At 68.2% G+C, this 55,987-nt stretch carries 50 protein-coding genes; 18 read left to right on the top strand and 32 right to left on the bottom strand.

Annotated elements, in window-relative coordinates:
- The coding region (locus HMPREF3113_RS11635) for a M56 family metallopeptidase (protein WP_217628708.1) at positions 1–1,068 on the bottom strand (1,068 nt) is incomplete at its 3' end.
- Between the two features lie 3 nt (positions 1,069–1,071).
- Positions 1,072–1,458, bottom strand: coding sequence for a BlaI/MecI/CopY family transcriptional regulator (locus HMPREF3113_RS11640; RefSeq protein ID WP_070472651.1), 387 nt, complete (start codon positions 1,456–1,458; stop codon positions 1,072–1,074).
- Positions 1,459–1,568: 110 nt separating this feature from the next.
- Here HMPREF3113_RS11640 and HMPREF3113_RS11645 point away from each other — a divergent pair, with 110 nt between their 5' ends.
- Positions 1,569–1,973, top strand: a complete 405-nt coding sequence (locus HMPREF3113_RS11645; RefSeq protein ID WP_139146360.1) for a serine hydrolase domain-containing protein — start codon at positions 1,569–1,571, stop codon at positions 1,971–1,973.
- Here the strand turns inward: HMPREF3113_RS11645 and HMPREF3113_RS11650 are convergent.
- On the bottom strand, positions 1,930–3,051 hold the full coding sequence (locus HMPREF3113_RS11650) for an SDR family oxidoreductase (protein WP_070472659.1): 1,122 nt from the start codon (positions 3,049–3,051) through the stop codon (positions 1,930–1,932). The genes HMPREF3113_RS11645 and HMPREF3113_RS11650 overlap by 44 nt on opposite strands.
- A gap of 207 nt (positions 3,052–3,258) precedes the next feature.
- On the opposite strand from HMPREF3113_RS11650, the gene HMPREF3113_RS11655 reads away from it, so the two are divergent.
- Positions 3,259–3,600 carry a hypothetical protein gene (locus HMPREF3113_RS11655; protein ID WP_019184131.1) on the top strand — a complete coding sequence of 114 codons (342 nt, stop codon included), beginning with the start codon at positions 3,259–3,261 and terminating at the stop codon, positions 3,598–3,600.
- A gap of 9 nt (positions 3,601–3,609) precedes the next feature.
- On the opposite strand, the gene HMPREF3113_RS11660 is transcribed toward HMPREF3113_RS11655, so the two are convergent.
- Complete coding sequence (locus HMPREF3113_RS11660) at positions 3,610–4,674, bottom strand: DNA topoisomerase IB (protein WP_019184130.1); 1,065 nt, start codon at positions 4,672–4,674, stop codon at positions 3,610–3,612.
- Positions 4,675–4,853: 179 nt separating this feature from the next.
- Between HMPREF3113_RS11660 and HMPREF3113_RS11665 the strand changes: the two genes are divergently transcribed.
- From HMPREF3113_RS11665 to HMPREF3113_RS11675, 3 genes are all read left to right on the top strand, one after another.
- The gene (locus HMPREF3113_RS11665) at positions 4,854–5,210 is read left to right on the top strand and encodes an I78 family peptidase inhibitor (protein ID WP_254427818.1); all 357 of its coding nucleotides are present in this window, start codon (positions 4,854–4,856) and stop codon (positions 5,208–5,210) included.
- A gap of 166 nt (positions 5,211–5,376) precedes the next feature.
- Positions 5,377–9,831, top strand: coding sequence for a glutamate synthase large subunit (gene gltB, locus HMPREF3113_RS11670; RefSeq protein ID WP_070472663.1), 4,455 nt, complete (start codon positions 5,377–5,379; stop codon positions 9,829–9,831).
- Between the two features lie 127 nt (positions 9,832–9,958).
- Positions 9,959–11,404, top strand: a complete 1,446-nt coding sequence (locus tag HMPREF3113_RS11675) for an FAD-dependent oxidoreductase (RefSeq protein ID WP_070472666.1) — start codon at positions 9,959–9,961, stop codon at positions 11,402–11,404.
- A gap of 83 nt (positions 11,405–11,487) precedes the next feature.
- Here HMPREF3113_RS11675 and HMPREF3113_RS11680 read toward each other — a convergent pair whose 3' ends face one another.
- A complete protein-coding gene (locus HMPREF3113_RS11680) occupies positions 11,488–11,784 on the bottom strand; it encodes a hypothetical protein (RefSeq protein WP_070472669.1) in 297 nt (98 codons plus the stop codon).
- A gap of 174 nt (positions 11,785–11,958) precedes the next feature.
- Between HMPREF3113_RS11680 and HMPREF3113_RS11685 the strand changes: the two genes are divergently transcribed.
- Entirely contained in the window at positions 11,959–12,831 is an 873-nt protein-coding gene (locus HMPREF3113_RS11685; RefSeq protein ID WP_070472673.1) for a methylglyoxal synthase, read from the top strand.
- A gap of 115 nt (positions 12,832–12,946) precedes the next feature.
- On the opposite strand, the gene HMPREF3113_RS11690 is transcribed toward HMPREF3113_RS11685, so the two are convergent.
- Genes HMPREF3113_RS11690 through ttcA form a run of 3 tightly spaced genes read right to left on the bottom strand, consistent with a single transcriptional unit; the run spans position 12,947 to position 15,660 of the window.
- Positions 12,947–13,735 (bottom strand): M48 family metallopeptidase, encoded by a 789-nt coding sequence (locus HMPREF3113_RS11690; protein WP_070472676.1) that lies wholly within the window; start codon positions 13,733–13,735, stop codon positions 12,947–12,949.
- 57 nt (positions 13,736–13,792) lie between these two features.
- Complete coding sequence (locus tag HMPREF3113_RS11695; protein WP_070472680.1) at positions 13,793–14,698, bottom strand: recombination-associated protein RdgC; 906 nt, start codon at positions 14,696–14,698, stop codon at positions 13,793–13,795.
- A 50-nt stretch (positions 14,699–14,748) separates the two neighbouring features.
- Positions 14,749–15,660 (bottom strand): tRNA 2-thiocytidine(32) synthetase TtcA, encoded by a 912-nt coding sequence (gene ttcA / locus HMPREF3113_RS11700; RefSeq protein WP_070472683.1) that lies wholly within the window; start codon positions 15,658–15,660, stop codon positions 14,749–14,751.
- A gap of 96 nt (positions 15,661–15,756) precedes the next feature.
- Here ttcA and HMPREF3113_RS11705 point away from each other — a divergent pair, with 96 nt between their 5' ends.
- A complete protein-coding gene (locus tag HMPREF3113_RS11705; protein WP_070472686.1) occupies positions 15,757–15,960 on the top strand; it encodes a YdcH family protein in 204 nt (67 codons plus the stop codon).
- A gap of 305 nt (positions 15,961–16,265) precedes the next feature.
- On the opposite strand, the gene plsB is transcribed toward HMPREF3113_RS11705, so the two are convergent.
- A complete protein-coding gene (gene plsB / locus HMPREF3113_RS11710) occupies positions 16,266–18,980 on the bottom strand; it encodes a glycerol-3-phosphate 1-O-acyltransferase PlsB (protein WP_019184120.1) in 2,715 nt (904 codons plus the stop codon).
- Positions 18,980–19,948, bottom strand: coding sequence for a hypothetical protein (locus HMPREF3113_RS11715; RefSeq protein WP_070472689.1), 969 nt, complete (start codon positions 19,946–19,948; stop codon positions 18,980–18,982). Before HMPREF3113_RS11715 ends, plsB begins: the two co-directional genes overlap by 1 nt.
- Between HMPREF3113_RS11715 and HMPREF3113_RS19115 the strand changes: the two genes are divergently transcribed.
- Positions 19,947–20,072 (top strand): hypothetical protein, encoded by a 126-nt coding sequence (locus HMPREF3113_RS19115; RefSeq protein ID WP_261798221.1) that lies wholly within the window; start codon positions 19,947–19,949, stop codon positions 20,070–20,072. The genes HMPREF3113_RS11715 and HMPREF3113_RS19115 overlap by 2 nt on opposite strands.
- 26 nt (positions 20,073–20,098) lie before the next feature.
- Here the strand turns inward: HMPREF3113_RS19115 and pyrF are convergent, their stop codons facing one another.
- Both pyrF and HMPREF3113_RS11725 read right to left on the bottom strand, forming a co-directional pair.
- Positions 20,099–20,824 carry an orotidine-5'-phosphate decarboxylase gene (gene pyrF, locus HMPREF3113_RS11720; RefSeq protein WP_070472694.1) on the bottom strand — a complete coding sequence of 242 codons (726 nt, stop codon included), beginning with the start codon at positions 20,822–20,824 and terminating at the stop codon, positions 20,099–20,101.
- A complete protein-coding gene (locus tag HMPREF3113_RS11725; protein WP_139146361.1) occupies positions 20,821–21,753 on the bottom strand; it encodes a 5'-nucleotidase, lipoprotein e(P4) family in 933 nt (310 codons plus the stop codon). Before HMPREF3113_RS11725 ends, pyrF begins: the two co-directional genes overlap by 4 nt.
- A 102-nt stretch (positions 21,754–21,855) precedes the next feature.
- Between HMPREF3113_RS11725 and HMPREF3113_RS11730 the strand changes: the two genes are divergently transcribed.
- Complete coding sequence (locus tag HMPREF3113_RS11730) at positions 21,856–22,524, top strand: YceH family protein (RefSeq protein WP_070472695.1); 669 nt, start codon at positions 21,856–21,858, stop codon at positions 22,522–22,524.
- A gap of 119 nt (positions 22,525–22,643) precedes the next feature.
- Here the strand turns inward: HMPREF3113_RS11730 and HMPREF3113_RS11735 are convergent, their stop codons facing one another.
- Both HMPREF3113_RS11735 and HMPREF3113_RS11740 read right to left on the bottom strand, forming a co-directional pair.
- Complete coding sequence (locus HMPREF3113_RS11735; protein ID WP_070472700.1) at positions 22,644–23,174, bottom strand: GNAT family N-acetyltransferase; 531 nt, start codon at positions 23,172–23,174, stop codon at positions 22,644–22,646.
- 153 nt (positions 23,175–23,327) lie between these two features.
- Positions 23,328–25,304: a UvrD-helicase domain-containing protein gene (locus tag HMPREF3113_RS11740; RefSeq protein ID WP_019184114.1), complete on the bottom strand. Its 1,977-nt coding sequence runs from the start codon at positions 25,302–25,304 to the stop codon at positions 23,328–23,330.
- 158 nt (positions 25,305–25,462) lie between these two features.
- On the opposite strand from HMPREF3113_RS11740, the gene HMPREF3113_RS11745 reads away from it, so the two are divergent.
- Both HMPREF3113_RS11745 and HMPREF3113_RS11750 read left to right on the top strand, forming a co-directional pair.
- Complete coding sequence (locus HMPREF3113_RS11745) at positions 25,463–26,155, top strand: SEL1-like repeat protein (RefSeq protein ID WP_070426328.1); 693 nt, start codon at positions 25,463–25,465, stop codon at positions 26,153–26,155.
- 47 nt (positions 26,156–26,202) lie between these two features.
- Positions 26,203–26,814 carry a thymidine kinase gene (locus HMPREF3113_RS11750; RefSeq protein ID WP_019184112.1) on the top strand — a complete coding sequence of 204 codons (612 nt, stop codon included), beginning with the start codon at positions 26,203–26,205 and terminating at the stop codon, positions 26,812–26,814.
- Positions 26,815–26,845: 31 nt separating this feature from the next.
- Here HMPREF3113_RS11750 and HMPREF3113_RS11755 read toward each other — a convergent pair whose 3' ends face one another.
- From HMPREF3113_RS11755 to HMPREF3113_RS11780, 6 genes are all read right to left on the bottom strand, one after another.
- Positions 26,846–28,447 (bottom strand): OpgD/OpgG family glucan biosynthesis protein, encoded by a 1,602-nt coding sequence (locus HMPREF3113_RS11755; protein WP_046274218.1) that lies wholly within the window; start codon positions 28,445–28,447, stop codon positions 26,846–26,848.
- 92 nt (positions 28,448–28,539) lie between these two features.
- On the bottom strand, positions 28,540–31,371 hold the full coding sequence (locus tag HMPREF3113_RS11760) for a serine/threonine-protein kinase (protein WP_070472704.1): 2,832 nt from the start codon (positions 31,369–31,371) through the stop codon (positions 28,540–28,542).
- A 30-nt stretch (positions 31,372–31,401) separates the two neighbouring features.
- Complete coding sequence (locus HMPREF3113_RS11765; RefSeq protein WP_019184109.1) at positions 31,402–31,965, bottom strand: ECF-type sigma factor; 564 nt, start codon at positions 31,963–31,965, stop codon at positions 31,402–31,404.
- A 65-nt stretch (positions 31,966–32,030) separates the two neighbouring features.
- Positions 32,031–32,843, bottom strand: a complete 813-nt coding sequence (gene mutM / locus HMPREF3113_RS11770) for a bifunctional DNA-formamidopyrimidine glycosylase/DNA-(apurinic or apyrimidinic site) lyase (RefSeq protein WP_070472708.1) — start codon at positions 32,841–32,843, stop codon at positions 32,031–32,033.
- A 73-nt stretch (positions 32,844–32,916) separates the two neighbouring features.
- Entirely contained in the window at positions 32,917–33,294 is a 378-nt protein-coding gene (locus HMPREF3113_RS11775) for an EF-hand domain-containing protein (protein WP_070472711.1), read from the bottom strand.
- Positions 33,295–33,297: 3 nt separating this feature from the next.
- Positions 33,298–34,500 (bottom strand): DesA family fatty acid desaturase, encoded by a 1,203-nt coding sequence (locus HMPREF3113_RS11780; RefSeq protein WP_070472714.1) that lies wholly within the window; start codon positions 34,498–34,500, stop codon positions 33,298–33,300.
- 195 nt (positions 34,501–34,695) lie between these two features.
- Here HMPREF3113_RS11780 and HMPREF3113_RS11785 point away from each other — a divergent pair, with 195 nt between their 5' ends.
- Together HMPREF3113_RS11785 and HMPREF3113_RS11790 are read left to right on the top strand one after the other, a co-directional pair.
- Entirely contained in the window at positions 34,696–35,481 is a 786-nt protein-coding gene (locus HMPREF3113_RS11785; protein ID WP_070472775.1) for an ABC transporter ATP-binding protein, read from the top strand.
- A gap of 127 nt (positions 35,482–35,608) precedes the next feature.
- Positions 35,609–36,457: an acid phosphatase gene (locus HMPREF3113_RS11790; RefSeq protein ID WP_070472718.1), complete on the top strand. Its 849-nt coding sequence runs from the start codon at positions 35,609–35,611 to the stop codon at positions 36,455–36,457.
- 126 nt (positions 36,458–36,583) lie between these two features.
- Here the strand turns inward: HMPREF3113_RS11790 and HMPREF3113_RS11795 are convergent, their stop codons facing one another.
- The gene (locus HMPREF3113_RS11795; RefSeq protein ID WP_070472721.1) at positions 36,584–38,851 is read right to left on the bottom strand and encodes a TonB-dependent receptor; all 2,268 of its coding nucleotides are present in this window, start codon (positions 38,849–38,851) and stop codon (positions 36,584–36,586) included.
- A 240-nt stretch (positions 38,852–39,091) separates the two neighbouring features.
- On the opposite strand from HMPREF3113_RS11795, the gene HMPREF3113_RS11800 reads away from it, so the two are divergent.
- Positions 39,092–40,090, top strand: coding sequence for a patatin-like phospholipase family protein (locus HMPREF3113_RS11800; protein WP_070472724.1), 999 nt, complete (start codon positions 39,092–39,094; stop codon positions 40,088–40,090).
- 125 nt (positions 40,091–40,215) lie between these two features.
- Here HMPREF3113_RS11800 and HMPREF3113_RS11805 read toward each other — a convergent pair whose 3' ends face one another.
- The gene (locus HMPREF3113_RS11805; protein WP_019184100.1) at positions 40,216–40,698 is read right to left on the bottom strand and encodes an Lrp/AsnC family transcriptional regulator; all 483 of its coding nucleotides are present in this window, start codon (positions 40,696–40,698) and stop codon (positions 40,216–40,218) included.
- A 127-nt stretch (positions 40,699–40,825) separates the two neighbouring features.
- Between HMPREF3113_RS11805 and phhA the strand changes: the two genes are divergently transcribed.
- Together phhA and HMPREF3113_RS18400 are read left to right on the top strand one after the other, a co-directional pair.
- The gene (phhA, locus tag HMPREF3113_RS11810; RefSeq protein ID WP_070472727.1) at positions 40,826–41,722 is read left to right on the top strand and encodes a phenylalanine 4-monooxygenase; all 897 of its coding nucleotides are present in this window, start codon (positions 40,826–40,828) and stop codon (positions 41,720–41,722) included.
- Between the two features lie 31 nt (positions 41,723–41,753).
- Positions 41,754–42,404 carry a DMP19 family protein gene (locus tag HMPREF3113_RS18400; protein ID WP_083298787.1) on the top strand — a complete coding sequence of 217 codons (651 nt, stop codon included), beginning with the start codon at positions 41,754–41,756 and terminating at the stop codon, positions 42,402–42,404.
- Between the two features lie 79 nt (positions 42,405–42,483).
- Here the strand turns inward: HMPREF3113_RS18400 and HMPREF3113_RS11820 are convergent, their stop codons facing one another.
- The 10 genes from HMPREF3113_RS11820 to HMPREF3113_RS11865 all read right to left on the bottom strand — a co-directional run bounded on the left by HMPREF3113_RS11820 (position 42,484) and on the right by HMPREF3113_RS11865 (position 53,200).
- A complete protein-coding gene (locus HMPREF3113_RS11820; RefSeq protein ID WP_070472731.1) occupies positions 42,484–43,587 on the bottom strand; it encodes a GDSL-type esterase/lipase family protein in 1,104 nt (367 codons plus the stop codon).
- A gap of 178 nt (positions 43,588–43,765) precedes the next feature.
- Positions 43,766–44,521, bottom strand: a complete 756-nt coding sequence (gene kduD, locus HMPREF3113_RS11825; protein ID WP_019184096.1) for a 2-dehydro-3-deoxy-D-gluconate 5-dehydrogenase KduD — start codon at positions 44,519–44,521, stop codon at positions 43,766–43,768.
- 66 nt (positions 44,522–44,587) lie between these two features.
- Positions 44,588–45,436: a 5-dehydro-4-deoxy-D-glucuronate isomerase gene (gene kduI / locus HMPREF3113_RS11830; protein ID WP_070426314.1), complete on the bottom strand. Its 849-nt coding sequence runs from the start codon at positions 45,434–45,436 to the stop codon at positions 44,588–44,590.
- Between the two features lie 219 nt (positions 45,437–45,655).
- Positions 45,656–46,714 (bottom strand): LacI family DNA-binding transcriptional regulator, encoded by a 1,059-nt coding sequence (locus tag HMPREF3113_RS11835; protein ID WP_046274231.1) that lies wholly within the window; start codon positions 46,712–46,714, stop codon positions 45,656–45,658.
- Between the two features lie 43 nt (positions 46,715–46,757).
- Entirely contained in the window at positions 46,758–48,338 is a 1,581-nt protein-coding gene (locus tag HMPREF3113_RS11840) for a family 43 glycosylhydrolase (protein WP_070472734.1), read from the bottom strand.
- A gap of 38 nt (positions 48,339–48,376) precedes the next feature.
- A complete protein-coding gene (gene pelA / locus HMPREF3113_RS11845) occupies positions 48,377–49,534 on the bottom strand; it encodes a pectate lyase (protein ID WP_070472737.1) in 1,158 nt (385 codons plus the stop codon).
- On the bottom strand, positions 49,507–50,790 hold the full coding sequence (locus HMPREF3113_RS11850; protein WP_070472742.1) for a TRAP transporter large permease: 1,284 nt from the start codon (positions 50,788–50,790) through the stop codon (positions 49,507–49,509). The genes pelA and HMPREF3113_RS11850 overlap by 28 nt, the downstream gene beginning before the upstream one ends.
- Before the next feature lie 3 nt (positions 50,791–50,793).
- Positions 50,794–51,324 carry a TRAP transporter small permease gene (locus tag HMPREF3113_RS11855; RefSeq protein WP_019184090.1) on the bottom strand — a complete coding sequence of 177 codons (531 nt, stop codon included), beginning with the start codon at positions 51,322–51,324 and terminating at the stop codon, positions 50,794–50,796.
- 12 nt (positions 51,325–51,336) lie between these two features.
- Positions 51,337–52,341: a TRAP transporter substrate-binding protein gene (locus tag HMPREF3113_RS11860; protein WP_026069922.1), complete on the bottom strand. Its 1,005-nt coding sequence runs from the start codon at positions 52,339–52,341 to the stop codon at positions 51,337–51,339.
- Between the two features lie 37 nt (positions 52,342–52,378).
- Complete coding sequence (locus HMPREF3113_RS11865; RefSeq protein WP_083279831.1) at positions 52,379–53,200, bottom strand: 2-keto-4-pentenoate hydratase; 822 nt, start codon at positions 53,198–53,200, stop codon at positions 52,379–52,381.
- A 151-nt stretch (positions 53,201–53,351) separates the two neighbouring features.
- Between HMPREF3113_RS11865 and HMPREF3113_RS11870 the strand changes: the two genes are divergently transcribed.
- A complete protein-coding gene (locus HMPREF3113_RS11870) occupies positions 53,352–54,344 on the top strand; it encodes an alpha/beta hydrolase (RefSeq protein ID WP_070472745.1) in 993 nt (330 codons plus the stop codon).
- Complete coding sequence (locus tag HMPREF3113_RS11875) at positions 54,337–55,959, top strand: carboxylesterase/lipase family protein (protein ID WP_070472748.1); 1,623 nt, start codon at positions 54,337–54,339, stop codon at positions 55,957–55,959. Before HMPREF3113_RS11870 ends, HMPREF3113_RS11875 begins: the two co-directional genes overlap by 8 nt.
- Positions 55,960–55,987: the final 28 nt, after the last annotated feature.

Genomic DNA, 55,987 nt, shown 5'->3' on the forward strand with positions numbered 1-55,987 from the left:
TGCCGGCAGCGCTGCCGGCGGGGTGGGTGCGCTGGGCGCGACCGGTGCCTGGGGTGCGGCCGGCGGCGGCGGCGCAGCCACCAGACGCAGCGGCGCCACGCCGACCACCACGAACAACGCGGTGATCGCCAACGAAGCCACGCGCGGCACGCTGCGGGTCTGCTGCAGGGTCAACAGGCGGCGCTTGAGACTGCGCAGGTTGGGCGAGGCGCTGGCCACGCCCACCGCAGGACGCGGCGCGACACCGAGCTGCACCAGCAGGCGGCCATAGTCATGGCGGCAATGGCCATGCCCGGCCACGACGGCACCATCGCAGGCTTCTTCGCGGGCCAGCGCGTACTCGCGGGCTGCCACGTGCACCAGCGGATGGAAGAAGAACAGATGCTGCGACACCGCCGGCAGCAGGCCCCACCACAGGTCACGGCGCTGCAGATGAATCAGCTCATGGGTCAGCGCCATGTCCAGGTCGTCGGCCGACATCGCCGGCAGCTCGCGCGCCGGCAACAGCAGCACCGGCCGCCACGGACCGATCAACTGCGGCGAGCGGATCTGCGCGGAGAGCTTCAGGCGCGGCGCACGGCGCAGGCCATGGGCTTCGGCAGCCAGCTGCAATGCCTGCTGCAGCCCGGCGTCGGTGCACTCGGTGGCGCTGCGCACCAGCGCGCGGCTGGCGCGGTAGCCCCGCAGGCTGTGCGCCACCATCAACAGCACGCCGGCGGCCCACAAGGCCAGCAGCAACGAGGGCCAGGACCACGCCATCGTCGCCGTCTCGACCGCGGCCGGCGCGTAGGCGACCGATGCCGCCTGCACGGCGGCATCGAACGCGGGCAACGCCACCGCCGGTGCCGTCATGGTGGCCGGTGCGGGCAGCACGGCCAACTCCAGCGGGCTGCTCCACACCAGGCCCAGTACCGCCTGTGCGGCCACCAGCCACCACAGGCGGCAGCGGGTGGCGGCCGGCAGCTGCGGCAGCAGGCGGCACACGCCCCACACCAGCGCCACCAGCACCGCGCTCTGCACGCTGGTCCAGCCCAGCCGCATCAACAGCTCACTCATCATCGTGTCCATGGCTCAGCCCTCCCGCTTGCGTGACTGCAACTGTGCGACCAGCGCTTCCAGCTCGGCCAGTTCCTGATCGCTGACATCCACCTTGTGCGACATGAAGGCAACGAACGGCGAGACCGAGCCCTGCAGCGTCTTCTCCACGAAGCTGGCCACGGCGCCCTGCACCACGCTGTCCTGGCCACTGGTGGTGGCATAGCGGTACACGCCGTCCACCTGCTTGCGGCTCAGGTACGACTTGGCGCGCAGGCGCTCCATCATGGTCAGCACAGTCGAGCGTGCCAGCCCACGCTGCTCGCCGAAGCCGGCGGCGACCTCCCCGACACTGGGGCGGTCCTGTTCCGCGATGTACTGCAGCAGGGCCAGTTCCTGGTCCCCGATGGTCTTGCCGCGCATGGCGCACTCCCTATGACTACACGTGTCGCCACCGTGCCAGTGACTACAGGTGTCGTCAAGTGCCGGATGGCGCGCGCCGACGAACGGTCGTTCGGCCGTGCCATTCCGCCGTGGTCACATATGTACTGCTCGCACGGATCATCGCCGCGCAGTCGGCCATGGCGTACGACCGCTACGTGGCGACGCGCCAGTTCGATGTCGCCGGGATCAACGCCGCCAGCACCCGCCGGATGTGGACCCCGGAACGGCTCAACGATGGCAGTGAGGGCGCCTGGGGAGACGGCTGGGCGGTATTGCAGGGAGCCCCGCAACGCCAGGTGGCCGGCATGGGCGGCGCGCGCTCGGCGTTCATTGCTTACCCCGACCAGGGGCTGGCCATCGTGGTGCTGACCAACCTGGTCGGGGCCAACCCGCAGAACTTCATTCCGCAGATCGCCGCGTTCTACGGCGCGGGTGCGCCGGTGCCGACCGTCAGCCGCGCGGCCCGCCCATCACCGGCAGGATCACGCCGCTGATGTAGCTGGCAGTAATCGGCGAGGCGAGGAACACGTACGCCGGCGAGAGCTCTTCCGGCTGCGCCGGTCGGCCCATGTCGCTGTCCTGGCCGAACTCGGCCACGTCCGGCGCCTTCTTGTCGGCGGGATTCAGCGGGGTCCAGACCGGGCCGGGCGCAACCGCATTGACGCGGATGCCGCGCGGCAGCAGCTGGCTGGCCAGCGCCTTGGTGAAGGCATGGATCGCGCCCTTGGTCGCCGAATAGTCCACCAGCGACTTGCTGCCGAACAGGCCGGTCTCCGAGCCGCTGTTGATGATGCAGGCGCCTTCGCCCAGGTGCGGCAGCACCGCGCGCGCCATCTGGATGTAACCGCCGATGTTGGTCTGCAGGGTTTCCTGCAGGTGCTCGTCCTCAAGGTCTTCAAGGCGGTCGCAATGCAGCTGGAAGGCGGCGTTGTTGACCAGGATGTCCACCCCACCGAACGCCTTGACCACCTGCTTGACCGCCTTGTTGCAGAACGCCGGGTCGCGCACGTCGCCGGCGATCACCAGGCAGCGGGCGCCTTCCTTCTCGACGTGCTCGCGGGTGATCTTGGCGTCCTTCTTTTCATCCAGGTGCAGCACGGCGACATCGGCGCCTTCGCGGGCGAACAGCACGGCCACCGCGCGGCCGATGCCCGAGTCGGCGCCGGTGATGATGGCGCGCTTGCCCTTGAGCTTGCCGCTGCCTTGGTAATCCGGCGCGAGGAAGCGCGGGGCCAGCTGCATCGCGTGTTCGTTGCCGGGTTTGGCCAACTGTTCGGCAGGCATCTTCTCCGGCTGGCGGCGCGGGCCTGCCTGGGTCGCCTTCTTGGTCGTGGATTTGGCGGCCTTCTTCGCCGCACGCGCGTCCTTGGCCTTTTCCTGGTCCTGCAGACGGCGCTGGCGGGCCGCCACGCGCGCAGCGCGCGGATCGGTGGCGGCGGCCTTGCGGGTCGCGGTTTTGACGACCGGGGTGCGGCTGCGCGGTTCGGCCGCGGTCGCGGCTGCTTCGGCCGGGCGCGGGCGCTTGCGGGAGGTGGGGGTCTTGGTGGTCTTACGGGTTTTGGCCGTGGCCATGCTCGACTCCTGTTGCCGGATCAGATGCGTGGATCAAACTCGAATGCGCGCCGTGTCGGGGATCCCGTGTCGGCAGTGCGCACTTCCACTATGGTCAACCGGGCGGCCAGGCACGGTGAATGGAGCGTGCCCACACCGTGTAGAGGATTCATCCGCTGCATACGGGCGCCGATGCACCCTGAGCGCAATTCCCATGGAGTACGTCGCATGCTTCGTTACCTGTCCGCGGCTGTGGCCGTCCTCGCTTTGTCCGCCTGCAGCAGCACCCCCGTCGCGCAGGTCCAGCCGATCGACGGCGTCATTTCCGGCCAGTGCCATATCGACAAGGTCCGCGGTGCGACCGGGCTGGCGGCGTCGGCGGCAACCGTCGAAAGGGCACGCGTGGACAGCGACAGCCTGGAAGTGATCGTGCTGCGCGGTCAGCGCCTGGAAAGCGGCCCGACCGCCAGCGGCGCGGTGCCATCCACCACCGGTGCGGAAAGCGGTGGCGAGCGGCTGACCATCGAAACCGGCAATACCAACAACATCACCGCGATCTATTGCGGCTGATCGCTACGCTCATCCCGCGCGGGCACGCCGGACGGTGCGCCGCGCGGCTTTGAGTACTTTCAGCGTGGCCAGTTCCCACTGGCGCTCGCCACGCAGGCCGGCAAGGGCCTTCAATGAGCCGGCCCGCCAGCCATCGAATACGCAAGGATCGATATACGCCTTGCGGCACACCGACGGTGTGTTGCCCAGCAGGTTGGCGACCTCGCATACCACCTGTTTCTGCAATGCTGCCAGCGCGCGCTCACTGGAGGGTTCGGGCAGCTCGGTCACGGCAAGCTGACGGATCGCCTCCAGCGTGCCGCCCCAGGTGCGGAAGTCCTTGGCGCTGAAATCCTCGCCCATCGCATCGTGCAGATAGTCGTTGACCATGCCCGAGTCCACCGGTTGGACCGCGCCATCGTCATCGCGATACTGGAACAGCGCCTGCCCGGGCAGCTGCTGGCAGCCACGGATCAGCTTGACCAGTTCGCGATCATCCACATCCACCTCATGCGCCTGCCCGGACTTGCCCCGGAAGCGCATCTGCGCCCGGCCGCCCTTGACCAGCGCGAGGTGGCGGTTGCGTAGCGTGGTCAGCCCGTAAGAGCGGTTGTCACGTGCATAGACTTCATTGCCAACGCGCACCAGCGTCTGTGCCAGCAGCGCCACCACGATCGCCAGCACCTTGTCGCGTGGGAAGCCGGGCAGCTTCAGATCGCGGCGCAGGCGCCGGCGCAGCGTGGGCAGGGCGGTACCAAAGGCAATGATGCGATCGAACTTGCCATCGCCCCTCACCCGCGCCCAATCAGCGTGGTAACGGTACTGCTTGCGCCCTCGCGCATCGCGGCCGGTGGCCTGCAGATGGCCGTTGGGCAGCGCGCAGATCCACACGTCGGTGTAGGCCGGCGGGATGGCCAGCGCGCGGATCCGGGCCAGGGTGGCCGCATCGCGCACCGCCGCGCCGTCGGCATCGCGGTAGGCGAAGCCCTTGCCGGCCTTGCGGCGGGCGATGCCGGGCAGTTCATCGCTGACGTAACGCAGGCCGGCCTGGCGGGCAGCGGCGGCTTCGGGGGTGACGGTGCGGCTCGGGCTCATGGACGCGACGCGGATCAGGGAAGCGCAGTGTCGCCGCTGCCGGTGCGGCACCGCGTCAATAACGCAACACAAACACCTCACACCGCGCTTGGCGATATCCTCCCCGGTTTACTGGCTCGCTTCCTGGAGTACCGATGTCGTCCTTGTCGTTCCGCCGCCTGCGGCGTTCTTTCGGGCTGATGGCCCTGTTCCCCGCCCTGTTGGTCCTCGGTGCCTGCAGCGCACCGCCCATGGACGAACAGGAAGCGGTCGCCACCGATGCACAGAAGGCCGCCGAAGCGGCTGCCGCGCCGACCGACGAAGCCGGCAAAGCCACCGAAGCCCCGCCGGTCGGCAGCTGCGATGCCACCCAGGTGCAGAGCCTGGTCGGCCAGCCCTACACCGACGAGCTCGGCAGCCAAGCCCAGCAGGATGCCGGCGCCAGCAGCCTGCGCGTGCTCAAGCCCAACGACATGACCACGATGGAGTTCATCGGCGAGCGCTTGAACGTGGAAGTGGATGCCAAAAACGTCGTGGCCGGCGTCCGTTGCGGCTGAACAGGCGCTGCGGAAACCCCTGAAACACAAGGGTTTGGTTGCGCCTGCAACCGTGTATTGCGGCGTTGCAGCAACTATGCTCTAGTCGAGTCATCCGGTGCCTCCAGATGCGCTCAACGGATTGAGCGGGGACGAGTGTCGCCGCTCACCCGACATTGAGGCAGAGATGGCCCCCCGCAACCGCCAAGGGCTTTACGACCCGCAAGATGAGCGAGATGCCTGTGGTTTCGGCATGGTCGCCCAGCTCGACGACCAGCCGTCCCGACTGCTGGTCGACACCGCTATCGCCGCGCTATCGCGCATGACCCACCGCGGCGGCGTCGCCGCCGACGGTGTCACCGGTGACGGCTGCGGCCTGTTGCTGCGCCGTCCCGACGTGTTTCTCAACGCGCTCGCCGCCGAGGCCGGCCTCACCCTTGGCGCGCGGTTCGCCGCCGGCGTGGTGTTCCTGCCGCACGAGCCCACCGCCGCACAGGCCTGCCGCGACACGCTGGAACAGCAGCTGCGCGACGCCGGCTGCCAGCCGGTCGGCTGGCGCGTGGTGCCCACCGATCCTAGCGTCTGCGGCCAGCTCGCCCGCGACACGCTGCCGCATATCGAACAGGTGTTCGTCGATGCCGGTGCCACGCAGGACGAGGCTGCCTTCACCCTGGCCCTGTTCCTGGCCCGCCGCCGCAGCGAACAGCAGCTGCGTGACCACGCCGATTACTACGTCACCACGCTCAGCCCGAATGCGATCAGCTACAAGGGCATGGTGCTGCCGGACAAGCTGAGCCGCTTCTACGTGGACCTGCAGCGCAACGACCTGGCCTCCAGTGCAATCGTGTTCCACCAGCGCTTCTCCACCAACACGCTGCCGCGCTGGCCGCTGGCGCATCCGTTCCGGATGCTCGCGCACAATGGCGAGATCAACACCATCGAGGGCAACCGCCGCTGGGCCCAGGCGCGCAGCAAGGTGTGGAAGACCCCGCGCTTCGATATCGCCGAGTTCGATCCGGTGATCTCCATGCACGGCTCGGATTCGCAGAGCCTGGACAACATGCTCGAGCTGATGGTCAGCGCCGGCATGGAGCTGATCCAGGCACTGCGCATCCTGGTGCCGCCGGCGACCCAGTCGCTGGAGTTCAAGGATCCCGACCTGGCCGCCTTCTACGAGTTCTACGGGCTCAACAGCGAGCCGTGGGATGGCCCGGCGGGCATCGTGGCCTGCGACGGTCGCTATGCTGCCTGTACCCTGGACCGCAACGGCCTGCGCCCGGCGCGCTGGATGCTCACCTCCGACCGTCACTTCCTGGTCGCCTCCGAAGCGGGCGTGTGGGAAGTGCCGGCCGAGCGCGTGGTACGCAAGGGCAAGCTGGGGCCGGGCGAGATGATGGCCATCGACCTCAAGCGCGGTGACCTGCTCGATTCGGACGCCATCGACCGTATCAACCGTGGCCGCGCGCCGTACAAGCAGTGGCTGCAGCAGGGCGTGACCTACCTGCAGACCGAGCTGATCGATCCGTCGCTGGTGGAAGAGCCCTTCGACGAGCGCACCCTGCGCAGCTACCACAAGCTGTTCCAGCTCAGCACCGAAGAGGTCGAGCAGATCCTGCGCCCGCTGGCCGAGACCGAGCAGGAAGCCACCGGCTCGATGGGCGATGACACGCCCATGGCGGTGCTGAGCCAGCACAGCCGTCCGCTCTACGATTATTTCCGCCAGGCGTTCGCGCAGGTCACCAACCCGCCGATCGATCCGCTGCGCGAAGACTGCGTCATGTCGCTGTCCACCCAGCTCGGCAAGGAGACCAACATCTTCCATGCCGGCGCGGAGACGGTGAACCACGTCATCCTCAATTCGCCGGTGCTCAGCCAGCGCAAACTGCGCCAGCTGATCAAGATGGAGCAGTACGCCGACAAGAACCGGCTGATCGATCTGTCCTACAGCCTGGACGAGGGCCTGAAGGCGGGCATCGAGCGCATCTGCGCCGAGGCTGAAACGGCTGCACGCGAAGGCATCGTCATGCTGCTGCTGAGCGACCGTTATCCGGTGGCCGACCGGCCGATGGTGCATGCCCTGCTGGCCACCAGCGCGGTGCATCACCACCTCTCCAACGCCGGGCTGCGCTGCGACGTCAACCTGATCCTGGAAACCGGCACCGCGCGCGACCCGCACCACATGGCCTGCCTGCTCGGCTTCGGTGCCACCGCGGTGTATCCGTACCTGGCCTACCAGACGCTGTTCGACCTGGGCCGGCGCGGCATCCTGCAGCTGAGCAAGGGCGGCGAGCAGTCGCAGATCGGCCGCCGCTACCGCAAGGGCATCTACAAGGGCCTGTCCAAGATCATCTCCAAGATGGGCATCTGTACCGTGGCCAGCTACCGCGGCGCGCAGCTGTTCGAGATCGTCGGGCTGGATGACGAGGTCGTGGACCTGTGCTTCCCGGACACCGCCTCGCGCGTGGCCGGCGTCGGCTTCGCCCGTCTGGACGATGAAGCGCGCGAGCTCACCGTGCGTGCCTGGAACGACCTGCTGCGCCCGGATGTCGGCGGCGTGCTGAAGTACGTGCACGGCGGCGAATACCACATGTACAACCCGGACGTGGTCATGACCCTGCAGCGCGCCGCGCGCAGTGGCGATGCCGCGGACTGGCAGCGTTACTGCGAAGCCGTGCATGGCCGGCCGGTGTCGGCGCTGCGCGACCTGCTGCAGCTCAAGGCCGCGCCCACGCCCACCCCGCTGGACCAGGTGGCCCCGGCCGAAGACCTGTTCCGCCGCTTCGATACCGCCGCGATCAGCCTCGGTGCGCTGTCGCCCGAGGCGCATGAAGCGCTGGCGATCGCGATGAATCGCCTTGGCGGCCGCAGCAACTCCGGCGAAGGCGGCGAAGACCCGGTGCGCTACGGGACCGAGAAGCGCAGCAAGATCAAGCAGGTGGCCTCGGGCCGCTTCGGCGTCACCGCCGAGTACCTGGTCAACGCCGAAGTGCTGCAGATCAAGGTCGCGCAGGGTGCCAAGCCCGGCGAAGGCGGCCAGCTGCCCGGGCACAAGGTCAACGAACTGATCGCGCGGCTGCGCTACGCCAAGCCGGGCATCGGCCTGATCTCGCCGCCGCCGCACCATGACATCTATTCCATCGAAGATCTGGCCCAGCTGATCTACGACCTCAAGCAGGTCAACCCCACCGCGCTGGTCTCCGTGAAGCTGGTCAGCCATGCCGGTGTCGGCACCATCGCCGCGGGCGTGGTGAAGGCCGGCGCCGATCTGATCACCGTGTCCGGCCATGACGGCGGCACCGGGGCCAGCCCGGTCAGTTCGATCCGCTATGCCGGCGTGCCGTGGGAACTGGGTGTGGCCGAATCGCACCAGGCACTGGTGGCCAACGATCTGCGCGGGCGTACCCTGCTGCAGACCGACGGCGGCCTGAAGACCGGCCTGGACGTGATCAAGGCCGCGCTGCTGGGCGCGGACAGCTTCGGCTTCGGCACCGCGCCGATGATCGTGCTGGGCTGCAAGTACCTGCGCATCTGCCACCTCAACAACTGCGCCACCGGCGTGGCCACCCAGGACGAGCGCCTGCGCGCGCAGTACTTCACCGGCCTGCCCGAGCGCGTGGAGAACTTCTTCCGCCTGCTGGCCGAAGAAGTGCGTGGCTGGCTGTCCTACCTGGGCGTGCGCTCGCTGGACGAGATCGTGGGCCGCACCGACCTGCTGCAGCAGCTGGACGTCTCGCCGCGCCCGGGCGTCAAGGTGGATCTGTCGCGTCTGCTCAACCCGGCCGAGTACGCCGGCAGCCACTGCGCCGCGCAGCGCCTGTACGAATCGCCGGACAGCCTGGCCACGCAGATGGATGGCCTGCTGGCCCCGGCGATCGCCGGCAAGCTCGGCGGCGAACACCGCTTCCTGATCCACAATACCGACCGCTCGATCGGCACCCGCCTGTCCGGCGAGATCGCGCGCACGCACGGCAACCAGGGCATGGCCGATGCACCGCTGACGCTGCGCTTCCGTGGCACCGCCGGGCAGAGCTTCGGCGCGTTCAACGTCGGTGGCCTGCAGCTGGAAGTGGAAGGCGAAGCCAACGACTACGTCGGCAAGGGCATGGCCGGCGGCCGCCTGGTGGTGCGTCCGCCCCGTGGCGCACGCTTCGAGGCGCGCAACACCGCGATCATCGGCAACACCTGCCTGTACGGCGCCACCGGCGGCGAGCTGTTCGCCGCGGGCCGCGCCGGCGAGCGCTTCGGCGTGCGCAACTCCGGCGCGCTGGCGGTGATCGAAGGCGCCGGTGATCACTGCTGCGAATACATGACCGACGGCATCGTGCTGGTGCTGGGCAAGGTCGGGCTCAACTTCGGCGCCGGCTTCACCGGCGGCCTGGCCTACGTGCTGGATATCGACCGTGATTTCGTGGACCGCTACAACCACGAGCTGATCGACATCCACCGCATCTCGGCCGAGGGCTTCGAGAACCATCGCCAGCATCTGCATACGCTGATCAGCCGCCACCGCGAACTGACCGGCAGCATCTGGGCGCAGCAGATCCTCGACGAGTTCCGCGATTACGTGGGCAAGTTCTGGCTGGTCAAACCCAAGGCCGCCAGCATCGAATCGCTGACCGACTCGCTGCGCCGCGCCGCCTGACCGGGGTCAAGGCGCCGGCCCCACGCCGGCGCCGCACATCCCACCGCTGTAGTGCCGGCCGCTGGCCGGCAACCTCACATTGCAGTGCCGGCCGCTGGCCGGCAACTCATCACCGCAGGGCCCACCCATGAGCCGCAAGCAAGCTTTCCAGTTCCTCGATCTGCCCCGGACGATGCCGCAGCGCATCCCGGTCGAACTGCGCACCTCTGGCGACTGGGGCGAGCTGTACGGCAAGTTCGGCAAGGAAGACGCGCAGTTCCAGGCGGGGCGCTGCCTGGATTGCGGCAACCCGTACTGCAGCTGGAAGTGCCCGGTGCACAACGCGATCCCGCAGTGGCTGCAGCTGGTGCAGGAGAACCGCATCCACGAAGCGGCCACGCTGTGCCACTCGACCAATCCGCTGCCGGAAGTGTGTGGCCGCGTGTGCCCGCAGGACCGCCTGTGCGAGGGCAGCTGCACGCTGGAGGAATTCGGCGCGGTCACGATCGGCGCGGTCGAGAAGTACATCGTGGATACCGCGCTGGCCACCGGCTGGCGCCCGGACATGAGCGCGGTGGAAGCCACCGGCAAGCGCGTGGCGGTGATCGGTGCCGGCCCGGCCGGGCTGGCGTGTGCCGACAAGCTGGCGCATGCCGGCATCCAGGCGGTGGTGTATGACCGCTACGAACAGATCGGTGGGCTGCTGCAGTTCGGCATCCCCAGTTTCAAGCTGGACAAATCGGTGATCAGCCGCCGCCGCAACGTGCTGGAGGGCATGGGCGTGCAGTTCCGCCTCGGCGTGGAGATTGGCCGCGATGTGAGCATCGATGCGCTGCTGGCCGAGTACGACGCGGTGTTCGTCGGCACCGGCGCGTACCGCTATACCGATGGTGGCCTGCTCGGCCAGGACCTCAAGGGCGTGCTGCCGGCGCTGCCGTTCCTGGTGCAGAACAGCCGCATCGTCAGTGGCAGCGACGCACACGGCCGGCCGATCGCCGGCTGGGAAGACCAGATCGCCCTGCCCGACCTGGAAGGCAAGCGCGTGGTCGTACTCGGCGGCGGCGACACCGGCATGGACTGCGTGCGCAGCGCGATCCGCCTGGGCGCGGCCAAGGTGACCTGTGCCTACCGCCGCGACGAGGCCAACATGCCCGGCTCGGCGCGCGAAGTGGCCAACGCCCGCGAGGAAGGCGTGCGCTTCCTGTTCAACCGCCAGCCGCTCTCGATCGAGGCCGGCGCGGACGATGAAGTGATCGGCGTGATGGTGGTGGAAACGCATCTGGACGAACCGGATGCACAGGGCCGCCGCAACGCGGTGCCGATCGCCGGCAGCGAATCGCTGCTGGAAGCGGACGTGGTGATCATCGCCTTCGGCTTCTCGCCGAGTGCGCCGGGCTGGCTGACCGAGCAGGGCGTGGAGGCCGGCAACAACGGCCGCATCGTGGCCGGTGGCAGTGGTCGCCTGCCGTTCCAGACCGCCCACCCGCGCCTGTTCGCTGGTGGCGATGCAGTGCGCGGCGCGGACCTGGTGGTGACGGCCGTGGCCGAGGGCCGCGACGCGGCCGGCAGCATCGTGCAGCTGCTCTCGGCGTAACGGCGCCGTTGCGATGCCGGGGTGAGGCGATGCCGGGCGCGTCGCCTCGCGCCCGGGCCCTCACGTACTGCGCGTGCGGCCGCTCAGGCGGCGCGCGATACCACCGGTACCGGCGTCTGACGCACGCCGGCGCGCTCGATCTCCAGTGCCATCAGCAGCTCGATGTTGTCCAGCTGGTCGCGGATGCGGCGGTTGCTGACCACATCATCGTGGCCGCGGCCCATGTGCGCATCGAGCATGCGCGCGAGCCCGGCCAGCAGCACCTCGGCATCGGCCTGGGGCGCCTCGCGCAGCACCATGGCCAGCGCGCGGATGCGGCGGCCCGTCTCCGAGGCGGCTGGCGAAGATGAGGAGACGGCGGGGGAAGGGGGGAGGGTCATGGCAGGGGGTTTCCTGATTGACGGACGACCACCACTGTCGGATACGGCCCCTCCCGAGACCATGCAACAACTACGAAACTGCGTGAAGACGCGTGATCTCCATCACTGTTCGACGCTTGCTTCCCCGCAACCTGGGCGGATTACACTGGCGCGGTCTCTCTCTGGACTGCCCTCATGCGCATCGGCCTGGCCGCGAACCGCCTGCACCACCACGACAAGCACGCCGCGTTGTTCCGCTGGCTGCGCGCCAGCGATACCGGCCTGCGCGAACTGGGCGTCGAGCTGCATGCGGTCGGGCGCACCTTCGATGCGATCCAGCGGCTGGGCTTCCTGCAGGACTTCGCGCCGCTGCGCCGCTACCCGAATGGGCGCGAGGGCGGCCTGATGAAGCTGGTCGCCGAGGTGGTGGGCATGGGCACGCCGGAGCGCACCTTGGACGGTGCCATCTATCTGATGGACCCGGTCGACCCGTCCTCGGTCTTTCCCGAAGCGACCGCGCTCAAGCGCCAGTGCGTGATCCACGGCAAACCCTTCATCTCCACCGTCGCCACCGCGCGCGACTGGGTGGAAGTCGAGCGCCTGCACGCCGGCCTCGCGCCGGACCCGGGCGCCGATGATCTGCACGCTTTCGAGCAGCACACGCTGGCCTTGATCGCGCACGACGCGATGAAGCCGTCGATGCTGGCCTTCGCCGACGAGCATTTCCAGGTGCTGTCACGCTTCCGCAACCGGGTCGGCACCGGCACTACCGGCCAGCGCCTCAATGAACTGGCGTGGAGCCGCGGCTGGCCACAGGGCGAGGAATGGGTGACGCGCTACCAGAGCGGCCCGATGGGCGGTGATGCGCAGATCGCCGACCGCGTGCTGGAAGGCCATTGCCAGCGCGCGATCTTCTTCGAGGACCCGCACGTGGCTCGCCAGCACGAAGCTGACATCCAGCTGCTGGAGCGTGCCGTCACCACCGTGACCGATCAGGCCGTGTGCATCACCGCGCCGCGCGTGGCGGCGCGCTGGGCGCAGGCGGCGGCGTTGCGGGAGGGGAACTGACGGAACCGTCGCACCGGTAGTGCCGGCCGCTGGCCGGCAATCGCGCGAGGGTGGGTTTGATGAGGAGCCGGCCAGCGGCCGGCACTACCCGGTAGAGCACGCGTTGCCGCGGCCGTTATGGTGTCGGGGTCAGCAGCTGCCGCAGCGTGGCCTTGAGGCGCCGCCCTTCGAGCTGGAAGTAATCCCGCTCGGCGCGCCACGCCGGGAAGCGCTTCTCCACTTCGGCCCAGAATGCCGGGGAGTGATTGGCCTGGATCAGGTGGCAGAGCTCGTGCACCAGCACGTACTCGAAGGCCGAGGGCCGCCCCAGCACCAGGGCCAGATCCAGCGCCATGCTGCCGTCCGGCGCCAGCGAGCCCCATTGCGAGGACATCACCTTCAGCCGCAGCCGCGCCGGTGCACGTGGCAGGCCGGGCAGGTAGCGCGGCAGCCACTGGCCGACGTCGGCACGCGTCTGTGCTTCATAGAACTCGCGCAGGGTGCGGCGCAGGGTGGCGTCGGTCCCGCGCGCGGGCCAGTGCAGGCAGGCACCGCGCTCGTCCACGCGCAGCGTGGCGTACCGACCGGCTTCCCAGCGCAGCGGCAGCAGTTCGCCGCGCAACGGCAGCACACCCGGCTCGCCGATCACCAGCGGTGGCGGGAGGTTGGTGGCCTGGTAGCCGCGCAGCTGTTCGGACAACCAGCCACGATGCTGCTCGAGGAAACGCTCGCCCATCACCAGGCTGGCGCGCGGCGGCAGGGTCAGCCGGACACCGCGCTCATCGACGCTGAGCTTGATCCGGCGCGCCCGCGGATCGCGCACCCGCAGCACGTCGATCTCGGCATCCTCCAGGCGCAGCCGTACCGTATCGCGCTGCAGCGTGCTGACAGCCGGCGAAATCAGGCGGCGGAGGAATCCGGACATGGGTACAGCATAGCGCCGGCCGTGACCGGCGCATGACTGGGGACTGATCGGTACCGGTCAGTCCGCCTTGCTCAGCTTGAACGCCTCTTCCAGCAGCAGGAACAGGCGGCGCACTTCGCCGCTCTGCAGGGCGAAACGGGCGTCCAGTTCGGCGCGGCGGCCGTCGTCGTCGGCGTGCTCGAGCTGGTCCAGCGCGCCATCCAGGAACTTCAGCTTGCGCACGATCAGGTCATCGCCCAGCACGAAGGACAGGTTGTCCTCGAACACCAAGGCGAGCTTGGTGACCTGCTTGCCGGCATCCAGGTGCTTGTCGATCTCGTCGCAGCGCAGTTCCTGGTGCTGGCACTTGACCACCGCGCCGCCCTCGGCCGGGTCCTTCATCTCGCACTCTTCGCCCAGGCTCAGCCCGGTCGGCAGGGGTTCGCCGGCGATCCAGCCGGTCAGGATCGAGCGCGGGGCGACTTCGGCGTTCAACGGCATCGCCGGGAAGCTGCCGAGCAGGCCGCGGATGTCGGACATCATGTTCTCGCCCTTCTTGCTGCTCGAACAGTCCACCGCCACGTAGCCATGGGTCAGGTCGATCAGCGCGTCGGTACGCGAGCTCTTCACGAAGGCGCGCGGCATCAGTTCGTGCAGCAGATCGTCCTTCATGCGCTTGCGCTCGCGGCCGCCGGGCTTGCGGCCTTCCTTCTCTTCGATGTCCTCGAGCTTGCGGGCGAGCAGATCATTGACCACCGCGCCCGGCAGGATCTTGTCCTCACCGCCGACGGTCAGCCACAGCGCATCGCCGACGCGGTGCGAGAACACGGCCTTTTCTTCACGGCCGAACGGCGAGATGAAGCCGCGCGAATTCATTTCAAGCGGACCGACCGGCTTGAGCAGTACCTGCGGCAGCAGGGTGTCCACGTCGGAAAAATCGGTGGCGGTCGGGAAGCGGAACAGCGTCAGGTTGCGAAAGAACATGGACGTCCAGAGTAAGAGCGTGAAAGGGAGGGCGGGCGCACCGGCGTGGCTCAGGCCGGGCCAGGGGCGTGCCCGGGGTCGTGGGCAGTGCCGGCCCAGGCCGGCGGGTCGGGCAACGGGGCGGCCGCGGCGCGCCCCAGTGCCATGAAATCAAACAGCGCCGGATCGGCCAGCTGCGAGGGGTGGATGTTGCCCAGCGCGCGTGCGATCTGGTCGATGCGGCCGGGCTGGTCGCGCTCCCACTGCTGCAGCATCTGCTCCACCTGGCGGCGCTGCAGGGTGTCCTGGCTGCCACACAGCGTGCAGGGAATGATCGGGAACGCACGCGCCTGTGCGTAGGCGCTGATGTCCGCTTCGCTGACGTAGGCAAGCGGGCGGATCACGATGTGTTGGCCGTCGTCGCTGCGCAGCTTGGGCGGCATCGCCGAGAGCTTGGCGTGGTGGAACAGGTTGAGGAAGAACGTGGCCACGCTGTCGTCGCGGTGGTGGCCCAGCGCGATCTTGGTGAAGCCGTGTTCGGCCGCATGCCGGTACAGCGCACCACGGCGCAGACGCGAGCACAGCGAACACATCGTACGGCCTTCCGGGATCACCCGGCTGACCACCGAATAGGTGTCCTGCTCGATGATCTGGAACGGCACGCCGATCGAGGCCAGGTAGGTGGGCAGCACCTGCTCGGGAAAGCCGGGCTGCTTCTGGTCCAGGTTCACCGCGACCAGTTCGAACGGTACCGGCGCTTTTTTCTGCAGCTGCAACAGGATGTCGAGCAGGGTGTAACTGTCCTTGCCACCGGACAGGCACACCATCACTTTGTCGCCGGCCTCGATCATGCCGAAGTCGGCGATGGCCTGGCCCACCTGGCGCCGCAGCTGCCGTGCCAGGCGGTCCTGCATGCCGCCGGGCGCGCGCGGATCGCGGGCGCGCGGGACGGGATCGGGCAGGCGGATGACGGCAGCGCTCATCCCTTCATTCTACCGGCTGGGGCGCACCCTCACAGGTGCCAGGAAGTGACTGCGTTCACTCCCGGCGGTCATCCCGGATGTGTATGCTCGGAGCCTGTGGACACCATGACACCCACCGATATCAGTGCCCGCCTTGCCGTGCTCCGGCAGGAGCATCGTGCGCTGGATGACCAGATTCTGCGCATGGCCGCCAATGGCGACGACGAGCTGGAAGCCAAGCGCCTGAAGCGGCGCAAGCTGCAGTTGAAGGACTGCATCGCCAAGCTGGAAGACATGCTGATTCCAGACGAACCGGCGTAGCGCCGACCGTTGGTCGGCTGCTGTTGCTCCCGATCCCCACCGATGTCCCAAGGGTAGAGCCGACCGTTGGTCGGCTGCTGTTGCTCCCGGCGGCATGAACCCCTGGCGTGAGGCTTCGGACGGTGGTCAGCGTCGGTCAGCCGGGGCACGCCGTGTTGCCCGGTCTCCGGACGCTTGTGCCGCGCTTGCGCGCGGGTACCGACCAACGGTCGGTACCTACGAATTGCTGGCGAACGCAACAAGATCCGGATACGTCCGGATGCGCCCGATGCGGCCGGATACGTCGGATCGACGATGTGCCGTCGTCAATCCGTGCTGACCGGCTCTTCCGGCTTTGCCGCTTCCGGGCTGACGCGCTCGATGGTGTGGCGCAGTTCGCGGCCGAGGATGAACTTCGCATCCTTGGCCCACGCATCCAGGCGCGCATCGAACAGCAGCTTGCTGTTTTCATCCGGCCACACCAGGCGCAGCTCGCGCAGCTTCTGGATGAAGCCGCGGAACAGGGTGCGGTCGAAGAATTCCGGCGCGGCCGGCGCGTAGAGCAGGCTCAGGCGCTGCGCGGCCTGCTGGCAGAGGCTTTCCAGCTCGGCTGCGCCCAGCGTGCCCGGGCCGTTCTTCACCAGCACCGAGATCGCGATGTAATAACGCTCGAACGCCTGCTGCAGCGAATGGCCGATCGCACGCAGGCGGAAGACTTCATCGGTCTGCCCGGTGTTGCGCGCCAGGATGCCGCCGTCGTCGTCGTTGATGTTCTGCAGCAGCCCTTCGCGCACGAACACGTTGATGGTCTGCTCGATGCGCTGGGCGAACTCGTCTTCGGTCCACGGCAGGAACAGCTCGGCCTGCAGGAACGGGTACACCGTACGGCCCAGCTGGACCAGCCCGGTGCGGCTCATGCGGCGGTTGTTCTGGAAGCAGCAGGCCACCCACGAGGAGGCGGTGAACAGATGGATGACGTTGTTGCGGAAGTAGCTCAGCAGCACCGCGGTATCGCCGCTCACACTGAGCACATCGCCGAGCGGATGCTTGATGCGGGTGAGGACATTGATCTCCTCGGCGTGGGCGATGATCCGCTCCGGCGAGTGCGGAGTGACCGTCACCCGGTCCGAGTACGGCATCTCCACCAGCAGGGTCTTGCACAGTTCGATCTGCGCGATCAGGTCCGCCTCGCCCATCGCATGCTTGGGCGTGGACAGCAGCGCCAGCGCGAGCAGGTTGATCGGATTGACGTCGGCGGCGCCGTTGATATGCACCTGGATGCGTTCGGCCAGGTGATCCACCGTGCCGGACAGCCACGAGGGCTTCTCGTCTTCGCCGACCGGCTGGCCGTTCCACTCCGGTGCACGCTGGGCGAGCACGTCGTTGAGCGCGATCGGCTCGCCGAAGTTCACCACCACCTGACCGTAGTTCTGTTTGAGCACCTTCGGGATCGACCACAGCAGCGACCAGATCGATTCCTTCTCCTTCGGCCGGCCGGACAGTTCGTCCAGGTAGCTGCCGCCTTCCATCAGCTTTTCATAGCCGATGTAGACCGGCTGGAACAGCACCGGCTTGCGCGGCTGGCGCAGGAACGCGCGCAGCGTCATCGAGATCATGCCGCCCTTGGGCTGCAGCAGGCGCCCGGTGCGCGAGCGGCCGCCTTCGACGAAGTACTCGATCGAGTAACCGCCGGCGACCAGTTGCGCCACGTATTCGCTGAGCACCGCCGAGTACAGCGCGTTGCCGCGGATCGAACGGCGGATGAAGAACGCACCGCCTTTGCGCAGCAGCGTACCGACCACCGGCAGGTTCAGGTTGATGCCGGCCACGATGTGCGGCGGCACGATGCCGCGGTCGTACAGCAGGTAGGACAGCAGCAGGTAATCCATGTGGCTGCGGTGGCTGGGCACGTAGACCACTTCGTGCCCGGGCGCGGCGGCCTTGAACTTGTCCAGGTGGTGGACCAGCACGCCGGCGTAGATGCGGTTCCAGACATGGCTGAGCATGAAGCTGGCCGAACGCACCACCGGACTGGAGTAGTCCGCGGCGATTTCCCACGCGTAGGCGTGGGCTTTCTTCCAGGCGTCGGCCGGCTTGGAGTTGTCGCGCTTGGCCTGCGAGGCGATCGCTTCGCGCACGGTGTCCGCGTCGAGCACCTTGTCCACCAGCAGGCGGCGGGTCGACAGGTCCGGCCCGATCACCGATTCGCGGATGCGGCGGAAATGGGTGCGCAGCACCCGCTGCAGCTTGCGCACGGTGCGCTCGGGGTCCAGCCCCTCATCGACCGTGGTGCGCAGCGAGATCGGCGGGGCGAAGCGCACGATCGTGCTGCGGCCGTTGAGCAGCACCGCGAGCAGGCGACGGAAACGACCCACCAGGGCCCAGTTTTCCGAGAACAGCACCGCGAACCAGCCGCTCTGCTTGTCCGGCGCGCGGCCGACGAAGATCGACACCGGCACCAGGTGCACGTCCAGCTCGCCGCGGGCGCGGTGCGCCTGCAGGACCTTGGCCAGCGAGTCGGAGTGGGTCTTGGCCCCGCGCTGCTCGGGGATCAGCGAGTTGCTGCTGCTCCGGCGCGACAGGGCCAGGTAGGCGCGCTTGCGCCCGGTCGGATCACCGGCGATGGGCACCAGCGGGGACGGCAGGCCGGCCTCGCGGCAGGCCTTGTCCAGGATCAGCGCGTTGGACAGACCGTAGTCCTCCAGCACGTAGACCACCGGCCGGCCATCGTTGTACTGGCCGGGATGTTCGGGTTCGATCTTCAGCGACAGCCACGGCTCGACCAGACGGCCAAGCAGGCGCGACCACCACGGCGGGCGGCCGCTGGGCGCACGGGTGCCGGGCACGATCGCCGACGGCACGATGGCCGCCGGCTCCGCATCGACGGCAACGGCCTCCGCGGGCGCGCCAGCGACCGGCGGAACCGGAGCGGCAGCACCGTCGGACGGCACGGTAGCGGGCGACGAGGACGTGGCGTCCGGCGTCTTGGGCGGCTCTTCGCCGGGGAAAGGCAGGGGATTCTGGTTCGGCATCGGCTTCATTATGGCTTAGCCGATGCGGAAGCATCGTCCTTGACCGCTGCAGCGGCTTCTGCCTCGGCCGCCTGGCGGGCGTCATGTTCAGCTTGTGCGGCGTCGGCGGCCTGCAGCAGCGCGTCGGTGTCTTCCAGCGTGCGGGTCACATACCAGTGGCCTTCGCGCCGGGTCATCCGCACCTGCGCTTCGATCTGCTCGCCGGCCAACGTGTACTGGATGCGCACCAGGGCGTCGTCGCCGAGCTCGGAGGTCAGCTCGCCGCGCAGCCCGGTCAGCGCCTCATCCAGGGACAGCCCGTAGCTGGCCAGGGCCGTCTTGAAGGCTTTGATGAAGGGACTCAGCCGGCGCAGGCTCTCTTCCATGCCGGCCGCCTGCAGCTCCGCATCGGTGGACAGCCCGGCGGTGCGCGCGGTGGCCGTCAGCAGGGTGATGGTGGTCCTGGCCCGCTGCTTGTCCGTCAGTGGCGCGGCGGCAGCCCAGCGGCTCAGCGCGTTCACCACCTGGGTGTAATGGGCGCGCTCGCTGTCGCTGTACTCGCTCTGGTTGCGCAGGTACTGCTCGCCGAACAGTCCCATCGAGTGGGCAGCCTGGCGGACCTGGGTCGCCTGGCCGGCGATCTGGGTATCGAACGAGCGCTGCAGCCGCTGCGGCGCATCCGGCCGCGACAGCGCGGCCAGCATCGGCAGCAACTGCCCATCCAGCGGCAGCTCGGTCAGCGGCCAGCGGCTGTGGCCCTGGCTCCACGCGCCCTGCAGGCGTGCGTACTGGCTCGGCGGCACCGCTGCCTTGGCGTACCCGACCAGATCGTTGTCGGCGACCCGCTGGGCCAGCTGTTGCAGGGCCGCGACCGGCTCGGACGCCGGCGCGTCCGGATCGATCTGCTTGTCCTTGCAGGCACTGAGCAGCACCAACCCGCACAGGGCCAGCGCCAACACCTGCCCTCGGTACTGCCACGGCTTCAACGACATGGACATGAATTCGGACTCCCCGGACCGGTCCGCATCTTGCGGCCTGTTCGGTGACAGCGGCAAGCCGGCAGACCTGCCGACCCTGCGCTTTATGCGCAAGCCCTTGAATGTACAGAAAAACCGGCGGTGACGGGGCCGCTCCGCCCCGTCACTGCCTCAGCGCGCGGCGAGCGCCTGGGCGATCTCGGCCTGGATCGCGCGGGCGGCGGCCTGCGGGTCGCTGGCGAGCCGGATCGGGCGACCGACCACGATCGCGTCGGCGCCGTCGGCAAAGGCCTGGGCCACGCCCACGGTGCGCTTCTGGTCATCACCGACCGGGCCACCGGGGCGGATCCCAGGGCACACGATCGAGAAGCCGGCGCCGGTGGCCGCGCGGATCGGGCCGGCCTCCTGGCCGGAGGCGATCACGCCATCGATGCCGGCGGCCTGGGCGGCCAGCGCGCGCTCGACCACCACCTCCACCGGCTCGCGGTCGATGCCCATGCCGGCCAGGTCGCTGCGGCCCATCGAGGTCAGCACGGTCACCGCCAGCAGGCGCATGTCGCTGCCGTTGGCGGCCGCGCAGGCTTCCATCATCGCCGGGTGCCAGCCATGGATGGTGGCGTAGCTCACCGGCCACTGCGACAGCCGCTTGATCACCGCAGCGGCAGTGGCGGGGATGTCGAAGAACTTCAGGTCGACGAACACGCGCTTGTCGCGCGCAGCCAGCGCATCGAGCACCTCGAAGTACTCGCCGGAGGCCAGCAGTTCCATGCCGATCTTGTAGAACGACACCGCGTCGCCCAGGCGATCGACCCAGGCCAGCGCGTCATCGCGGCCGGGCACGTCGAGCGCGAAGATCAGGCGCTCGTCGTCCCGCAGCGGCAGCGGCGCGAGGCTCACGGTGCGTAATCCAGCGCGGCGCGCTTGGCGTCGTGGCGGGCCTGGCGCGACTGGCTGTAATCGTTGTTGAACTGGGCCGGCTCGAAGCCGCCGTAGGTCGGGTTGGGCAGCATCCACCAGCGCTCGCCGAACCAGTCGTGGTACTGCTGCAGCAGCGCGTCACGGCCGTCGTTGGTGTTGGCGGTGACTTCCACGAAGTCGCCCAGCTGGTCGCCGAACTGCATCAGCACGCGGTACTTCTGGCCGGCCAGGCGGCGGCGGCAGTTCTTCTCGCTGCCGGCCTGCTCGCAGCCGTCCACCACGGTGCCCAGGCCGAGGAACACGCTGTCGTCGGCCACCGGCAGGCCCTGCTCGCGCAGGTTGGCCAGGGTGGCCTCCTTGAGATGCACGGCGCGGTTGGAGATGTACAGCAGGGTCACGCCCTTGGCGTTGGCCGCCTTGGCGAAATCGACCACACCCGGAATCGCCTTGGCCTTCTTTTCGGCCACCCACTGGTCCCAGCTCAGCTCGTCGTACTCCTTGCCATCGCGCACCAGGCGCGCCTGGTAGGGCGAGTTGTCCAGCACGGTTTCATCCACGTCCAGCACCACGGCCGGCTTCAGGCCCTTGGCGGCGTTGCCGCGTTCTTCCGGCACCAGCGCGTCCCAGTTGGCTTCCTTCAGCGCCGTGTCCAGGTGATCGGCGGCGGCGCGGTAGGTCTGCTCGGTGATCGCGCGGTATTCCTGCGCGCGCTGCATCCACAGCACGGCATTGAGGTTGTCATTGGCGGCCACGGCGGCATCGCCGGTGGCGGCCGGGGCGCTCGCGGCAGCCGCAGCGGCCGGCGGGGCGGCATCGGCCGGGGTTTCGGTGCGCTTGCAGGCACTCAGTGCCAGCACGGCACAGGCAAGCACGGACAGGGAAACAGCACTACGACGCATGGCATTCACCGGCAACAGATTCGCGCCAGTTTACCGGCTTGTCCGGCGGCATTCATGCGCAAGCCAGGGCTCGGCTATGCTGCACGCCCCTGAAACACCCCGGGGCGCCCCATGACCGACGACACCCAGACCCCTGCCCTGCCCGTGCTGAGCACGGCCCAGGCCCGCGCGTTGGGCTGCCTGATCGAGAAGGAGGCGACCACCCCGGACGCCTACCCGCTCACGGTCAACGCCGCGCAGGTGGCGGCCAACCAGAAGACCGCGCGCGAGCCGGTGATGGCCCTGTCCGCCGGTGATGTGCACCATGCGCTGCGCCAGCTGGAAAGCATGGGCCTGGCCCGCCAGCAGTTTTCCTCGCGCGCCGAGCGCTACGAGCATCGCGCCGGCAGTGCGCTGGACCTGACCCGGCAACAGCTGGCCATCGTGGGCCTGTTGCTGCTGCGCGGCCCGCAGACGGTGAACGAACTGCTGACCCGCAGCGAGCGGCTGTTCCAGTTCCAGGACGCGGAGGAGCTGCGCCACCACATCGAGCGCATGATCCAGCGCGGTCTGGCGGTGCAGCTGCCGCGCGCCAGCGGCCAGCGTGAGGACCGCTACATGCACCTGCTGGGTGGCCCGGTGGATGTGCAGGCCCTGGCGGAGAGCTACAAGGGGTCTTCGTCGAGCGGCGGCGGTGGTGGCGGCAGCCCGGCGCTGGAAGCGCGCGTGCATCAGCTGGAGGCCACGGTGGCCGAGCTGCAGGAGCAACTGGCGGAATTGCGCGCGCAATTGGGCGGGTGAGGGGCAGCCGACCAACGGTCGGCTCTACCTGTGTCGCTGATTGATTCGCTGGTGACGGGCAGCCGGCCAACGGTCGGCTCTACCGGCGGGTGGGTGTGGCGCCGTGCACGTCGCCGGTGTCAGGGCGCCGGTGCGCCGGGGGTGGCGAACAGCAGCACCACCTCCTCGTGTGGCGGCGGCAGCAGCAGGTCGCCACGATCCTCCATGCCCAGCTTGCGCAGCAGCGCGGCCGAGCGCACGTTGTCCGGGGACACGATGCCGTACAGATCGGTGTGACCGAGCACATCGCGCGCGTAGTGCATCACCCCGCGCGCGGCCTCGAACGCGTAGCCGTGGCCTTCGTACTGCGAGAGCAGTGCATAGCCGATATCCGGGGCCGGCAGCCCGGCGCGCCGGACCAGGCCGGCATTGCCCAACCATGCGCCGTCTTCGCGGCGGACGATGGCGTACATGCCAAAGCCGTTGAGCGTGTAGCTGCCCAGCACGCGCTCGGCGGTGTAGTCGCGCGCCTGCGCCAGGGTGCGTACGCCGCGGTCGGCGATGTTGCGGATGAAGCCCGGCTCGTTGAGCAGGGCCAGCATGTCGGCGGCATCGTGGTCAGGATCGATCAGGCGCAGGTGCAAACGGTCGGTCTGGATCACGGCGGACATGCGGGTACCGGTGAAAGGTGATACCTCGATTGTGCAATGCGCGCCGCGAACACGGTAGAGCCGACCGTTGGTCGGCTGCGCTTCGAGCCGGGATACGGCAACCGACGCGCTTTGGGCAGCCGACCAACGGTCGGCTCTACCCCCGGCGGTGGGTCAGTCGAAGAGGGCCTGGATCGCGGCCAGGCCTGCGTTGGCGCGCTCTTTCTTGCGCGCGGCGTCGGCGACGGGATCGGCGCCATCGCGCTGCATTTCCTCGGCCGGGATCTCATCGAAGAACCGGCTGGGCTTGAGCCGCACGTGCTCGCCGAATTTGCGGGTGAGCTTGCTGTAGCTCATCCACAGCTGCACCTTGGCGCGGGTGATGCCCACGTACAGCAGGCGTCGCTCTTCCTGCAGGTTGCCTTCGTCCAGGCTGACCTGGTGCGGCAGGACGCCGTCCTCGCAGCCGATGATGAACACGTACGGGAATTCCAGGCCCTTGGAGGCGTGCAGGGTCATCATCCGCACCTGGTTGCCACCGTCGTCCTTGTCGTTGCGCGAGAGCAGTGCCAGCTGCGCGGCCAGATCGGCGGTGGAGGCTCCGCGGGGGCCGCCCTCGAACCACTGCGCCAGTTCTTCCAGGTTGCCGAGGCGACGCTGGTACACCGATTCTTCTTTGCACGAACTACGCAGATCCGAGACCAGCCCGGATTCCTTCACCAGCTTGCGCACCAGGTCGCCGGAGCTGAGCTTGGGCATCTCCGCACGCAGGTCGCGCAGGATGTCGGTGAAGCGGCTCAGGCCATTGGCCGCGCGCGGCGGCAACTGCGAGAGCGCACCGATCGCTTCGGCGGCATGCGCCATCGGCAGATCCTTTTCCGAGGCCAGCTCGGCCAGCTTGGCCAGGGTGCCGGCCCCCACTTCGCGCTTGGGCGACTGCACCGCACGCATGAACGCCGTATCGTCGTCCGGGTTCACCAGCAGGCGCAGCCACGACAGCGTGTCCTTGACCTCCTGGCGCTCCAGGAACGCGGTGCCGCCGGTGATGTGGTACGGCGCGCGCACCAGCTGCAGCGCTTTTTCCAGCGGCCGCGACTGGAAGTTGCCGCGGAACAGGATGCAGAAATCGCTCCACGGAATCTTCCTGGACGTAGCCAGGAACGAAATCTCCGCGGCCACCTTTTCCGCTTCATGCTCGCTGTTGCGGCACTCCCACACGCGGATGCGCTCGCCGTCGGCCTGGTCGCTCCACAGCTTCTTCAGGTGTTCGTGCGGGTTGTTGGCGATCAGTGCGTTGGCCGCGCGCAGCACGCGGTTGGAACAGCGGTAGTTCTGCTCCAGCTTGATGATTTCCAGCGCCGGGTAGTCGCGCGCCATCTGCTGCAGGTTTTCCGGGTTCGCGCCGCGCCAGGCGTAGATCGACTGATCGTCATCGCCCACGCAGGTGAAGTTGCCCTTGCTGCCGGCCAGCTGCTTGAGCAGCCGGTACTGGGCATCGTTGGTGTCCTGGCATTCGTCCACCAGCAGGTAGCCGATGCGCTCGCGCCAGGCCAGTGCGATCTCCGGGTTTTCTTCCAGCACCTGCACCGGCAGGCGGATCAGATCATCGAAATCGACCGCGTTGAAGGCCGTCAAACGCAGCTGGTAGCGCTCATAGACGCTGGCCGCTTCCTTCTCGCGCGTGCTGCGCGCCGCGGCCATCGCCTGCTCGGGTGAGAGGCCGGCGTTCTTGGCGCGCGAGATCAGGTTCTTCACGTCCTCGATGTCGTCCGGCTTGGCCCCGTACATCAGGTCCTTGACCTGCGCGGTCGAATCGTCGGCATCGAAGATGGAGAACCCGCGCTTGAGCCCCACCGCAGCGTGTTCGATCTGCAGGAACTTCAGCCCCAGCGCGTGGAAGGTACAGATCGTCACTTCATCGGCATCGTCACCGCGCAGGCGCTTGGCCACGCGCTCGCGCATTTCCTTGGCCGACTTGTTGGTGAAGGTGATCGCCGCGATCCGCCGCGCCGGGTAGCGCTTGCTGGCGATCAGCTGGCCGATCTTCTCCACGATCACGCGCGTCTTGCCGCTGCCCGCGCCGGCGAGCACCAGCAGAGGACCTTCGCAATGCATCACTGCCGCGTGTTGGGGAGGATTGAGACCGTGCATGCCATCTCCAGGGGAGGGGCATTGTACCGGCCTTGGTCGGCCCGCATCGACGCGCCACCGCCCGGATTGACGCCTTCACGGGGGTGGGGTATCCATTGTCCTGATCGACGCAGAGGACGCGACGCATGGCAATGAGCAGGAAAGGACGCGGGGTGTGGATGTTGGTCGCGGCCCTCGCGGCCCTGCCCGCCTGGGGGCAGTCGAGCCAGCCGGACCTGCGTGCCCAGGATGCACAGGACACCGACGCCTTCCTGAACCGGCACCCCGACCTGCGTTACCGCAAGCTCGGCAAGGAGGCCCAGGCGCGCGGCCGCCTCGAGGAAGCGCGGCGTTTCTACCGCCTCGGCGCCCGCCATGCCGACAAACTGTCCCAGGCGGCGCTGGCCGAGATGTGGTGGAACGGCCAGGGCGGCGGGCAGGACCGGGCGCTGGCCTATGCCTGGATGGACCTGGCCGCCGAGCGCGGGACCGAGTTCCTGCTGGTGCTGCGTGAGCGCTACTGGGCTGCGCTGACCCCGGACGAGCAGACCCGCGCGGTGCAGGAAGGCCAGGCCCTGTACGCCGAGTTCGGCGACACCGTGGCCCAGCCCCGGTTGGAGCGTGAACTCCGGCGCGGGCTGAGTGAGGTCACCGGCAGCCGTACCGGCTCGGTCGGCGGCATGCGCATGCTGGTCCGCGATGATCGCGGCCAGCGCTACGTGGAGCCGGACGTGTTCTATCGGGACGAATACTGGCAGCCGGCCCAGTACTGGCAATGGCAGGCGCGGCAGCTGGAGGCGGCCGGGCGTGCCATCGGCACCGGGAGCGTGGAGGTCGGCATGCCGACCACGGTACCGGGCTTGCGGGACTGAACCGATCCGGCGCCATGCCGGGGCCGCCGAACGGATAAAATCCCGGCATGGCCAAGCTCTATTTCTATTATTCGGCGATGAACGCCGGCAAGACCACGACCCTGCTGCAGTCGGCGCACAACTACCGCGAGCGGGGCATGCGCGTGGCCATCCTGACCCCGCGGCTGGATGATCGCGCCGGGCACGGCGTGGTCGCCTCGCGGATCGGCCTGAAGGCGGACGGGATCGCGTTCCACCCCGACACCGACCTGCAGCAGCTGATCGCCGAGGACATCGGCACGCACGGCCCGCTGGGCTGCGTCCTGGTGGATGAGGCGCAGTTCCTGAGCCGCAGCCAAGTGTGGCAGCTCAGCGAGGTGGTCGACCAGATGCGCATCCCGGTGCTCTGCTACGGCCTGCGCACCGATTTCCGCGGTGAGCTGTTCGAAGGCAGCCAGTACCTGCTGGCCTGGGCCGATGAGATGCAGGAGATCAAGACGATCTGCCACAGCGGCAAGAAAGCCACGATGACCGTGCGCGTGGACGAGCACGGCCACGCGGTGCAGGACGGGCCGCAGGTGGAGATCGGCGGCAACGAGCGCTATGTGTCGGTAAGCCGCGCAGAGTTCAAGAAGATCATGCGCGGTGAAGGCCGTATCGACCCGTTGCAGGCCGGTTGACCCGCCTCCCCGTCAGCCTCACCCAGGCGCCTCAGTACAACGTGCGCTCCGCCGCGCCCTTCGGCGGCGGGCTGTACTGATAGAGCCAGGTTTCGGTCAACGTTTTCCCGCCACTGCGCAGGTACAGGCGGATGTCGATCTGCTCGGTCGAGTCATCCGGCGGCACCACGTCAAACATCGCACGGTAGCCCTTGATCTCGCGCAGCGGGCGCGCCGAAACGATCTCGGTGCGGCCACGGCTGACCTGCACGACGGCCTCGACTTCGCCCTTGTCGATCATCGCGGCCAGTTCGCCACCTTCGAAATCGACCGCAAAGCGCCACGAGAAGTACTCGCGCTTCTTGCCGATCACCCCACCCAGGCCGGTACGGGTGGCCACGCAGTGCGCCAGCGGCGGGCGCGCCGGCGGCTCCGCGCCCCAGTACAGGCGGTAGCCGAGCAGCAGCTCCTGGCCCGGCTGCGGCTTGGCCTCGGGATTCCAGAACGCCACGATGTTGTCGAAGGTCTCATCCACGGTCGGGATTTCAACCAGCTGCACCGAGCCCTTGCCCCATTGCCCCTTCGGTTCGACCCACAGGCACGGACGCTTCTCGTAGAAGACGCCGTCGTCCTGGTAATGGTCGAAGTTGCGGTCGCGCTGGAGCAGGCCGAAGCCGCGCGGGTTGTTGTCCACGAACATGTTGAAGCGCAGGTTGTACGGGTTGCACAGCGGGCGCCAGATCCATTCGCCGGCGCCGGTCCACATCGACAGGCCATCGGTATCGTGGATCTCCGGGCGCCAGTCCCAGGCCATGCGGCGGTCGTTCTCGCCGACCTGGTACATGCTGGTGCACGGGGCGATGCCCAGGCGTTCGATCGCCTTGCGGGGGTACAGCGCGCAGTCGATGTCCATCAACAGCACATCGCCGTTGGTGATCGCAAAGCGGTAGGCGCCGGTGGTGCTGGGTGAATCCAGCAGGGCATAGACCACCAGCGTGTTCGAGTCCGCTGCCGGTTGCTCCAGGTAGTAGGCGATGAAATCCGGGAATTCCTCGGGCTTGCCCATGCCGGTGTCGATCGCCAGGCCGCGCGCGGATTGGCCGTACTGGCCCTCCTTGCCGACCGCGCGGAAATAGCTGGCACCGAGGAACGCGGCGAAGTCGCGGTCGGTGTCCTTGCGGGTATTGAGGCGGAAGCCGGCAAAGCCCAGGTCGGCCGGCAGGTGGCTGCCCTTCAGGCCGCTCTTGCCGTAATCGAAGGCGGCGCCGTCATAGGCCAGTTCCTGCGCCTTGCCGTCGGTCACGTCGAACATCCGCACCGGGGAATGGAAGTACAGCCCCAGGTGGAAGAACTTGGCCTGGTAACGCCCGGGCTGGTCGGCCCACAGGGCGTGGTCCTGACGGTACTGGATGGACTGGTACTGGTCCCAGTCCAGCCCTTCCACCGGGCCCGGCAACGTGCGCTTGTGGCTCTGGTAGGCGGCCTGGGACAGCGCGCGGGCCTGCCCTTTGAGCGAGGCGAAATCGAACGGCTGCGGCTGGCCCAGCCGGCGCAGGCCGACCTGGTTGCCCTGCGCGGCGCAGGCCGGCAGTGCGGGCAGGCCGAAAGCGGCCAGGGCCACGGAGGCATTGCGGAGGAAGTCGCGTCGTTGCATGCAGGCAGCGATGGCAGGGAAGGGCCGGCCATCATAGGCACGCAGACGTTAATTCGCCGAGGTGAATGCGCGGCGGCGTTCAGCCAGCACGGTCAGGGCCCGGCGGCGACCTGCGCCGGCACGCAGTCCTGGCGCAGCCGGTTCACCTCCTGCAGCAACTGCCCGCCCTGCGGCCACTGTGCCTGCAGCTCCTGCCGAAGCTGGCCCAGTGCTTCGCGCGCACGCGCCGGGGAGGTGCCGCAGTCCAGCTGCGCCATCGCCGCGCGCGCGCGCCAGCGCAGGGCACGGCTGTCCAGGTCGGCGGCGTCGCCCACCAGCAAGGGCGCCAGCGCGCGGCGCGCTTCCACGGTCTGGCCCATCCGGCCCAGGTTGCGGCCCCAGGCCAGCTGCAACGCGCGCTGCAGCGCCGGGCTGGAGGGCCCGGCACGGTCCACCCGACGCATCAGCGCCGCCAACTGCTCGCCGGCCTGGCGTGGATCACCCTGCGCACTGACGATCTCCGCCATCTGCCGATCGGCCTGCTGCACGGACGCATCGTCGTCGCCGCGTTGCGCGGCCTGCCACTGCCGTCCCTCATGCAGGGCGGCCAGGGCAGCCTGCCAACGCCCGCCCTGGGCCAGGGCAGCGGCATAGTCGTACAGGCCCTGCGGCAGCAGGCCGACGCAATCGGGTTGGCGCCAGATCGCCACGGCGCGGCCCAGATCATCGATCGCGGTGGCACTGTCACCGCGCTCCAGCGCCAGCCGCCCCAGCGCATGCCAGGTCAGGCCGGTATCGCGATGCTGTTCACCCAGCGCCTGCCGGGTCAGGCGATGCACCTGCTGCAACTGGGCCTGCGCCTGCTGCAGGTCACCGCGCTGCAGCGCCAGCAGCGCGCGCAGGCGACGGATCGACAGGGTTTCCGGGTGATCCGGCCCGTAAAGTGCCACCGCATCGGCGCCGGCCCATTGCAGCGCCTGCCCGGCAGCGTCGAGGTCGCCCTGTGCGGCCAGCGTCTCGCCCATGTGCCGCCGCAGCGCGATCAACTGCGGGTTGCGCGCGCTGGCCTTGGCCTGCAGCAGCTGCAGCGCCTGCCGGTAGCCGGCCAATGCGGCCGCCGCACGGCCATCGTCGCTGTCCAGCGCGGCCAGATCGGCCAGGCTCTCCGCAGTGCCCTGCGTATCACGCAGCACATCACGGCGCAGCACCCGCGCCTGCTCGAAGGAGGCACGGGCGTTGTCGCGGTAGCCCAGCAGCTGTTGGCAGCGCCCCAACTGGGTGTGGTACTCGGCCACGACCGTCGGCAGCCGCAGACGCTGCTGCGTGGCCAATGCCTGCATCGGCGTGAGGTGGGTCACGCACTCACGCGAGCGCCCCAGCATGCGCAGGGCCCGCCCACGCTGGGTCACCGCTTCCAGCTGCAGCGCCGGTGGCACCCCGCCGGCCTGCTCGAGCAGCGCGCGCTGGTGATCGAGCGTCTGCAGCGCCAGCTGGTAGTCGCCCATGCCGATCCGCAGCCGGCCGATCACACCTTCCAGTTCGGCCAGCGACAGTGGCTGATCGCGCAGTTCCGCCTCGCCCCGCTGCTGTCCGGTGGCCAGCAGCTGGCGCAGATCGAAACTGCCGTGGCGCACGCCGGCGGCCCGGTCGAACAAGCCCACGGTGAAATCCTCCATCGCCTGGGCGCGCGCCACTTCACGCCGGGCCTGCTGCATCTGCCACAGCGCGGTGAGCGCCAGTGCGAGCAGGGCCAGCACCGCCATGCTGCCCTGCGCCACGCCCCAGCGGTGGCGGCCCAGGTATTTGCGCAGCCGGTAACCCACGTGCTGCGGCCGGGCATGGATCGGGCGGCCTTCGAGGAAGCGGCGCAGGTCCTGGGCCAGCGCTTCCACCGAGGCGTAGCGCTGCCCGGGTTCCTTCTGCAGGGCCTTGAGCAGGATGGTGTCCAGGTCGCCGCGCAGCCGCCGCGACAGGCGCCTGGCCGCCACCGCCTGCTCACCCCCGGCGGCAGCCACGCGCGCCACCACCGCCGAGGCGCGCGGGGCCTGCACCTCCAGGATCGAGCGCTCCCATTCCGCATCGCTGTGCCGGCGCAGGCGATAGGGCTTCTGCCCGGTGATCACCTCGAACAGCACCACGCCCAGGGAATAGACATCGGTCAGCGTGGAGACCGGCTCGCCGCGGACCTGTTCCGGCGCGGCGTAGTGCAGGGTGAACGCCCGCGCTTCGGTGGGAGGATGCACGGGCGGTTTGCCCTCGTCATCGTCGAGCAGCTTGGCGATGCCGAAGTCCAGCAGTTTCACCTCGCCCTCGGCGGTGACCAGGATGTTGGAGGGCTTGAGGTCGCGGTGCACGATCAGGTTCGCGTGCGCGTGGCTGACCACCGCGCAGACCTGCAGCATCAGCTGCAGGCGCCGCTCCAGCGGGAGCGCCAGGCGCTGGCAGTGCTCGGTGATCGGCTCGCCTTCCACGTAGGCCAGCGCAAGGTAAGGCTGCCCCTGCAGATCCACGCCGGCATCCAGCAGATGGGCCAGGTTCGGGTGCTGCAGCCGCGCCAGAATCTCGCGTTCGCGGCTGAAGCGCTGGCGCAGGCCGGGATCGGCATAGCCGCTGCGCAGCAGCTTCAGGGCGACCTGGCGCTCGTACAGGCCATCGGCACGCTCGGCCAGCCAGACCTCGCCCATGCCGCCCTCGCCGAGCGGGCGCAGCAGCCGGTACGGCCCGACCCGCGTGCCTACCCGGCTGTCCTCCGGCGCGGCGGTCCACAACGGCTGGGCCAGGAACTCGTGGCTGTCGCGCTCGTGGGCGAGCAGGCGCTCCACATCCTCGGCCAGGCCCGGATCCTCCACACGCAGGCGCGACAGCCGCTGCTCACGCGCCGGTTCGGGCAGTTCCAGCAATTGATCCAGCAGGCAGGACAACTGCCGCCAGCGTGACGCCTCCATCGGTCCTCTCCCCGGACGATGCGTGGGCTTTCAGGGCTCCCCGACCGACGCCAGCAGGAACATGCGCGCCTTCTGCCAGTCGCGGCGGATGCTGCGCTCCGAGCGTTGGCACAGGTCGGCGATTTCCTGCTCGGACAGGCCGGCGAAGTACCGCAGTTCCACCACCTTGGCCAGGTGTGCATCCACCGCGTGCAGCTGCGCCAGCGCGACATCCAGCGCCAGCAGGTCTTCATCCAGGCGCACGCCGCTGCTGCTGTTCTCCGGCAGTTCCACCCGCTTGAGGTCACCGCCGCGTTTGCGTGCCAGCCGGTTGCGTGCGTAATCGACCACCACGCTGCGCATCGCCGAGGCGGCGTAGGCAAAGAAATGCGCGCGGTCCTCGAAGCGCGCGGCGCCCCGCGAGCCGAGCAACTTCAGGTAGGACTCGTGCACCAGCGAGGTGGCATCCAGGGTGCGCCCCTGCTGCCCGGCCAGCTGCCGCCGGGCCATGCTGTGCAGTTCCTGGTAGAGCAGGGTCAGGACCCGGTCGAGCGCGGCGCGGTCGCCCGCCCGGGCCGAATCCAGCCACACGGTGATATCCGGTCCTTCGTCCATCGCACACCCCCGCCGGTGACGTTGGCCGGACTATACCGCCCGATGGGCGACAGGCGCGCGACGATTCAGCGCTGGCAGTGCCCGCACCAGACGCTGGCGCGCTGGCCGATGATGGCGTGGCGGAGCAGGCGGCCACACTGCCGGCAGGGCTCGCCTTCACGCCCGTAGACCAGCAGCTCCTGCTCGAAGTACCCCGGCGCCCCGTCCGGATTGATGAAATCGCGCAGGGTGGTGCCGCCCCGGGTGATGGCATAGGCCAGGATCCGTTTCACCGCATCGGCCAGGCGCTGGTAGCGCGCGCGGGAGATCTTGCCGGCCTCGCGCAGCGGATTGATCCCGGCCATGAACAGGCTTTCGGCAGCGTAGATGTTGCCGACGCCGACCACGATGCCCTGGTCCATCAGGAACGTCTTCACCGACGCGCTGCGGCCGCGGCTGCGGGCGAACAGGTAGTCGCCATCGAAGGCGTCGTCGAGCGGCTCCGGACCCAGCCCGGCCAGCAGGGCATGGGTTTCCCCGGCCGGTTGCCACAGCAGGCTGCCGAAGCGGCGCGGGTCGTTGAAGCGCAGCAGCCGGCCGTTGTCCAGGCTGATGTCCACGTGGTCGTGCGCGCGCACCGGCGTATCGCCGGGCAGCACGCGCAGGCTGCCGGACATGCCCAGGTGCAGCAGCGCGCTGCCGATGGCGGTATCAAGCAGCAGGTACTTGGCGCGGCGGCGCACGCCCTGGATGGCCTGCCCGGGGAGCAGCGTGCTGATCTCCGGCGGAATCGGCCAGCGCAGGTCGGGGCGACGCAGGATCACGCCGTGGATGCTGCGGCCTTCCAGGTGTGGGGAAAGGCCGCGGCGGGTGGTTTCTACTTCGGGAAGCTCGGGCATGAGGGGATTCTAAGGCGTCCCCCGATGAACCGCGGTAGAGCGGCGGACTGCCCCGCTACGGTCCGAGTGACGCTCAGCGCGGCGGCGCAGCCAACTCGCGCGCACTCAAATACCCGTCGCCATTGGCATCCTGTTTGTGGAACCGCTGGATCAGCGTCTGCCGCCGCTGCTCCCGCGTGATCGGCGGGCCTTTGCCACCGGGCAGCTCATCGGCGCTGAGCACGCCATCGCCGTTGCGGTCCATGCGATCGAAGGCGTACAGCAGCCACTGCACGTATTCCTCCACGCTGACCCGGCCGTCGCCGTCGGTGTCCATGCGCTGCAGGTAACTGCCCGTATCCGTGACCTGCGCCTGTGCCGTCGCACCCAGCACGCCAACGGCCAGGCCCAGACACGCAAAACGCCGCACAAGGCGGCGTTTTGCGGAGACGTTCCCGGTCGGGAAGCGCATCGATCAGTGCGCCGTCAGTGCGTAGCCCTTCAGGCGCGCGGCGTAGTTCTGCAGCGCGGCGATGCCACTGGCTTCCGCTTCATGGCACCACGCCTGCAGCAGCTTCAAGCGTTCGGCGGCGTCATTGCCACGTGCTTCCAGCAGGGCCGCCAGACGCGCACGGTGTTCAACGAGCACGCGGATGCGCGGGCGCTGTTCGACCCACGTGCTGAGCTGGGCGCGGCAATCCGGCTTGAGCCAGCGGCCGTCGTTGACCAGGCCACGGCGCATGCGGCGCGGCAGCAGCTTGCGAAGCTTGGCGCCAGCCATCGCGGCCTCTTCGCGCAGGGCCGGCACGAACACGTTGCGCTGGTAATCGGTCATCGCCTGGAAGCGGTGCGACAGCAGGGCTTTGAGGGTTTCCGCATCCGGCACGGCGATGTTCGGGCGCACGTCCATGCTCGGTGCTACGCGCAGCACCTTGGCCAGGCGTACCGCCTGCAGGCCGCGGATCACCGCCCAGCCGATGTCGAACTCCCAGCGGCGCATGGAGAAGCGCGCCGAACTGGGGAAGGCGTGATGGTTGTTGTGCAGCTCTTCGCCACCCACCCAGAACGCCCACGGGGTCAGGTTGGTGGAGGTATCGGCCGATTCGAAGTTGCGGTAGCCCCACCAGTGGCCCAGGCCGTTGATGACGCCGGCGGCCCAGAACGGGATCCAGGCCATCTGGATCGCCCACAGGGCCACGCCGGGCAGGCCGAACAGCACGCTGTTGATGACCAGCAGCGCGACCGGGCCGAGATTGGCGTGCGGGGTGTACAGGTGGCGCTCGATCCAGTCATCCGGGGCGCCGCGGCCGTACTGCTCGATGTCCGCACGCATTGCGCGGGCCTCGCGGTACAGCTCCACGCCGCGCCAGAACACCATGCCGATGCCCTTGGTCACCGGGCTGTGCGGGTCTTCATCGGTTTCCACCTTGGCGTGGTGCTTGCGATGGATCGCCACCCACTCCTTGGTGATCATGGAGGTGGTCAGCCAGGTCCAGAACCGGAAGAAGTGCGCGATGACCGGATGGAAATCCACCCCCCGGTGCGCCTGGCTGCGATGCAGATACAGGGTCACGGCGAAGATGGTGAGCTGCGTGAATACCAGCAGCACCAGCGCCATGCCCCACCAGCCAAGGCCGACGACGCCGCCGGTCAGGAAGTTGAGGAGCGTATCGAGCATCGCAGAACTCCGGGCCGCAGTCGGCCAGCAAGGAAACGGGTACACCTTCGGACATGATGGGGCCTGACGTTGCAAACTTCATCCCTTCGATGCCATTTTTGCGCAGTCATTCAGTTCCTCCCTTACCTTCGTGAGCATGCCCCCGCATTCATGACAGTCGCAGCCTCGCCGGTGGTGCCGGCCTCCTCCGTCCCCCTGATCGAGCTCGACCGCGCCTGTGTCATCCGCGGCCAGGTCCGGGTCCTGCACGATCTCAGCCTACGCATCGAACAGGGCCAGCACACCGCCCTGCTGGGCCCCAATGGCTGCGGCAAGTCGTCCTTCATCAAGCTCATCACCCGCGAGCTGTACCCGCTGGCGCATGGCGATGGCACGGTGGCGGTGCGCGTGCTCGGCCAGAACCGCTGGCAGGTGGACCGGCTGCGCTCGCAGCTGGGCATCGTCACCGGCGACCTGAGCAGCAACCTATCGGACATGCCCGGGCTGACCGTGGAAGAGGCGGTGCTGACCGGCTTCTTCGCCAGCTTCGTGGTGCCGGCCTTCCGCGAAGTGACCCCGGGGATGCGCGAACGCGCGCGTGAAACCCTGGCCATGACCGGCGCCCTGCCCCTGCTGCAGCGTGGCTATGCCGAGCTGTCGGCCGGCGAGACCCGGCGCGTGCTGATCGCCCGGGCGCTGGTGAACCGGCCGCAGGCCCTGCTGCTGGATGAGCCCTCCACCGGGCTGGACCTGATCGCCCGCGAGCAGCTGATCGCCACCATGCGCGATCTCGCCCGCCAGGGCATCACGCTGGTGCTGGTGACCCACCACATCGAGGAGATCATTCCCGAGATCGAGCGGGTGGTGATGCTGCGCGGTGGCAAGATCCTCGCCGATGGGTCGCGCGCGGAACTGCTGCGGGATGGACCGTTGTCCGAGCTGTTCGGCGGCCCGATCCGCGTGGTGGAACAGGCCGGCCGGTTGAGCGCGTTCGCGGGGTGAACGCGAAAGGGGGCCCCGCGGCCCCCCACTGCGGCACGGCCATGCCGGATCTGGCCGGATGCCGCCCGGCCGCTCCCGTGGCCGGATGAAGCTGCGATCATGCGGCTCCCCTCTTCGAGACCTGCCGATGTCGTCGTTCCTGCGCTCCGCTGCCGTCCGCCCGATGCTGGTGACTGCCCTGCTCGCCGCCCTTGCCGGCTGTTCGTCAACGGCGGCACCGCGCACCACGGCGGTGGAAGCGTCGGTCACCACCAAGGCGGTCGGCTACCTGCAGGGCAGCGCCGTGCCGGACAGCCTGGCACTGGTACCGGCACCGCCGGCGGCCGGCTCGGCCGGCTTCGCGCTGGATGAGCAGGTCAGCCGTGAAGCCCGTGCCCTGCGCGGCAGCCCACGCTTCGAGCAGGCCCACCGTGACGCCGAGCTCGCCTTCCCGGCCGGTGCCAACCAGTTCTCCTGCGCGATCGATGTCGACGTGGATGCGGTCAAGACGCCCGCCCTGTACCGTCTGTTGGAACGCAGCCGGATCGATGCCAGCGCGGCCACCCGCACGGCGAAGAAGCACTACCAGCGCGCACGGCCGTTCATGGTCAACAACGAGCCGACCTGCTCGCCGGAAGACGAGAAGGACCTGCGCGGCAATGGTTCTTATCCGTCCGGCCATACCTCGATCGGTTGGGCCTGGGCCCTGATCCTCTCGGAGATCGCCCCGGACCGCGCCGACGCGATCCAGGCACGCGGCCGCAACTATGGCGAGAGCCGCCTAGTCTGCAACGTGCATTGGCAGAGCGACATCCTGGAAGGCCGCTTCATGGGCGCTGCCGCCGTGGCACGCCTGCATGACAACGCTGCGTTCAACAGTGACCTGCTGGCGGCACGCAAGGAGATCGCTGCGGCACGCAAGGCAGGGCTGCATTCGGCGCAGGATTGCGCGGCTGAAGAAGCGGTGTTGAAGGTGCGGCCGGCGAGCGCGTTGTAAGCAGGGCAGCCGACCAACGGTCGGCTCTACCGCGCATGGCAAAAAAAAACGGCGCGGATTTCTCCGCGCCGTTTTCGTTTTCACGGGCGTGCCCACCCACGGTGGGCACCTACCGCATGACGTGCATCAGAACTTCGCGGTGAACTCCACGCCGAACGTGCGCGGCTCGTTGAGGAAGCCGGTCAGGTTGTTGAAGTCGATCGCGCCGACCACGCGGACCTGGTCGGTCAGGTTGCGGCCGTACACGGCCACGTCGTACTGGCCGTAATCCCAGTTGTAGCCCAGGCGCAGGCCCCCTTCCAGCGAAGAGCGGCTGCGGAACTCCGGGGACTCGTACAGGAAGAAGTTCACTTCGCTGCGGTAAGCCCAGTCGGTGTAGACATAGAACTCGCTGGCATCGTTGACCGGGAAGCCGGCGCGCAGGGTCAGGTTGTGGATCCACTTCGGCGCCTGCGGCAGCGGATTGCCGTTGACCAGCGCGTAGGTGCCGCCATCGATGACCGTGGTCGGGTCGGTGATGGTGCAGCCGCCGCCACAGATCGCCACCGCCAGATCCTTGTCCTTGATCTCGGTGTCGTTGTAGCTGCTGCCCAGGGTCAGCAGGACGTGGTCGGTCAGGTAGGCCTCGAAGTCGAGCTCGGCGCCCTGGCCGATGGTCTTGTCCGCGTTAAGCAGGGTCGCGGTGTTGTTGCTGCCACCCACGGCGATCAGCTGCTGGCCGTCGACGTTGTAGCGGAACACGTTGAAGCCCAGGCGTGCGCGGCGGTCGAACAGGTCGGCCTTGATGCCGGCCTCGTAGGAGATCACCTTCTCCGAATCCGCCTGCGAGACGCCACCAAAGGCCAGGCGGCCCTGGATCGACGGCGCGCGGAAGCCCTTGGCCACACGGGCATACGCGTTGAGGTTGTCAGTGATCTGGTAGACGCCGCTCAGGTCCCAGCTGACGTCGTTGACATCGGTCCTGGCGATGTACGGGCCGCTGACCGGGGTGCCGAACGGCACGGCCTGAAGCACGCTGGCGCTGAAGTCCTTCTTGTCCTGCGTGTAGCGCACGCCACCGCGCAGCTTGAAGCGCTCGGTCACGTCGAAATCGCCGGAGGCGAACGCGGCCCACGCCTTGTTGCGCTGCTGCTGCACGGCGTGACCGGTCTGCGGATTGCCCGGGGTCAGCGAGTCATAGTTGAAGCTGTCGATGGTGACATCTTCATCGAAGTAGAACACGCCGGCCTGCCAGTCGAAGCGGCCCCACTCATTGGATTCCACGCGGAATTCCTGGGTCCACTGGCGGTGGTGCGGCAGGCCATCGGCCGATTCGGAGGCGAACGGGATGTTGCCCGGACCGTAGTTGCCGGCGCCCAGGAAGCTGGCACCGTAACCGCCGTCGATGTCGCCGTGGTTCAGCGATTCGGCGGTCTCGTAACCGGTGATCGAGTGCAGGGTCACGCGGCCCAGGTCCCACTTCAGGCGCGCGCTGCCGCCCCAGGTTTCCAGGTCGGAGAAGTTCTGGCCATCGGTGGAGACTTCATCGCGGTCGAAGTTCTCGACCAGCTGGTTGGTGCCCGGCTTGATGATGTTGGCGCGGAACAGGCGCGCGGTGCCGTTGAGCTTGCGCTTGTGCAGGTTGAACAGCGCTTCGACATCATCGCCTTCGTACAGGAACTGCACGCGGGCAGCGGCTTCGTCATACCCCTCGAAGCCCTGCGCCGGGGCGCCCTGGCGGGTGTTGGTGACCCAGTCGTCGCGGCGCTGGTACAGCGCGGACACGCGTGCCGACCAGCGGTCGGTCAGCGGGCCGCCGTAGGCGCCCTGCGTGTTCCAGGTGTTGTAGCTGCCGTAGGCGACCTTGATATAGCCGTCGGCATCCTGCGAGGGACGCGCCGAATCGAACTTGACCACGCCGGCCGGGGTATTACGGCCGAACAGCGTGCCCTGCGGGCCACGCAGCACTTCCACACCGGCCAGGTCGAACAGCGGGAAGCCCTTCAGCAGCGGGCTTTCCTGCACCACATCGTCATACACCAGCGAGACCGGCTGCGAGGCATTGAGGTCGAAATCGGTGTTGCCCAGGCCGCGGATGTAGAAACGCGGGAAGGCACGGCCGTAGGACGATTCGATGTTCAGGCTGGGCACACGCGCCGACAGGAAGCGGATGTCATCGCCGGCTGAACCGAGCACGTCGAGCTTTTCACCCTGGATGGCCGAGATCGAGACCGGCACGTCCTTGGCGTTTTCGACGCGGCGTTGCGCCGTGACCTGCAGCGTATCGAGGGCGACCGGATCCTTGGTGGCGGGGGCATCCTGGGCTGCGGCCGTCAATGGCAGCAGGGCGGCAAGCGCGACAACGAGCGGGTGCACGGACGGGAAACGGCCGTGGGCAGTGCGGTTCGGGAACATGGCGTTTAGGCTGTGTTGGGAGGGGTGGTGGACCGGCGCTACCAGACAATTGTTGCAGTACAGCAACAGAGCCGCAAACAACGCCTATTCATTACCTGCTCCCGAGCCTGCGCGTTGTGACGGCGATCGCGTCCCGACATCCCCGGTCATCGCCTGAATGCCCTGCCCTGCCGCCCTGCCGGGTCCGCCAGCGCTTCGGTATGCTGGCGGGCCTCGATGCCCATTCACGTTGCCACGCCGATGACCTCACTGCGCCGTACCCGCCTGACGCTGTCCGTTGCCCTGCTCGGCCTGCTGGCCGGTTGCGGCGGTGATCCCGTGCGCCCCACCCCGCCGCCGGCGGCCGTGCCGGTAACCCCGGCCAAGCCGGTCAAGATCGGCATCGCGCTCGGCGGCGGCGCGGCCAAGGGCTTCGCCCATATCGGGGTGATCAAGATGCTGGAGGCCAACGGCTTCGAACCGGTGGTCGTGTCGGGCACCAGCGCCGGCAGCGTGGTCGGCGCCCTGTACGCCAGCGGCATGGACGCGTTCCAGATGCAGTCCAAGGCGGTGGCCCTGGATGAAGCCAGCATCCGCGACGTGCGCCTGTTCTCCGGTGGCCTGGTCCAGGGCCAGAAGCTGCAGGACTACGTCAACGCCCAGGTCGACAACCGCCCCGCCGAGAAGCTGAGCAAGCCGTTCGCCGCGGTCGCCACCCAGTTGGAAACCGGCGAGCGCACCGTGTTCGTGCGTGGCAATGTCGGCCAGGCCGTGCGCGCCTCCAGCAGCATCCCCGGCGTGTTCGAGCCGGTGAAGATCGGCAAGTACAACTACATCGACGGCGGCGTGGTCAGCCCGGTGCCGGTCGATGCGGCGCGCCAGCTCGGCGCGGACATCGTGATCGCCGTGGACATCTCCAGCAAGGCCAGCGGCAAGGCGCCGACCGGCATGCTCGGCATCGTCAACCAGTCGATCTCGATCATGGGCCAGCGCCTGGGCGAGCAGGAACTGGCACGCGCGGACGTGATCATCCGGCCCAAGGTGCTGGACATCGGCGCGGCCGATTTCGGCCAGCGCAACAACGCGATCCTGGAAGGCGAGAAGGCCGCGATGGCGGCGATGCCGCAGATCCGCGCCAAGGTGCAGCAGCTGCAGAAGGCGCGTGCCGCCGCGCTCGCCCCGCCGCCGCCCAAGCCCAAGTGCGATGCGCCTTCGCGCGTGGGCCGGCTGATGGGGCGCAAGGAAAAGTGCGAGGGCTGAAACTCCGCCACCGGTAGAGCCGACCGTTGGTCGGCTGCCGTTCGAGCGACGTTGCCGCGGGGCCATGGGGTTGGGGCAGCCGACCAACGGTCGGCTCTACCGTGCGATCGCGAGGGCGATCGGCGTCATTCCAGCTGCGACAACGGCAGCGCGCGGAATTCCTTGACCGTGCGCAGCACGAAGCTGGAATTGACGTCGGCCACGCCGGCGGCATTGAGCAGTTTGTCGAGCAGGAAGCTGGAGAAGTGCTCCAGGTCGCGCACATAGATGTGCAGCAGGTAGTCCATGTCGCCGGTGAGCGCGTGGCAGGCCACCACCTCATCCCATTCCACGACGCTGTCGGCGAACACGCCGATGGCGTGCTGGTCGTGTTTTTCCAGCTGCACGCGGACGAAGGCCTGCAGGCCCAGGCCGATCTGACGCGGCTCAAGGCGGGCGCCATACCCGGCGATCACGCCCTCGCTTTCCAGCCGCTGGACCCGCCGCAGGCAGGCCGACGGAGACAGGTTGACCCGGGCGGCGAGCTCGGCGTTGGTGGCACGACCGTGTTGCTGGATTTCCGCCAGCAAGCGCAGATCCGTGCGGTCGAACTGGGCATCTCCGGTCATTGCTGCCCCGCAACATGATGTGGACGCAATGATATTGCGCCAACAGGCCATATCCGCGCAACTTTGCAAACCTCTTGCGCGCGCCCTGCCCTAGCATCGACAGGTGACTTCCCAGGAGACCACCACGATGGAAACCGCCACCGCCCCCCGCCGCGTCGAACACCAGCAGACCGACAAGGGATACGTGCCGGTCTATACCACTGCCATCGTGGAACAGCCCTGGGACAGCTACACCGCCGACGACCACGCGACCTGGAGCACCCTGTTCCAGCGCCAGCGCGAATTGCTGGTCGGCCGCGCCAGCAAGGAATTCCTGCATGCGCAGGATGAGATGGGCATGAGCGCGCACATGATCCCGCGCTTCGACCAGCTCAATGAGGTGCTCGGCGCCGCCACCGGCTGGACCCTGGTGGGTGTGGAGGGGCTGCTGCCGGAACTGGATTTCTTCGACCACCTGGCCAACCGCCGTTTCCCGGTCACCTGGTGGATCCGCCGCCCGGACCAGATCGACTACATCGCCGAACCGGACATGTTCCATGACCTGTTCGGGCACGTGCCGCTGCTGATGAACCCGGTGTTCGCCGACTACATGGCCGCGTACGGCCGCGGCGGCGTCAAGGCGCATGCCATCGGCCCGGAGGCGCTGCAGCACCTCACCCGCCTGTACTGGTACACGGTGGAATTCGGGCTGATCAACACCGATGAGGGCCTGCGCATCTACGGCGCCGGCATCGTGTCGTCCAAGGGCGAATCGCTGTACTCGCTGGAGTCGGCCGCACCGAACCGGATCGGTTTCGATCTGGAGCGGATCATGCGCACCCGCTACCGGATCGACACCTTCCAGAAGACCTACTTCGTCATCGACAGCTTCGAGCAGTTGATGCAGGCCACCGCGCCGGACTTCACCCCGATCTATGCCGCCTTGGAGGCCAAGGAACACCTGCCGGCCGGTGAGGTGCAGGACGGCGACCGCGTATTCCAGAAGGGTACGGGCGAAGGCTGGGAAGACGGCGGCGACGTGTGAGCGCGCTGGCCGGTCCGGTATCCTGACCCGCATGACCGATGTTTTCGCTTCCCTGCGCGTGGCCACCGTCGATTTCGACGAAGACTTCGTCCTGCTGGCCCTCGCCGATGGCCGGCGCACCCGGCAACCCTTACGTTGGGCACCTGCGCTGCACGAGGCCGATGCCCTGCAGCGCGCGCAGTGGGTGCTCACGCCCGATGGGCTGGGCGTGAACTGGCCGGCACTGCTTCCCGCGCGCAAGGAGGGCGTAGTCGATGTGCCGAACCAGGTGTGGGACGACCGCTACGAGGCGGCCCTGGCGCGGCTGAAATCGGCCGGATGGTCGCTGGATGCGCTGTCCGATGAGAACCAGCAGCTGGTCGCGCTGTGGCGCATGGAGGCGGACATCAACAACGGGGGCTTCATGCAGTTCCTGTGCAACTGGGGCGACCCGACCTGCCAGCTGGCGCTGCGCGCGCTGCAGGCAATGGGTGCGGTGCAGACCCACGCGATCCTGGCAGGGATGCGTGGCTTGCTGGACCGGCTGGAGGACGACCCGGAAATCAAGGAACTGACCGACCTGTACGGCGCGATGACCGATGAGGAGCAGGCCGCCCTGCACGCCTTCGACGAAGCCTATTTCGAGCGCCCGGAAGACCTGGCGCGGCTGGGGCTGCAGCACTTCGGCCCGGAGCCGTTGTAGGGCCAGGCCGAGCGTAGGCCCGGCGCTACAGCACAACGCAGCCCGTGTAGAGCCGAGCCCGTGCTCGGCTGGGTTTCGATCACCGCGGGTACGCCAGCAGCACCACCAGATCCTCCTCGCCCACCTGCTGCAGCGCATGCGAACTGCCCGTTTTCGTCAGCAGCGCATCCCCCGCCGCCACGTCGTACTGCTTCCCATCCAGTACGTAGCTGCCCTGCCCGCTGACGATGTAGTAGATCTCGTCCTTGTGCTGGGGATGCAAGCCGATCCCCGCGCCTTTGTGCAGCACGCGCTTGCGCAGCACGAACGGGAGGTCCGTGTCCTCGGCGAAAAACGGGTACGCCGTGGTCGGCCCCGCTCCACCATGCGGGCCGGGCTGGGTCACCGCGATGTCACGCTCGTGGACCACGCGCGAGGGTTTGGTGGCCTCACCACCCCGCCCTGCACTGCGCACCTCGCAGTCGATATCGCGCTTCAGCGCGGACGTGAGTTCAGGCTGCAGTGCCACCCAGTCCCGCATCACCAGGCACGCCACCGCCGTCGCACCGGCCACGCTGAAGTGCGTGCCGTCGGCCTTGTTCTGCTCGGGTACGAACATGAAATAGGGCCTGGCACCCTGCTCGCCCAGCCCGCGGATCCAGCGCGTGGAGCTGTCATTGAGGTCGATCAGCGCGACCTGCTCACGGCTGGCCAGCGCTTTCACGGCCTGGGTGTACACGCCATGCGTATCCAGCAGCGAGCCGAAGTCGTACAGCAGCCGCGCCACCGGGGTGATCAGCACCGGCGTTGCGCCCTTGTCGCGGGCCAGCTGCACGTAGCGCATCAGGAACCGCGGGTAGGCAACGGCGGGATCGGTGTAGCGGGTGGGGTCTTCGAACTTGGCGTCGTTGTGGCCGAACTGGATCAGCAGCACGTCGCCACGTTGGAGTTCGGCGGCGATCGCATCCAGGCGCTTTTCGTCGATGAAGCTGCGCGTGCTGCGGCCGCCCTTGGCATGGTTGCGGACCTCCCACACGGCGGGATCGAGATAGCTCTGCAAGGCCTGGCCCCAGCCGGCCTGTGGCGCGCGCTCCGGGCCGTACTCGGCGGCGGTGGAATCCCCGGCAATGAAGATGCGGTGCGGGGCGCACAGCGCGCTGGGGGCCGCGAGCAGGAATGACAGGGACAACAGCAAACGCAGCATGGTCATGCTCCTGAATGGAGAGCTGCCGGCCAGCGGCCGGCACTACCGGCGTGCATCTGGTGGAAAGCCCCCTGAGTCAGGGGGCGACCGCGAAGCGGTGGGGGTCTGGATGCAACGATTGCTCGGGGCCCACGATCTGCAGCGCAGATCGTGGGAGCGCCAGCGCATAGCGATGGTGTTACCGGGCGAGCCAACCACCGTCGACCGGCAGGACCGCGCCGTTGACGTAGTCCGAGGCGCTGGAGGCCAGGAACACGGCGGTGCCGCCGAGGTCTTCCGGGGTGCCCCAGCGCGCTGCAGGGATGCGGTCGAGGATGGACTTGTTGCGGTCCTCATCGGCGCGCAGTGCGGCGGTGTTGTCGGTGGCCATGTAGCCCGGGGCGATCGCGTTGACGTTGATGCCCTTGCTGGCCCACTCGTTGGCGAGCAGGCGGGTGATGCCGGCGATGCCGCTCTTGCTCGCGGTGTACGACGGCACGCGGATACCGCCCTGGAAGGACAGCATCGAGGCGATGTTGATGATCTTGCCGCGGCCCTGGGCGATGAAATGCTTGCCGGCGGCCTGCGAGATGAAGAACGCGGACTTGATGTTGACGTTCATCACGTCATCCCAGTCCTGCTCGCTGAACTCCACCGCGTCGGCGCGGCGGATCAGGCCGGCGTTGTTGACCAGGATGTCCAGGCCGCCCAGGCCTTCGATGGTTTCGCGGATGACGCGCTCGACCGGCTCGATGCTGATCAGGTTCGCTTCGATCGCCAGGCAGCGACGACCCAAGGCGGTGATCTTGGCGATGGTTTCGGTGGGCGGCGCGATGCCGGCCACGGCGACGTCGGCACCGGCCTGCGCCAATGCGACCGCGATGCCCTGGCCCAGGCCGGTGTTGCCACCGGTGACGAGGGCGACCTTGCCTTCCAGACTGAACGGATTAGCCATTGCGTATGTGGTCCTTGTCCAATGCATAACAGACGCCGCCAGCGCGATGCCGGCGGCGTGTCGGGGTTACTTCAGCTGGCAGATGTCCAGCACGTGCATGTCGGTGTAATCCAGGTTCTCGCCGCCCATCGCCCAGATGAAGGCGTAGTTGCTGGTGCCCGCGCCCATGTGGATGGACCACGGCGGCGAGACGACGGCTTCGTTGTTCTGGATGACGATGTGGCGCTGCGCGTCCGGCTCGCCCATGAAGTGGTACACGCGGTCGTTCTGGCCCAGGTCGAAGTAGAAATAGACTTCGCTGCGGCGGTCATGCAGGTGCGGCGGCATCGTGTTCCAGACGCTGCCCGGCTTGAGCACGGTCAGGCCCAGCAGCAGCTGCGAGGACTGGCAGGTGGCCGGCACGATGTACTGGTAGATGGTGCGCTCGTTGCTGGTTTCCAGCGCGCCACGGTCCAGTGCCACGGCGTCCTTGATCGACAGCGCCTTGGTCTCGAAGCGCGCATGCGCCGGGGTCGAGGCCAGGTAGAACTGCGCCGGGTTGGCCGCGTCATCGGAAGCGAACACCACCTCGGTGCTGCCCATGGCCACGTACAGGCCGTCCTTCGGACCCAGCGTGAACACGGTGCCGTCTACGGTGACGGTGCCGCTGCCGGCGCCGACGTTGATCACGCCCAGCTCGCGGCGCTCCAGGAACGCGTGGCCGGCAGCCGAGGCCGGCTCGGTCTGCTTGGGCAGCGAGACCGGGCCGTTGACCGGGGCCGCACCGCCGAGCACGAAGCGCTCGTAATGGGTGTACTTCAGGGTCACCGCATCGGCGTTGAACAGACCGTCGAGCAGATACAGCTCGCGCAGGTCGTCATTGCTGGCGCCCTTGATGGCGTCGGGATGGGTGGCGTAGTGGGTCTTGCAGTACATGGCGTCTCCAGAGCAGGGGTGGGGCGATGCGTCGGCCCCGGCGCGATTTCAAGTGATTGTAGCGATTTGGTAAACCGGTGTCATTTTGCAGCGCACGATAGACCGGGGCGGGCCCGGCGTGGTGTCCATGTCAGAAAAGCCGTGCGATCGGCAACGGATGGCACGGGCGCGCGGCGACGCGTTCATCATGACCGCGCGTCGTTGCCATCGCGGCGCGCGTCAATCCTCGGGCGGCTGGCAGGAGTCGCGCACGATCAGGTGCGGGCGCACGCTGGCGTGCTGCATCACCGCCTGGCCATCGGGCTGGATCAGCATGGCCGCGGCGGTGCGGCCGGTGTCGCGCGTGTGGCGGCGCACCGAGGTCAGCGACGGCCACAGGCGCGAGGCCAGCGGGCTGTCGTCGTAGCCGATGATCGACAGCTGGCGCGGAATGTTGATGCCCGCCCGCAGGGCGACCTTGTAGATACCGGCGGCCATTTCATCGTTGCCGGTGAAGATGGCGGTCGGGCGCTGCTTGCCCAGCAGCAGCTTTTCGGCCGCGGCCACGCCGGATTCGAAGGTGTAGCCGGCCTCGACGATGCGAGCGGGGGGCAGCTCGATGCCGCGCTTGGCCAGCGCATCGATGAAGCCGGCGGTGCGTTCGTGCGCCGAGCGGTACGCGCTCGGGCCGGTCACCAGGGCGATGTCGCGGTGGCCCAGGGAAAGCAGGTAATCGGCAGCTTCGGCCGCGCCGTCGCGATCGTGGGTGACCACCATCTGCGAGGTGTCATCCAGCGGCAGCGAGGCGATCCGGGTGAAGCGGCAGCCGATCTCATCGAGCATGTCCACCAGCGCCTGGTCTTCGGAGGCTCGCGGCACCAGGATCACGCCGTGCAGCTTCTGCTGCTGCACGAAGCGGCGCACCCCCTCGATGTAGCCGGGGCTGCGCGAATCGCAGGGGTGCACGACCAGTTCGAAACTGGAGCCGCGCAGCGCGTCCAGCGCGCCGTACTGCATGTCCACGATGTACTGCGCGGTCGGGTTGTCGTACACCATGCCGATCAGAAACGAGCGCCGGAACGCCAGCCCCCGGGCCAGCGGGTCCGGCGTGTAACCGACCTCGCGCATCAGCGCTTCGACCTTCTCGCGCGTGTCCTTGCGCACCAGCGGCGAGTTGTTGATGATCCGCGAAACGGTCTTCTTCGATACCCCGGACAGACGCGCGATGTCGTTGATCGTGGCGGCCTTGCCTTTGGTCAATCCGTGCGGCGACGGATCGGTTTTGCTGCGCAATGACATGTCGTTCAAACCGGGGATGAGTCAGGGGATTCTAGCGGGGAGCTCAATCAAGGGCGCGGTAGCGGAAGTTCCGGAACTGGACCTTGCCGTCACCGGCAGCATAGATCGCCGGCTTCAAGGCCAGGAACTTGCCCGCCACATTGTGATGGTAGCCGGAGACTTCCATCTGAACCGGGTACTTCTGCCAGGTTTTGCCATCGGTGCTGGAGTGGATGGTCACGATGTGGCGGTTGTTGGTCACCCGCAGCCACAGCGTGCCACCGGTGGCGCTAGGGGCCAGCCGGGTGGGGCGCTCCTCGCCGTAGCGGTGCATGATGAACTTCTCGCCGTTGCTGCCCACGCCCACGTACAGGCGGTCGCTGTAGAAGAGCAGGGCACCGCCCACTGCGCCCGGGGCAATCTCCATCTCGACCTCGAACTGGTAGGCCTTGTCGCCGGCGATGGCGGTCAGCGGCGAGCTGTCGCGCGGGGTGCTGCCCTTGCCCTGCAGCACCATGCCCTTGCCGGTGAAGCCCAGGCGCTTGTACTCGTCCTGGGCCGGGTTGAAGAACGACCACTGTGCGCCGAGGGTCTTGCCGCGGAAGTCATCGGACAACGCCATGCCGTGCTGGCCGACCGATGTGCCCGAAGGCATGGCCAGCGGCTGGCCGAGGTCGCCGCCCTTGGCCACGAACCAGCCATCGGCGGTCCATTCGATCGGCTCCAGCAGGGCCTGGCGGCCCAGCGTCCAGTACCCGTTCTCGTAGCCGTGATACATCATCCACCAGCGCCCGTCGGTGCCTTCGATCACCGTGGCGTGGCCGCGCGACCACCACGGCTCGGCGGCCGACCGGGTGCGCATGATCGGGTTGTTCGGTGCGTTCACCCACGGGCCGTGGATCGAGCGCGAGCGCGCGGTGATCACCATGTGGCCGGTGGGCGGGCCAGCGGTGCCGCCCACGGCGGTGGTCATGTAGTACCAGCCATCGCGGAAATTGATCTTCGGGCCTTCCTGCGCATAGGCCTCCACGTCCCAGCTTTCCGGGTACTTCCAGCCGTCGTAGACGTGCTTGGGCGTGCCGACCACGCTCAGGCCGTCGTCGGCCAGCTGCACATAGTCGCCGCCGCTGAGGAACAGGTAGCGCTTGCCGTCTTCGCCCACCGCATGGCCGGGATCGATGTAGCTGCCCAGGCCGATGTCGATCGGCTCGCTCCACGGGCCCTTGATGTTGTCGGCCCAGACCACGAAGTTGCTGCGGGTCTCCCCGGTGCGGGCGGGGAAGTAGATGTAGTAGCGGCTGCCGTGCTTGACGATGTCCGGGGCCCAGATCGCCCCCACGTTCCTGGTGATGGCATGGCCCAGCGGCTGCCAGTTGACCAGGTCGCGCGAGTGCCAGATCGGCAGGCCGGGGTAGGCATCGAACGAGGACAGGGTGAGGTAATAGTCGTCGCCATCCTTGAGCACGGACGGGTCCGGACGGTCGCCGGCGAACACCGGGTTGAGGAAGGTACCGTTGCCCAGGTCGGCCTGGCGCTGGTTCTCGATCCCGCGCTTCCAGGCGGTGGCCGGCTCGGCGGCGTGTCCGGCGCCGGCCAGCAGCAGGCAGGCGGTGGCGAAGCTCGCCAGGGTCTTCCTCAAGTGCATCGTCTCTCTCCCTTGAACGTATCGTGGGCCGGCCGCGCTCAGCGCGCCCCGGGCCCGGCAAGACGCTGTTGCCAGCGTGGGTACTCGGTGGTGATCAGGGCCTGCGGCCAGGTGCCGTACCAGTGGTAGCCGGTGCGGCGCTCGCGCGGAATCTGATCGAAGGTGGCCACGCGTTCGCCCTCCCGGTTGGCCAGCACCACCGAACTGTCGCGCAGGTCATGGAAGCGCCCCCACAGCAGTGGGGCATCCGTATCGGCGACCAGGCGGCGATCCACCGTGGTGCGATGGAACTGGAACTGTTCCGGCGTGGTCTGGAAGGTCTCCAGCCGCCAGCCGGTCAGCGCGTGCGCCTGGAACCACGCCATGGCGGCGTTGACCGAGGCGACCACCTCCGGCGATGGATCCGGGATCGACATCAGGTAGCGGACCACGCCGACACTCTCGTCGGTGACCAGCGCCGGCAGTTCGAACTTCCGGCCCTGCGCGGGCTGCAGGGTGGTGCGGTCGTACTGGCCGGCCCAGATCGTCGGCACACCGTCCTGGCGCACCTGCAGGCGCAGCAGGCAGGCATCGCCGGCGGTCACGGCCGCCTCCACGCGGGCACGCTGATCGGCCGTGATGAAGCCGAACACCGGCTCGCGCTGCACCCGCCGCAGCGTGGTCAGCACACCGCTGGTGACGTCGTCAGCGAAGGTGATATGGCCATGGTAGGAGGTGCGCGACGGCACCGAGTGCGGCCAGCCGCCACACGTTGGAATCTGCTCGGCGAGGATGAAGTCCAGGCCGCGCACGGCCGCATCGCGATAGCGGGCCTCCCCGCTGCGCGCGAAGGCCTCGGCCAGGTAGCTGACCTGGGTGTAGATGTTGCGGTTGTCGAAGCTGCCGCCGGGCGTGGCCTGGTCGGCCGATACCTGGGCCCTGGCGGCCTCGTCGAGGATCCGCTGGGGATCCTGGTTGACCGCCCAGCCACCACCGCGCCGCTGCAGCGCGACCAGGTTGTCGGCGATCTGCCGGTACTGATCGGGCCGATAGCGCGGGTAGTCCGTGCCGTGGCCGCTCTGCCAATGGTTGATGCCGTCCTGGAAGCCTCGCAGCGCGATGTCCTGGCCCTGCGCCATGGCGGCGCAGGGCAGGGCGACCCACAGCAGGGCAGCCAGCCGCCGCACGCTTACGCGCGCAGCAGGGCGGGCAGCCACAGCGACATTTCCGGGAAGAAGGTGACGATCAGCAGCACGCCGAGGGCAGCGAACCAGAACGGCCAGATCGAGCGCATGCTCTCACCCACGCTGATCTTGCCGATCGCGGTACCGATGAACAGCACCGAGCCCACCGGCGGCGTCACCAGGCCAAGGCCACCGGTCAGCACCAGCACCAGGCCGAAGTGGATCGGATCGATGCCGTAGGCCTTGGCCACCGGCAGGAAGATCGGCGTGCAGATCAGGATCATCGGCGCCAGATCCATGAAGGTGCCCAGCAGCAACAGCATGATCACGATCATCAACAGCACCATGAACTGGCTGTGCGCGAACGACTGCAGGAAATTGACCGCCGCCGACGGCACTTCCAGATAGGCCAGCAGCCAGCCGAACACCGCCGCGGTCGCGATCACGAACAGGATCACGCCGGTACTGCGCGCGGCATGGGTGACCGTGCCGAGGAACTCGCGCCAGTCCAGCTGGCGATACAGCACCGTGGTCACCAGCAGGGCGTAGACCACGGCGATCGCCGCGCTTTCCACCGCGGTGAAGATGCCGGCGCGGATACCGATGAAGATCAGCGCGACCAGGCCCAGGCCGGGCAGGGCCGAGACCAGCCGCAGCAGCACCGCCCGCCAGCCGGGGAAGATTTCCACGCCATAGCCGCGACGGCGCGCGACCACGTAGCCGGTGATCATCAGGGCGACGGTCATCAGCAGCGCCGGCACGATGCCGGCCGCGAACAGATCGGCGATCGACAGGCCACCCCCGGCCGCGGCCGAGAACAGGATCAGGTTGTGCGAGGGCGGCACCAGCAGCGCGACCAGCGCGGCAGTGATGCTGACGTTGACCGCGAAGTCACGGTCATAGCCGCGCTTGACCATCTGCGGAATCATCGTGCCGCCGACCGCCGAGACATCGGCGATGGCCGAACCGGATACACCGCCGAAGAACAGCGAGGACAGGATCGACACCTGGCCCAGGCCGCCGCGCATGCGCCCGACCAGCGAAGACGCCAGTGAGATCAGGCGCTCGGAAATGCCGCCGCGCATCATGATTTCGCCGGCGAAGATGAACAATGGAATGGCGATCAGCGAGGCCGAGCCGGTACCGGCCGAGATCTGCTGGACCAGCACCAGCGTCGGCAGATCCAGGTACCACAAGGTAGCCAGGGCGGCGGCGGCGAGCGCGAACGCGACCGGCACACCGAGCAGCAACAGCACCGCGAACAGGGTGAAAAGAATGGTGATACCCATGACTCAGCGATCTCCCTCGGCAACGGCATCGGCCGGCCGTACAGCCAGCGCCATCTGGTTCACGGCGAAGATCGCCATCAAGGCGCCACCGATCGACAGGGGCAGGTAGTTGATGCTCTGCGGCAGGTTGGCGCCGGCGGCCTTGATGTCCAGGCCGTCCATCAGCAGCACGGCCGCCCACCAGGCGATGACCACGCCCAGCACGGCCACCACCAGCGCGGCGAACACATCGACCGCGCGGCGCAGGCCCGGGCCCATGTGCGCGGCGAGCAGGAAGAAGCCGAAATGGCGGCGGGTATGCACGCCGGTGGCCGCGCCCAGGCTCATCGCGGTGGCGAGCAGCAGCAGCGTGACCGGCTCGGTCCAGCTGGGCGAATCATTGATCACATAGCGGGCGAACACCTGCCAGCCCTGCACCACCACCAGGCCCAGCAGGGCGATGACGGCAATGTAGATCGCCACATCGGCGATGACGTTGAGCAGGCGCTGCGGCGCGGTCGGGGTGATGACGGTTTCGGAAGTCGAGTCGGACATCGCGTCGGGGCCTCAGGCGAAGTCGCGGATGCGACGGGTGAGGGCGGCCAGCTCCGGCTGCTGCAGGTATCGCTGCAGCAGCGGGTCGGCGGCCTTGCGGAAGGCCGGCATGTCGACCTCGTTGAATTTGATGCCGAAGTCGGCCACGGCCTGGCGGGCGGTGTTTTCCGAGGCATCCCACTGCTCGCGCATCACCTGCACCGACTCGCGTGCGGTCTCGATCACCAGGGTGCGGTCGGCCGGACTCAGCGCATCGAAGCTCTGGCGCGACATCAGCAGCACGTCCGGCGCGTAGGAATGATCGCTCTGCGACCAGTAGTGCGCGGCCTCGAAGTGGCGGCTGGAGTGGAAGCTGCGCATGTTGTTTTCCGCACCGTCGATCATGTGCGTTTCCATGCCCGAGAAGGTATCGCCCAGCGACATCGGGGTCGGGTTGGCACCGAGCAGGCGCATCAGCTGGATGAAGATGTCCGAAGACGCCACGCGCAGCTTCAGGCCGTGCAGGTCCTTGGGTTCCACGATCGGATGCTTGGTGTTGTAGAAGCAGCGCGCGCCGGAATCGTAGATGGCCAGGCCGACCAGATCGCGGGTTTCAAAGCCCTGCAGGACCGTATCGGCAACGCCACCATCGAGGGCGCGGCGCATGTGCGCCACCGACTCGAACACATACGGCAGGCACAGGCCCTGGGTCAGCGGAAATGCGTTGTTGAGCGCGCCGGAGTAGACGCGGGTGATGTCGATGGCGCCGAAGCGGGCCATGTCGATCGCCTCGGACTCGCGGCCGAGCTGGCCGGAGTGGTACTGGCGCAGGCGCAGCCGGCCGCCGGTTTTTTCTTCCAGCGTCTTCCCGATCCATTTCACCGCCGTGACGGTGGGGTAGTCGGCGACGTGGACGTCGGTGGCGGTCAGCAACTGCGCACCAGCCGGTGCGGCGTTGGACGACCGCGAACAAGCCGTCAGCGCGGGCGCGGCAAGCGCGCCCAGACTGGTGGCCAGGAAACTTCTGCGAGTGAACATCTGCGCCCTCCCAAGCGTGCTCGCCATGTCCGCGCGGTTACCCGGCGGCGATGGCCTTGCAGGTAATGTCGCCGTAGCCGACGAAACGGATCAATGCTTGCTGGCCCACGGCGATATCGTGGATGCCGGTAGCGTTGCCACTGGCGATCAGGTCGCCGGCCTTCAACGGCCGCCCACGCTGCGCCGAGCGGCCCAGGGCGAAGGCATAGGCGGTACGCAGGCCACCGGGCAGCAGGGTCGCGCCACCGGTGCCGACCACCTCGCCCTCGATGCGGGTTTCCGCACGCAGGTCGGCATCGTCCAGGCGGGTCCAGTCCGGGATTTCCGGGCCCAGCACCAGGCCATTGTTGTTGCCGAAGTCCGACACCACCACGCGCGGGCCGAGCTTGTTGATGGTCGCCAGCGGGCTGCTGGCCACTTCAACGCCGATGAAGAGCTTGGCGGCCAGGGCCTCGGCTTCTTCCGGAGTCCACTGCAGCTTGTCCGCCGGGGCGTCTTCCTGCAGCTGGATCACGTACTCGGCCTCGACCGCGCCGAAGCCCCCGACGAACACCGGAATCTCTACTGTTCCACCGGTAGCATTCCAGAGTTGACGCGAGAAGATCGGGCCCAGCAGCCGATCGTCGCCGGAGACATCGCGGCGCTCGGCGGCGATGTAGCCCACCTTCCAGCCGACCACCTGGTCGTCCCACAGCGCGATGGCCTGGTCCTGTACCTGATAGGCGGTGACGAGGTCTTCCGGGATGGTGCCCGGGAAATCCGGCAGGGATTGGCCGTGTTGGCGGGCGCTGACGAAGTGCCGGGCGATCTCGCCCAACCCCTGGTCGGGCAGGTCCTGTTTGCCGTGGTCGTTGCTCAAGCGGGTCTCCCGGAAAAATTGTTGCACTGCCAATCGACAGCGGTTGGATGTGCTGTATATGGTAAACCGGTGTCATTGGCAATGTGCAGCGCATCAGAACGGCTGCCGGTCAGGCACGATGCCTGTTCCCCTGCCGGAAGGACGTCCGCCGATGCGCCGCCCCCTAGTGTTGTCATTGTTGCCTTTCCTGCTGCTGGCCTGCGGCCTCGCGCGCGCAGCCGAGCATGCCGTGCCGGGCACCGAGCCGGCCGCTGGCGCGGCGGACCGGATCGCGTTGTGGCCGGCGGGCGAGGTGCCGGGCGAAGCCGGCCCGGCCAGCGTGCCCAACGTGGTGGAGCGCAGCCATGATCCCGCCCTGCCGGATCGCTACATCGACAACGTCAGTGCGCCCTACCTGGTGGTGTACTGGCCACCGCGCCCGAACGGCAGCGCGCTGCTGGTGGTGCCCGGCGGCGGCTACCAGCGCGTCGTGCTCGACAAGGAAGGCACTGCCCTGGTGCCGGCGTTCGTCGAGCAGGGCGGGGTGACCCTGTTCGTGCTGCGCTACCGGCTGCCCGCCGGCCGCAGTGATCGCCAGGCCGCCCTGGCCGATGCGCAGCGCGCGATGCGGGTGATCCGCGCGGATGCTTCGCGCTGGCAGATCGATCCGCAGCGCGTCGGGGTAATGGGTTTTTCGGCCGGCGGCCACGTCGCGGCACGGCTGAGCAATGGCTTCGATGCACCGGTCTATCCCCATCGCGATGCCATCGATGCGCTCAGCGCACGCCCGGATGTCGCTTTGCTGATCTACCCGGTGATCGACATGGGCGCGCACGCGCATACCGGCTCGCGTGCGCGCCTGCTTGGCCCGCACCCCGATGCCGCGCTGCAGGCGCGGTTCTCGATGCAGGAGCAGGTCCGCACCGATACGCCGCCGACCTTCCTGGTGCATGCGCAGGACGACACCGTGGTCTCGGTCGACAACAGCCTGGTGTATTACCAGGCGCTGCGGCGCGCCGGCGTCACCACCGAAATACATCTGTTCCCGTTCGGCGGCCACGGCTTCGGCGTGCGCATCCCGCCCGGTTTGACCGTTGCGCAGTGGTCCGAGCTGGCCCTGCGCTGGATCCCTTCGCGCCACACGGAGCCCGCGCGCCATGACTGATACCCCCGCCGATCTTCAACGGCGTCGTTTCCTGCGCGACAGTGCGCGCTACGCACTCATGCTCGGTGCTACCAGCCTGCCGCTGTTGCCGGCCTTTGCCGGGGTGCCCGGCCCGCGCCACGATGCCGCGCCGCTGGCGCGTGTACGCAGCGGGCGCCTGCGCGGGCAGCTCGAGCAGGGCGTGAATGTGTTCCGCGGCATTCCCTACGGCGCCGATACCGCGCCCCGGCGCTTCCAGCCGGCCGTGCAGGAATCGGCCTGGCGTGGCGTGCGTGATGCACTGGCGTACGGCAATGCCGCGCCGCAGGGCGGTAACGAAGGGCCGGGCAGCGAGGACTGCCTGTTTCTCAACGTGTGGACCCCGGCGCTGCGCGACGGCGGCACGCGGCCGATCGTGTTCTATATCCATGGCGGTGCCTACAACAACGGCTCGGGCAGCGACCCGCTGTATGACGGCAGCGCGTTGTGCCGGCGTGGTGACGTGGTCGTGGTCACGGTCAACCATCGGCTCAACGTGTTCGGTTACCTGTACCTGGCGCAGCTGGGCGATGCGCGCTTCGCCGATTCGGGCAATGTCGGCCAGCTCGATCTGGTCCAGGCGCTGCAGTGGGTACGCCAGCACGCGCCGGAGTTCGGTGGCGATGCGGGCAACATTACCGTGGTCGGCCAATCCGGTGGCGGGGCGAAGATCGCCACGCTGATGGCGATGCCGGCCGCGCGCGGCCTGTTCCAGCGCGCGTGGACGATGAGCGGGCAGCAGGTCACCGCTGCCGGCCCGCGTGCGGCCACCCAGCGCGCGCAGATCGCGATGCAGGCCGTGGGGGCGGCCGATGCCGAGGCGCTGCGCACGATGCCGATGGAAGCGCTGCTGGCCGCCACCCGTGCACGCGATCCCTCGCGCGTGGAGAACAGCAGCCTGTACGTGGGCCCCGTGCTGGACGGTCGCTCGCTGCCGGTGCATCCGTTCTGGCCGGAGGCGCCGGCACAGTCCGCCGGAATCCCGATGATGATCGGCAACACCCACGATGAAACCCGCGCCTTCCTCGGCAACGATCCGGCCAACTTCGCCCTGACCTGGGAGACGCTGCCGGCCAAGCTGGAAAAAGAGCAATACGTGGACCTGCTGCCCTCGGTGGTGATCGCCGAGTACCGCCGCCTGTATCCGCACTACACGCCTTCGGAGGTGTTCTTCGCCGCCACCACCGCCGGTCGTTCATGGCGCGGTGCGGTGGAGGAACTGGAGGCGCGTGCACGCCAGGGCGCACCCACCTGGGCCTATCAACTCGATTGGGGCTCGCCGCTGGACGGCGGCAGGTTCGGTGCGTTCCACACCCTGGATATCCCGCTGGTGTTCGACAACATCGACCGCCCCGGTTCGCGCACCGGCAACGGCGAGGAAGCCAGCCGCGTGGCGGCCACGATGAGCGAGGCCTTGATCGCCTTCGCCCGCCATGGCGATCCGAATCATGGCGGACTGCCACGCTGGCAGACCTATTCGCTCGCCCGCCGCGAAACGATGCTGTTCGATGCCACCTCACAGCAGGCCGACGACCCGCGCGGTGGCGAGCGTCGTCTCTATCAGCAGGCCCCCTTCATCCAACGAGGCACATTCTGATGCGGTGTACGTCCTGGCTGCTCGGCAG

Source organism: Stenotrophomonas sp. HMSC10F06 (assembly GCF_001807865.1).
GTDB classification, from domain to species: domain Bacteria; phylum Pseudomonadota; class Gammaproteobacteria; order Xanthomonadales; family Xanthomonadaceae; genus Stenotrophomonas; species Stenotrophomonas bentonitica_A.

Coding starts and splice junctions, on each gene's coding strand:
- HMPREF3113_RS11640 (WP_070472651.1), bottom strand. CDS start 1,458: ATGCGCGGCAAGACCATCGGGGACCAGGAACTGGCCCTGCTGCAGTAC.
- HMPREF3113_RS11650 (WP_070472659.1), bottom strand. CDS start 3,051: ATGGCCACGGCCAAAACCCGTAAGACCACCAAGACCCCCACCTCCCGC.
- HMPREF3113_RS11655 (WP_019184131.1), top strand. CDS start 3,259: ATGCTTCGTTACCTGTCCGCGGCTGTGGCCGTCCTCGCTTTGTCCGCC.
- HMPREF3113_RS11660 (WP_019184130.1), bottom strand. CDS start 4,674: ATGAGCCCGAGCCGCACCGTCACCCCCGAAGCCGCCGCTGCCCGCCAG.
- HMPREF3113_RS11665 (WP_254427818.1), top strand. CDS start 4,854: ATGGCCCTGTTCCCCGCCCTGTTGGTCCTCGGTGCCTGCAGCGCACCG.
- gltB (WP_070472663.1), top strand. CDS start 5,377: ATGGCCCCCCGCAACCGCCAAGGGCTTTACGACCCGCAAGATGAGCGA.
- HMPREF3113_RS11675 (WP_070472666.1), top strand. CDS start 9,959: ATGAGCCGCAAGCAAGCTTTCCAGTTCCTCGATCTGCCCCGGACGATG.
- HMPREF3113_RS11680 (WP_070472669.1), bottom strand. CDS start 11,784: ATGACCCTCCCCCCTTCCCCCGCCGTCTCCTCATCTTCGCCAGCCGCC.
- HMPREF3113_RS11685 (WP_070472673.1), top strand. CDS start 11,959: ATGCGCATCGGCCTGGCCGCGAACCGCCTGCACCACCACGACAAGCAC.
- HMPREF3113_RS11690 (WP_070472676.1), bottom strand. CDS start 13,735: ATGTCCGGATTCCTCCGCCGCCTGATTTCGCCGGCTGTCAGCACGCTG.
- HMPREF3113_RS11695 (WP_070472680.1), bottom strand. CDS start 14,698: ATGTTCTTTCGCAACCTGACGCTGTTCCGCTTCCCGACCGCCACCGAT.
- ttcA (WP_070472683.1), bottom strand. CDS start 15,660: ATGAGCGCTGCCGTCATCCGCCTGCCCGATCCCGTCCCGCGCGCCCGC.
- plsB (WP_019184120.1), bottom strand. CDS start 18,980: ATGAAGCCGATGCCGAACCAGAATCCCCTGCCTTTCCCCGGCGAAGAG.
- HMPREF3113_RS19115 (WP_261798221.1), top strand. CDS start 19,947: ATGAATTCGGACTCCCCGGACCGGTCCGCATCTTGCGGCCTGTTCGGT.
- HMPREF3113_RS11715 (WP_070472689.1), bottom strand. CDS start 19,948: ATGTCCATGTCGTTGAAGCCGTGGCAGTACCGAGGGCAGGTGTTGGCG.
- HMPREF3113_RS11730 (WP_070472695.1), top strand. CDS start 21,856: ATGACCGACGACACCCAGACCCCTGCCCTGCCCGTGCTGAGCACGGCC.
- HMPREF3113_RS11735 (WP_070472700.1), bottom strand. CDS start 23,174: ATGTCCGCCGTGATCCAGACCGACCGTTTGCACCTGCGCCTGATCGAT.
- HMPREF3113_RS11740 (WP_019184114.1), bottom strand. CDS start 25,304: ATGCACGGTCTCAATCCTCCCCAACACGCGGCAGTGATGCATTGCGAA.
- HMPREF3113_RS11745 (WP_070426328.1), top strand. CDS start 25,463: ATGTTGGTCGCGGCCCTCGCGGCCCTGCCCGCCTGGGGGCAGTCGAGC.
- HMPREF3113_RS11750 (WP_019184112.1), top strand. CDS start 26,203: ATGGCCAAGCTCTATTTCTATTATTCGGCGATGAACGCCGGCAAGACC.
- HMPREF3113_RS11755 (WP_046274218.1), bottom strand. CDS start 28,447: ATGCAACGACGCGACTTCCTCCGCAATGCCTCCGTGGCCCTGGCCGCT.
- HMPREF3113_RS11760 (WP_070472704.1), bottom strand. CDS start 31,371: ATGGAGGCGTCACGCTGGCGGCAGTTGTCCTGCCTGCTGGATCAATTG.
- HMPREF3113_RS11765 (WP_019184109.1), bottom strand. CDS start 31,965: ATGGACGAAGGACCGGATATCACCGTGTGGCTGGATTCGGCCCGGGCG.
- mutM (WP_070472708.1), bottom strand. CDS start 32,843: ATGCCCGAGCTTCCCGAAGTAGAAACCACCCGCCGCGGCCTTTCCCCA.
- HMPREF3113_RS11775 (WP_070472711.1), bottom strand. CDS start 33,294: ATGCGCTTCCCGACCGGGAACGTCTCCGCAAAACGCCGCCTTGTGCGG.
- HMPREF3113_RS11780 (WP_070472714.1), bottom strand. CDS start 34,500: ATGCTCGATACGCTCCTCAACTTCCTGACCGGCGGCGTCGTCGGCCTT.
- HMPREF3113_RS11790 (WP_070472718.1), top strand. CDS start 35,609: ATGTCGTCGTTCCTGCGCTCCGCTGCCGTCCGCCCGATGCTGGTGACT.
- HMPREF3113_RS11795 (WP_070472721.1), bottom strand. CDS start 38,851: ATGTTCCCGAACCGCACTGCCCACGGCCGTTTCCCGTCCGTGCACCCG.
- HMPREF3113_RS11800 (WP_070472724.1), top strand. CDS start 39,092: ATGACCTCACTGCGCCGTACCCGCCTGACGCTGTCCGTTGCCCTGCTC.
- HMPREF3113_RS11805 (WP_019184100.1), bottom strand. CDS start 40,698: ATGACCGGAGATGCCCAGTTCGACCGCACGGATCTGCGCTTGCTGGCG.
- phhA (WP_070472727.1), top strand. CDS start 40,826: ATGGAAACCGCCACCGCCCCCCGCCGCGTCGAACACCAGCAGACCGAC.
- HMPREF3113_RS18400 (WP_083298787.1), top strand. CDS start 41,754: ATGACCGATGTTTTCGCTTCCCTGCGCGTGGCCACCGTCGATTTCGAC.
- HMPREF3113_RS11820 (WP_070472731.1), bottom strand. CDS start 43,587: ATGCTGCGTTTGCTGTTGTCCCTGTCATTCCTGCTCGCGGCCCCCAGC.
- kduD (WP_019184096.1), bottom strand. CDS start 44,521: ATGGCTAATCCGTTCAGTCTGGAAGGCAAGGTCGCCCTCGTCACCGGT.
- kduI (WP_070426314.1), bottom strand. CDS start 45,436: ATGTACTGCAAGACCCACTACGCCACCCATCCCGACGCCATCAAGGGC.
- HMPREF3113_RS11835 (WP_046274231.1), bottom strand. CDS start 46,714: ATGTCATTGCGCAGCAAAACCGATCCGTCGCCGCACGGATTGACCAAA.
- HMPREF3113_RS11840 (WP_070472734.1), bottom strand. CDS start 48,338: ATGCACTTGAGGAAGACCCTGGCGAGCTTCGCCACCGCCTGCCTGCTG.
- HMPREF3113_RS11850 (WP_070472742.1), bottom strand. CDS start 50,790: ATGGGTATCACCATTCTTTTCACCCTGTTCGCGGTGCTGTTGCTGCTC.
- HMPREF3113_RS11855 (WP_019184090.1), bottom strand. CDS start 51,324: ATGTCCGACTCGACTTCCGAAACCGTCATCACCCCGACCGCGCCGCAG.
- HMPREF3113_RS11860 (WP_026069922.1), bottom strand. CDS start 52,341: ATGTTCACTCGCAGAAGTTTCCTGGCCACCAGTCTGGGCGCGCTTGCC.
- HMPREF3113_RS11870 (WP_070472745.1), top strand. CDS start 53,352: ATGCGCCGCCCCCTAGTGTTGTCATTGTTGCCTTTCCTGCTGCTGGCC.
- HMPREF3113_RS11875 (WP_070472748.1), top strand. CDS start 54,337: ATGACTGATACCCCCGCCGATCTTCAACGGCGTCGTTTCCTGCGCGAC.